Origin of the sequence: Rhodococcoides kyotonense (assembly GCF_001645385.1) — a bacterium.
GTDB classification, from domain to species: Bacteria; Actinomycetota; Actinomycetes; order Mycobacteriales; family Mycobacteriaceae; genus Rhodococcoides; species Rhodococcoides kyotonensis_B.
Map to the genome: position 1 here is coordinate 531,345 of NZ_LVHI01000023.1, position 56,540 is coordinate 587,884.

Sequence of the window (56,540 nt, forward strand, 5' to 3'; positions counted from 1 at the left end):
GGTGACACCCGAAATGGAAGCCGAAGTCGAGAAGATGAGGTCGCAGCGTTGATCGAGTCCATCCTGCCGAGTGGCGTCGTCGCCGCGGAACTCTACGAGGACCCGCCCGGTCTCGCGCCGCATCCACTCGAGGCGCCGCTCGTGGCGAAGGCCGTCGACAAGCGCAAGCGGGAGTTCACGTCGGCGCGACACTGCGCGCGGGTCGCGATGGAGAAGTTGGGCGTCGAGCCCGCGCCGGTCATGCGGGGAGCGTCGGGTGCGCCGCAGTGGCCGAAGGGCGTGGTCGGCAGTCTCACGCACTGCGACGGATACCGCGCAGCAGCTCTCGCGTATTCGATGCAGGTGCGTTCGGTCGGTATCGACGCCGAACCACATGGGCCGCTGCCCGACGGAGTTTTAGACGCGGTCAGCATCGCCGCGGAACGGGACTGGCTCGCATCGCAGAACGACGACGGTACCCACTGGGATCGACTCTTGTTCTGCGCGAAGGAAGCCACGTACAAGGCGTGGGAGCCGCTGACCGGCCGCTGGCTCGGTTTCGAGGATGCGCACATCACGTTCGAACGCACCGGGGTCGGCGAGGACGTCTCCGGGACGTTCCATTCACGACTGCTGGTGCCCGGCGACACGCATGCCGGACCGGCGCTGACGTCGTTCGACGGGCGTTGGCTCGTCCAGGGCGGTCTGATCGTGACGGCGATCGCGGTCGTCTAGCGCGCGTCGGCCGGTCGACGGCGTTCGGATGGTTCGCCGCCTGGCAGAATGGTCACTCGTGTCTGCACGTGGAAAGTTGTCGTCCGGTCTCGTCGGAGCCGGTCTGTTGGTCGTCGACAAAGGTCAGGGAGTGACGAGTCACGACGTGGTGGCGTCGTGCCGCAAGCTGTTGAACACGCGCAAGGTCGGGCACGCGGGCACGCTCGATCCGATGGCGACCGGTGTCCTGGTTCTCGGTGTCGAGCGGGCGACGAAGATGCTGGGCCTGCTCGCGCTCACGACGAAGGCGTACACGGCGACCATTCGCCTCGGTCGGACAACGACCACCGACGACGCCGAGGGAGACACACTCGCCGACGTCGACGCGTCCGCGGTCACGGACGACGCCATCGCCGCCGAGATCGCGCGGTTGACCGGTGACATCGAGCAGGTGCCGTCGAGTGTGAGCGCGATCAAGGTCGACGGTCAGCGTGCTCACAAGCTCGTTCGAGCGGGCGAGGAATTCACGATCCCTGCTCGACGCGTCAGCGTGACTCGCTTCGACGTGGTCGCCCGACGGGACGTCGAGGACGGCGGTTTCGTGGATCTCGACGTCGAGGTGGTTTGCTCGTCGGGAACCTACGTGCGCGCCTTGGCGCGGGATCTCGGTGCGGCACTCGGAGTCGGTGGCCATCTGACGGCGTTGCGCCGGACGAGGGTCGGCCCGTTCACGCTGGACCACGCTCGCACGCTCGAACAGTTGGCGGACGAGCCCGGAGTGAGTCTGGACATCGACGAGGCAGCGCGAACGGCGTTCCCGCACAGGCAGATCGATGCTGCGGAGGCCGAGTCGATCAGTCAGGGACGGTGGCTCGACCCGATCGGTATGCCCGGCGTCTACGCCGCGATCGACCCGAGCGGACACACGATCGCGCTGCTGCAGGAGAAGGGCAAGCGGGCCAGCTCGGTCATGGTCGTCCGCCCGGCAACCCTGCGCGGGCTGTAGCTAGGACGGAACCATCCAGATCGCCTCGGCCGCACGCTGTCCGAGATCGATCGCGTTGTTGCTCGGTTGGCCGAGTTCGATGGCGACGGTACCTGCATAGTCCCGTCGCTCGACCACTGTGATCGACAGATCGAGCTTGATCCCGACGGAGTCGAAGTAGCGCAGCATCGCCGGATCCGAATCCGAGATGCGAGCGACTCGCCCACGCTGACCGTCCGTGTACTCGCTCAGACGCGTCGCCTCGGGGGAGGAGATCGCACCGTCGACCGACGGAATCGGGTCCCCGTGTGGATCTCGTTGCGGGAAGCCCAGTTTCGCATCGATACGCGCCATCATCAGATCGGACACGGCATGTTCGAGGATCTCGGCTTCGTCGTGCACCTCGTCCCATCCATAGCCGAGTTCTCGGACGAGGAAGGTCTCGATGAGGCGATGCCGACGAACCATCGCGACCGCTGCGGTGCGTCCGCGATCGGTCAACGAAATCGCGCCGTAGCGCGCGTGATCGACCATTCCTTGGTCGGCGAGCTTGCGGATCGCTTCCGAGACGGTCGACGCCGACACCCCGATACGTTCGGACAACATCTTCGTGCTGACCGCTTCCTCGCTCCACTCGCTGGCGGTCCAGATGACCTTCAGATAGTCCTGCGCGACGGCGGACAACTGCACGTCGTCGGCCGTGCCGGGCTCATCGGTTCGTTCCACCACGGCACCGAGCTTAGGCAATCGCATCCGAAATGACACGTCGCCGCCTGAGCCGACGCGTCACCATTCCCTGCGTCGGGCTGAACAGATACGCCAGCGTGAACGCGATTCCCTGCGCGAGCACGACGGTGCCGCCGGACGAGACGTCGAGATAGAAACTGACGTAGATGCCGACGACGGCGCAGGCGACGCCGATGCTCGGGGCGAGAACCAGCATGCGGCCGAACCGATGCGTGAGCAGATAGGCCGTCGCGCCCGGAGTGATGAGCATGGCAACGACGAGGATGACGCCGACGGCCTGAAGCGCGACGACGGTCGTGAGCGCAAGCAGCGTCAGCATCAGACCCGACACGACGGTCGGCGAGATGCCCACCGCGCGGGCCTGCGTCCGGTCGAACGCGAACAACGTGAAGTCCCGACGCTTGGCGACCATCACGGCGAGCGCGATTCCGCCCAGCACGAGGACCTGCCACATGTCTCCTTGCGACACGCCGAGCAGGTTGCCGAACAAGATGTGGTTCAGGTCGATCTGGCTCGGAAACTTCGACACCAGAACGACGCCGAGCGCGAACAGCGTCGTGAACACGACGCCGATGGCCGCGTCCTCCTTGACCAGTGTCGTATTGCGGACGAGCCCGATCGTGCCGACCGCGACGAGGGCGAACAGCAGCGCGCCGATCGCGAACGGAGCACCGAGCAGATACGACAGCGCGACGCCCGGCAGTACCGCATGCGAGACGGCGTCGCCCATCAGTGACCAGCCGATCAGTACGAGCCAGCAGCTGAGCACGGCGCACACGACGGACGCCACGACGGTCACGAGGAGTGCGCGTCGAATGAACGTGTACTGCAACGGTTCTACCAGGAAATCGATCAGGTACATGTCAACTCTTCTCGGTGACGGACGTGCGCAGCGGGTCCATTCCGAACGCCAACGCCAGGTTCTCCGGACGCAGCACGTCCCGCGGCGTTCCGTGCATCAGCACTCGTTGCTGCAGCAGCACTGCTTCGTCGCACAGATCGGGGAGGCCGTGCAGGTCGTGCGTCGACACGAGCACCGACGCGCCCGCCGACGTCAATTCGCGAAGCAGCCGCGTGATGGTCGACTCCGTCCGCTTGTCGACACCCGCGAACGGTTCGTCGAGCAACAACAGCGCGGCTTCCTGCGCGATGGCCCGTGCGACGAACGCGCGTTTGCGCTGTCCGCCCGACAGCTGGCCGATCTGGCGGTCGGCCAGCTCGGTCAGTTCGACGCGATCGAGAGCCTCGGCCACCGCGCGACGGTCCTGTGCGCGCGGCGATCGCATCCAGTTCTGCTTTCCGTAACGGCCCATCATGACGACTTCCTGCACGCTGATCGGGAACGTCCAGTCGACGGATTCGCTCTGCGGGACGTAGCTGACGGTTCCGGACTTGCGTGCGTCGACAGGCGGGCCGCCGAAGATGCGGATGGATCCGGAGTCCGGGCGTACGACGCCCATGATCGCCTTGAAGAGCGTCGACTTGCCGGATCCGTTCATCCCGACCAGGCCGCATATGCGGCCCGGCTGGAGTGTCAGGGACGCGTCGACCAGGGCGGTGACGTCGCGGTAGCGGACGCCGACTCCGGCGACGTCCAACGCGGGTGATGACGTGTTCATCGGTCCTTCCCCAGTAGTGCGTCGGTGATGATTCGTGCGTCGTAGGTGAGCAGATCGAGGTAGGTCGGTACCGGTCCGCCGTCCTCGCTCAGCGAGTCGACGAAGAGTTTGCCGCCGAACTCTGCGCCCGTGTCCTCGGCCACCTGGAGCTGCGCCTTGTCGGACACCGTCGACTCGCAGAAGACGGCAGGAACGTCGTTCTGTTTCACGAAGTCGATCGCGGCGACCACCTGTTTGGGCGTACCTTCCTGTTCCGCGTTGACAGGCCACAGGTAGGCCTCGCGTAGGTCGAAGTCGCGGGCCAGGTAGCCGAACGCGCCCTCGCACGACACGAGCGCGCGTTGGTGCGGCGGCAGTTCGTCGAGGTCGGTCCGCAGTTCCTCGCCCACCGCCCGTAGTCGTGCCGTGTAGTCCTCGGCGTTGCGGCGATAGTCGTCGCCGTGCACCGGATCCAGCCGGACGAAGGCGTCGGCGATGTTCTTCACGTACGTCTCGGCGGCCACCGGTGACATCCACGCGTGCGGATTCACCTTGCCGGCATAGGCGTCGGAACGGATGTAGACCGGCTCGACGCCGTCGCTGACGACGGCGTGTGGAGCGGGAACACGCTCGACGAACTTCTCGAACCACGCTTCGAGGCCGAGACCGTTGTCCAGAATCAGCGCCGCCCGCTCGGCAGTGCGCAGGTCGCCCGGCGTGGGTTCGTAACCGTGGATCTCCGCGCCCGCCTTGGTGATCGACTGCACGTCGAGATGCTCGCCTGCGACGTTGCGTGCCATGTCCGCCAGAACCGTGAACGTCGTCAGGACGAGCGGCCTGGCGTCGCCCGTGAACTCCGCATCGGTCTCGCCGACCGACCGCGCACAGCCGCCGAGCACGCCGACGCACAGCACCGTCGCTGCGAGCATGCGAAGAAATAAGTTCGGCACACCGAAATCTTTGCACCGGCTGTGAACGTTTGTCCACCTGTGTCGCATGAGACGTCCGATCCGGAAGTGACCCGACGGCACTCGGCCCGTAGGCTCTGACTCGTGCAGAGATGGCGAGGTCTCGACGATGTACCTGCCGACTGGGGTCGTTGTGTTCTCACGATCGGCGTATTCGATGGCGTGCACCGCGGTCACGCCCAACTGATCACCCGGGCGGTGAAGTCGGCGAAGGAACGTGGAATACCCAGCGTTCTCATGACTTTCGACCCACACCCGATGGAAGTGGTTCGGCCCGGATCGCATCCGGCGCAACTGACCACACTCACCAGGCGAGCCGAGCTCGCGGAAGAACTCGGCATCGACGTCTTCTGTGTCATGCCGTTCACCCCCGAGCTCATGAAGCTGACGCCCGAGCGCTACGTCCACGAAATCCTCGTGGAGAGACTGCATGTCGCCGAGGTCGTCGTGGGCGAGAACTTCACGTACGGCAAGAAAGCGCTCGGCAACGTCGCCTTGCTCCGGAAGATCGGTGAACGGGCCGGCTTCGCGGTCGACGGCGTCAACCTGTTGGCCGAACATGCGGTGACGTTCTCGTCCACCTACATCCGATCGTGCGTCGACGCAGGCGATGTCGCTGCGGCCGCCGCGGCGCTCGGTCGGCCGCACCGGGTGGAAGGCGTCGTCGTCCACGGCGACGGGCGCGGCAGGCAGCTGGGATACCCGACGGCCAACGTCGCCCCGCCCATGTATTCGGCCATCCCGGCCGACGGCGTCTACGCGGCCTGGTTCACGGTGCTCGGCCCCGGCCCGATCATGGGAACCGTCACACCGGGGGAGCGTCATCGCGCCGCGGTGTCCGTCGGTACCAATCCCACGTTCTCGGGTCGCACGAGGACCGTCGAGGCGTTCGTTCTCGACAGCGACGGAGACCTGTACGGGCAGCACGTCGCCGTCGACTTCGTCGAACGACTGCGCGGGATGGAGAAATTCGACTCGATCGACGACCTGATCGAGGAGATGGGTCGTGACTCGGACCGCGCACGCGCGGCGCTGACCGAACAGACGTCCTGGTAGGATACTTCCTCGGCGCATGCTGCGGTCCGCGGTGGCTGCGTCCGGTTCGATCCAGGTGATCGAACTTCCTTGCACGCGGACGTCAGTGAGATGGAGTAGTACCAGTGGCATTGACCACCGAAGAGAAGAAGGCAGTACTCAGCGAGTACGGCCTGCACCCGACCGACACCGGTTCGCCCGAGGCTCAGGTCGCGATGCTCACCAAGCGCATCACCGACCTCACCGAGCACCTGAAGAAGCACAAGCACGACCACCACTCCCGCCGCGGCTTGCTGCTGCTGGTCGGTCGTCGTCGCCGTCTTCTGAAGTACGTCGCGAAGGTGGACGTCACCCGTTACCGTTCGCTCATCGAGCGTCTGGGACTGCGTCGCTAGTTTCGGCGCCGACGCGCCCGTACGATGGGCGGTCATCGAAATATCGCAGTAGCCAACGAGGCAGTGCATAGACTGTTCCTCGTTGGCTATCTGTGTTGGCAGGGCCGGCAAGACCCGCGGGCACATGGGTGCTCGCACATCGCCGTGCACGCTCCTCGACGACGTGGTGTCGGTCTTCGGTAGTGGCCTGTCGGAGGGTTCGCCCATCCGACGGGCTTCGATCGACGGCCGCCTCCGCTCGCAGACGATTCGGCCACGCGAAGAGGACATGGGTTCCTTCACGGACCGGACGAGGCTGGGCACGGCAAAGACGAGAGGACGAGAAGAAAAGACATGACAGAAACCACCACCGTAGACGTCGAAGAGGGCGTCTACGAAGCAACCGCCGTCATCGACAACGGCACCTACGGCAAGCGCAGCATCCGTTTCGAGACCGGCCGCCTCGCGCAGCAGGCTTCCGGAGCAGTCGCCGCCTACCTCGACGAAGACACCATGCTTCTGTCCGCCACGTCGGCGGGCAAGAGCCCTCGCGAAGGATTCGACTTCTTCCCGCTGACGGTCGACGTCGAAGAGCGCATGTACGCGGCAGGACGTATTCCCGGATCGTTCTTCCGCCGCGAAGGTCGTCCGTCGACCGACGCGATCCTGACCTGCCGCCTCATCGACCGGCCGCTGCGTCCGACGTTCGTCGACGGACTGCGCAACGAGATCCAGGTCGTCATCACGGTCCTGAGCCTCAACCCCGCCGACTTGTACGACGTCGTCGCGATCAACGCGGCCTCGGCGTCGACGCAGATCGCCGGCCTGCCGTTCTCCGGCCCCATCGGTGGCGTGCGGGTTGCGCTCATCGACGGCCAGTGGGTTGCGTTCCCGACCGTCGAGCAGCTCGAGAAGGCCGTGTTCAACATGGTCGTCGCGGGCCGCATCGTGTCCGGTTCGGGTGCCGACGCCGACGTCGCCATCATGATGGTCGAGGCCGAGGCCACCGAGAACGTCATCGACCTGATCGAGGCCGGTGCGGTCGCGCCGAACGAGACCATCGTCGCCGAGGGACTCGAGGCGTCGAAGCCGTTCATCGCTGCGCTGTGCACCGCGCAGCAGGAACTCGCTGCCAAGGCGTCGAAGCCCACCGGTGACTTCCCGCTGTTCCCGGCGTACCAGTCGGACGTGTTCGACGCGGTCGCCGCAGCGGCGCAGATCCCGCTGTCGCAGGCTCTGACCATCGCGGGCAAGGCCGAGCGCGAGAGCAAGCTCGACGAGGTCAAGGCTCAGGTTCTCGAGCAGGTCTCCGACCAGTTCGAAGGTCGCGAAAAGGAGATCGGCGCGGCGTTCCGTGCACTCACCAAGAAGTCGGTCCGCCAGCGCATCCTGACCGACCACTTCCGCATCGACGGCCGCGGTGTCACCGACATCCGTTCCCTGTCGGCCGAGGTCGCGATCATTCCGCGCACCCACGGAAGCGCACTGTTCGAGCGCGGCGAGACGCAGATCCTCGGCGTCACCACGCTCGACATGGTCAAGATGGCACAGCAGGTCGACTCGCTCGGACCGGAGACGTCCAAGCGGTACATGCACCACTACAACTTCCCGCCGTACTCCACCGGTGAGACGGGACGCGTCGGATCGCCGAAGCGTCGTGAGATCGGTCACGGTGCGCTCGCCGAGCGTGCGCTCCTGCCGGTGCTCCCGAGCCAGGCCGACTTCCCGTACGCGATCCGCCAGGTGTCCGAGGCGCTGAGCTCCAACGGCTCCACGTCGATGGGTTCGGTGTGTGCATCGACGCTGTCGCTGCTCAACGCCGGTGTGCCGCTGCGTGCTCCGGTCGCCGGTATCGCCATGGGTCTGGTGTCCGACGAGGTCGACGGCGAAACCCGTTACGTCGCACTGACCGACATCCTCGGCGCCGAGGATGCCTTCGGCGACATGGACTTCAAGGTCGCGGGCACCAAGGACTTCGTCACGGCTCTCCAGCTCGACACGAAGCTCGACGGAATTCCGTCGCAGGTTCTCGCCGGCGCACTGTCGCAGGCCAAGGACGCGCGCACGACCATTCTCGAGGTCATGGCCGAGGCCATCGACACGCCCGACGAGATGAGCCCGTACGCACCTCGCGTCACCGCGATCAAGGTCCCGGTCGACAAGATCGGTGAGGTCATCGGACCCAAGGGCAAGATGATCAACTCCATCACCGAGGAGACCGGCGCCAACATCTCGATCGAAGATGACGGCACCGTCTACGTCGGTGCAGCGGACGGCCCGTCCGCACAGGCCGCGATCGACAAGATCAACGCCATCGCCAACCCGCAGCTGCCGAAGGTCGGCGAGCGTTTCCTCGGAACCGTCGTCAAGACAACGGCTTTCGGTGCATTCGTCTCGCTCCTGCCCGGACGCGACGGCTTGGTGCACATTTCCAAGCTCGGCGGCGGCAAGCGCATCAACAAGGTCGAGGACGTCGTCAGCGTCGGCTCGAAGCTGCGCGTGGAGATCGCCGACATCGACAACCGCGGCAAGATCAGCCTCGTCCCCGTCGAGGACGAGAACGCTGCTCCTGCAGCGGACGCGCCCGCCGAAGCATCTGCCGAGGCCAGCGCTGAGTAAGAAGCACCAGAGCCGAACGGTACGTTCCCTCGGGACGTACCGTTCGGCCGTTTCGGATCACATCGAGCAGGGCGTGCAGCGCACCACCCTGCCCGGTGGCCTACGCGTCGTCACCGAATTCGTGCCCGGCGTGCGCTCCGCATCCGTCGGAGTGTGGGTCGGCGTCGGCTCGCGTGACGAACAACCGAGCGTCGCCGGGGCCGCGCACTTCCTGGAGCATCTGCTCTTCAAGTCGACCCCGACACGTACCGCCCTCGACATCGCACAGGTCATGGACGGCGTCGGCGGTGAACTGAATGCGTTCACCTCCAAGGAGAGCACGTGCTTCTACGCGCACGTGCTCGACGACGACCTTCCTCTCGCGATCGATCTGGTCAGCGACGTGGTCCTGCGAGGGCGTTGTCGCACAGCGGATGTCGACATCGAGCGCCAAGTCGTACTCGAGGAGATCTCGATGCGCGACGACGATCCCGAAGATCTGCTGGGTGATCTGTTCCTCGAGGCCATGTTCGGCGACCACCCGATCGGACGGCCGGTCATCGGCACCGTCGAGTCGATCGAGGACATGACGCGGGCGCAGATTCGTTCCTTCCACGTACGGCGCTACACGCCCGACCGGATGGTCGTGGCGGTCGCGGGCAACGTCGACCACAAGCACGTGGTGTCGTTGGTCAGGCGGGCATTCGCCGGCATGCTGGCCAGGGGAGTCAAGCCGGCGCCGCGCCGCGAGGGTTCGATTCGATTGCGCAGCAGGCCGGAACTGCGGTTCGAGAAGCGCGACAGCGAGCAGGCGCACCTGTCGCTCGGTGTCCGTGCCTTCGGCCGTCACGAAGGTCACCGCTGGGCGTTGTCGGTGTTGAACGCCGCTGTGGGAGGCGGGCTTTCGTCTCGGCTCTTCCAGGAGATCCGTGAAGAACGCGGACTGGCCTACTCGGTCTACTCGTCGGTGGACACCTTCTCCGACTCGGGCGCGTTCTCGGTGTACGCCGGGTGCCAGCCCGAGAATCTCGCGGAAGTCACCACGGTGATCCGCGAGGTGCTCGCCGACGTGGCGGCCGAGGGAATCACCGAGGACGAATGCGCCCGAGCGAAGGGCTCACTACGCGGCGGACTCGTTCTGGGACTGGAGGATTCGGGCTCCCGGATGAACCGCATCGGCCGCAGCGAACTCAACTACGGCAACCATCGCGACGTGTCGCACACGTTGGCTCGTATCGACGCGGTCACCGTGGACGAGGTTCGTGACGTCGCCCAGGTGCTGCTGACGCGGCCCTTCGGTGCCGCCGTCGTCGGGCCGTTCAAGAGTGCTCGTCAGCTACCTGCGTCGGTCAAATCGCTCGTGGGTTGAGCCGAGCCGACCATCGACGCGACCGTCGCCTCCACGAGGGCGGTCGCGTCGATCGAGGCCGCTTGAACCGTGGTCAGCTCTTCCGGCCGAACAGTAGCTTCCACGGCACCAGCGCCGATTCGAGCTGGACGTACAGGCTCATCTTCGACTCACCGTCGTTGCGCTCCTCGAACCGGATCGGCGTTTCGGCGATCTTCAGTCCGTGACGGACGGTGCGGTAGTTCATCTCCACCTGGAAGGCGTATCCGTTGCTCTCGACGGATGCGACGTCGATGGTGCGGAGCGTCTTCGCGTGCCAGGCCTTGAAGCCTGCGGTCGCGTCCTTGACCTTCAACCGCAGAATGGCGTTGACGTAGAAGTTCGCCCACGCGGACAGAGCCTTGCGATGCCACGGCCAATCGCTCGCCAGCGCGCCACCGGGGACGTAGCGGGACCCGAGGACGACGGCAGCGTCGGTTGTCGTCAGCGTGTCGACCATCGTCGGAATGACCTCGGTCGGGTGGGACAGGTCGGCATCCATCTGGACGACGATGTCCGCGCCGTCGTCGAGCGCCCGCGTCATGCCTGCGACGTAGGCACGGCCCAGGCCGTTCTTCTCGGTGCGATGCAGAACCGTCACCGGAATGGGCCCGGTCTCGGCGAGCTCGTCGGCGATCTTTCCGGTGCCGTCGGGCGAGTTGTCGTCCACGACCAGAACGTGCAGGTTCTCGAGATCGAGATCCGCGAGCAACCCGACGAGCTTGGGCAGGTTCTCGCGTTCGTTGTACGTGGGTACGACGACGGTCGTCTTCGGGGCGCCGTTCGGAAAAGTCACGCTCGTATGATCCGTGATCGGGTAGCGAGAACCAAATAACGCACGGCGCTACGTCGTCGCGACCGACGTTCTACCAGCTCGTGAGGGCCGACCGGGCGCACGCAGTGTTGCACGTGTCACATCGTCGGCCGGCCGCCGATGTGGGGTCACGGCGCGTGCTGCGACGTCGTGGTCTCGTACGGGGATGGTCCCTCCGGCGGTCCGAGGACCTGACGCACGACGAGCGTCGCCACGGCGGCGAGTATCGCGACCGCGACGACCACAGCGACCACGATGAGAAGCCCTCTCGGCCCTCCGAAGAGGTTGTTCGAACTCATGGCACCATCATGAGCCATCGCCGGGTCGTCCGAGGCATCGGGCCGACTGGCCGTCCACCCCGTCGACGACGACGGAATCGCCCCCGAGACGCTTGGCTTCGTACATCGCGGAATCGGCCTGATGGAGCAGCTCGGTCAGGTGTGTCGCGGTATCGCGCGCCTGAATCGGACGGTAGTGGACGCCGATGCTCGTCGTGGTCACGCCGGCAGGGTTGCAGTCCGGCACCGCGCGACGCAATCGGTCGGCGGCATCGAGCGCTTTCGCCAGAGGGTCGACGACGATCGCGACGAACTCCTCTCCGCCGGTCCGTGCGGTGACCGAGGGCGGCGGGAAGGCGGTGACGATGGTCTGTGCGGTCCGTCGCAGAACGTCGTCGTCGCCGTAGCGGTGGCCGTGGCGATCGTTGACGGCCTTGAAGTCGTCGAGGTCGACGACGATTGCTGCGACGCCGACGGTGGCGTCCGTGAAATGGGCGACCGCCGTCTCCAGCCCTCGACGGTTGCGAAGGCCCGTCAGCGGATCGAAGTGCGCGGCGGCGGCGTCCCGGCGCAGAAACACCAGCAGCGACTGCGTCAGGATGGGCGACGAGACCAGAACGAGAACCAACACGACCAAGTAACCCGTGTATTGGGCGAAGTACGCATCCGGTTCCGATACAGCACGGACGTACAGGACTGCACAGACGAGCATCGTCCACACTTGATGTCCGACGAACACCTTGGCGCTGTGAAACGCAGCAATGTAGTTACCGGCGACCCCGAGCAGAGCCGCGCACGGCAGGATGGCCGTCGGACCGTCGAGGAGGATCAGAACACTGGCCACACCGACATCCGCGTACACCACGAACGCGAGCGACCAGTTGTACGACGGGAACGCACCTCTGATCCACGCGTAGCCGACGAACAGTGTCGTGGCTGCGATGGCGATCAAGACCCATCGAGCGTGACCGATGTGCGCCGCGTAGGGGGTCAGCAGGGCGAGTGTGCACGCGAGACCGTACATCCAGCAGTACACGCCGATGAGGTAGCCCGTGACTCGAATGATCGGGTGGGACAGCGTGTAGTCGACGGTCCACGCGTAATCCGATGGTTCCGACCACCATTGACGCATCGAACCCATCGACAAAGAACCTCTGTACTCCCCGACCGCGTGTGTTGAGGGGTATTCAATCAGAACTGCGGACCGCGCGGTTCGAAACCGGGGTTCGACGGCCGTCGGACTTTAGCAACCCGGCGCGTCGACGGTTCTGAATCATGTGCGGCGAATTGGACGCGATCACGTGAGAACAGGCCGTGTGCGGTCAGGGTTTTTCCAAGAATGTAGAAGCGGTTCGCCCTGCTCGGATCGATTCAGAGGCCGGGCTGCCTGTGCGAGGGGCTTGTGATCCAGTTCTCAACGGACTATGAATATGTCAAGACATACGTACAAGGGAACCCCCCGCACGCGAACGATTGGATCGAACAGCACCTCCGGCACACACTCGGAAGCGGCCTCGGTCGGGCGAACGCATGCGAATCAGATTGGATCATCGATGACCCAGAGTGACGGATCGGCCGGTGCAGTTCTGCCACCGGATACAGCAGGCAAGCACAGTCATCGGCTAGGCATCATCGCCGTCATCGCGACCTTCGGCGGATTGCTCTTCGGTTACGACACCGGCGTGATCAACGGAGCCCTCGAGCCGCTGAAGGACGACCTCGACCTCACCTCGTTCACCGAGGGCTTCGTCGTCAGTATCTTGATCTTCGGTGCGGCGATCGGCGCACTCGTCGGCGGCCGCCTGTCCGACAAACACGGACGTCGTCACAACATTCTGCTGCTTGCGATCGTGTTCATGGTCGGAACGCTCGGCTGCGTACTGGCGCCGAACTGGGAGACCCTCGCCGTCTTCCGCTTCATCCTCGGCCTTGCAGTCGGTGGCGCATCGGCGACAGTGCCCGTCTATCTGTCCGAGATCTCGCCCGTCGAACGCCGCGGTAGCGTGGTCACGCGCAACGAGGTCATGATCGTCAGCGGCCAGTTCGCTGCCTTCGTCATCAACGCGATCATCTTCAACATCTGGGGCGAACACGAATCGGTCTGGCGCTTCATGCTGCTGGTCGCCGTCGCGCCTGCGATCGTGCTGTTCATCGGAATGCTCCGCATGCCGGAGAGCCCGCGTTGGCTGGTCCTGCAGGGTCGTGATGCCGAAGCCCTCGAGGTCCTGAAGCAGGTGCGGTCCGAGGAGCGGGCCGAGGCCGAGATGGCCGAAGTGCATCGCCTCGCCGAGGAGGAGAAGCTGTCCAAGACCGGCGGTGCCACCGATCTGTCGGTCCGCTGGATCCGTCGTCTGATCTTCATCGGCGTCGGACTCGGTGTCTTTCAACAGTTCACCGGCATCAACTCGGTGATGTACTACGGCACGCAGCTGCTCGGTGATGCAGGGTTCTCGTCCAGTGCAGCGATCATCGCCAATACCCTCAACGGTCTCTTCAGCGTTCTCGGAATCACTGTCGGTCTCTACCTCATGAACAAGGTCGACCGTCGCAAGATGCTCATCGGTGGTTTCGCACTGACGACGACGTTCCACCTCCTCGTCGGTCTGTCTGCGCTGTTCCTGCCGGACGGCACCGTCAAGGCGTACTTCATTCTCGTGTTCGTCGTTCTGTTCGTCTTCTGCATGCAGGGCACGATCGGGCCGCTGGTGTGGCTCATGCTGGCCGAGATCTTCCCGCTCAAGATTCGCAGCTTCGCCATCGGCGTCTGTGTCTTCGCTCTGTGGATCGCCAATGCTGCTGTCGCACTGCTGTTCCCGCCAGTGGTGGGTGCACTCGGTATTGCTCCCACGTTCTTCATCTTCGTCGTACTCGGCATTCTGGCGTTGATCTTCATCGTGACGCAGGTGCCCGAGACACGCGGCCATTCGCTGGAGGAGCTCGAAGAGCGGTTCCGCAGGGAATACTCGTAAAAGTTCGACGACCGAGAAAGGTAGTGACATGTCAGTTCTGGTTGCAGTGACCGACAGCCCCGAGGGCATTTACTCTTTGTCCGCCGCTGCCGACGAGGCGGCTCTGCTGAGCACCGATCTGATCGCGGTGAACCTGACGCTCGGAAAGCTCGACCTGACGGTGTTGCCCGCAGACTGCAAGGTCACCGTCGTCGAGCGTGTGGGACGTGAAGATCGCGATCCCGTCACAGCCGTCCTGGACGAACTCGACGAGTTTCCCGACGTCAGTCGCATCGTCATCGGGATCCGCAAGAGGAGTCGCGTCGGAAAAGCGTTGCTGGGCAGCGTGAGTCAGCGACTGCTGCTGACCTCGCCCGTACCGGTGCTCGCCGTCAAGGCGCCCTAGCTCATCGCACGAAGACCGCCGCGTTGTCGACGAGGGTCAACAACGGCTGCGGGAAGATGCCGATCGCGACGGTCGTCGCGACGCCGAGACCGATCGCGGTAGTCGTCGCGAAACCGGGGGTGACGACGGTGGGAATGCCACCGTCGTCACCCTCTTTCGGTTCCGCGAAGAACATCAGCACGATCACTCGAACGTAGAAGACCGCAGCCACGGCACTGCTCAGCACGCCGACGACGACCAGCAGTGCGGCGCCCGATCCCGCTGCCGCCTGAAAGACCGCGAATTTCGCGACGAAACCGCTCGTGAGTGGAATTCCGGCGAACGACAACAAAATCAGAGCGAACGCTGCGGCAAGCAGAGGGGACCGTCGACCGATGCCTGCCCATCGCGAGATGTCGCCGACTTCGCCCGATTCGTCGCGCACCGTCGTGACCACCGCGAACGCAGCGACCGTACCGAAGCCGTACACGAACAGGTAGAACAGCGTCGCCGACGAACCCTGTTCGTCCAGCGCCACGATTCCGGTCAGGATGAAACCGGTGTGTGTGATCGACGAGTAGGCAATCATCCGTTTGATGTCCTTCTGCGTCACCGCGAACAGCGCGCCCACGACCATCGTCGCGATCGCGACCGCCCACAGTGCCGGGCGCCAGTCGTCCTCCAGACTCGGCACCGCGACGTAGAAGACGCGCAGCAAGGCCCCGAACGCCGCGATCTTGGTTGCCGCAGCCATGAAAGCCGTGATCGGTGTCGGGGCGCCCTGATAGACGTCGGGAATCCACGAATGAAACGGCACGGCACCGACTTTGAACAACAGGCCGACGCCGACGAGTGCGGTGCCCAGAACTGCGAAGACGTTGCTTCCCGCGTTCAGTGCGAGCGCGTCACCGATGCCGCCGAGGTCGACCGTGCCCGCGTACCCGTACAGGAAGGCGGCACCGAACAGGAAGAACGCCGACGAGAACGCACCCAGTAGGAAGTACTTCATGGCCGCCTCCTGGGAGAGCAGGCGGCGCCGACGCGCCAGGCTGCACAACAGGTACAGCGGTAGCGAGAAAACCTCCAGTGCAACGAACATCGTCAACAGATCGTTCGACGCCGGGAACAGCAACATGCCGCCCAACGCGAACATGGTCAAGGGGAACACCTCGGTCTGCGCGGCGCCTGCCTGTGCGGCCTGTCGTTCGGCGAGACTGCCGGGGACCGCGGACGCCTGAGGAGCGAACGCGTCGGCCGGTTTTCGTTCGACCGAGCGTTCGGCGACGAGCAGTACCGACGGCACGGCCACGAGGAGCAACGTCCCCTGCAGGAACAGCGCGGGCTTGTCGACGGCAACGGAGCCCATCACCGCGATCGTTCCGGCCGCGCCGAAGTCGTGCGTGACGGCGATCGTCACGACAGCGACCAGAGCGGCGACCGTGCCGCCGAGAGCCAGCGATGCCTGGGTGCGGTAGCGGACCGCGCGAGGTAGGAACGCCTCGACGAGCACTCCGAGAACCGCCACCCCGAACACGATCAGCATCGGAGCCAGCAGGCTGTATTCGACGCTCGGGGCAGTCAGCAGCTCGTCGTTCATCACCGGCCTCCAGCCTGGCTCGTGTCGCCGTCGACCTCGACGACGGTGGCCTGAACCGCCGGAGAGACGATGTCCAACAACGGTTTCGGATACACGCCGAGCACGATCAAGAGCGCGATCAGCGGGGTCACGACGAGCAGTTCACGCGGAACGAGGTCTTTCATCCCGTCGTTCGCCGACGACCGCGGGCCGGTCATGATGCGCTGATACAGCCACAGAATGTAGATCGCCGACAGGACGAGCGCAGCCGTCGCGACGACGCCTGCCACGTGGTAGCGCGCGAACGTCCCGATGAGAACGAGGAATTCGCTGACGAACGGCGCCAGACCGGGAAGCGACAGTGTCGCCAGCCCCGCGATCAGGAACGTGCCCGCGAGGACCGGTGCAACCTTCTGGACTCCGCCGTAGTGCGCGATGACACGAGTGCCGCGCCGAGACACGAGAAAGCCCGCAACGAGAAAGAGTGCAGCCGTGGAGATTCCGTGGTTGACCATGTACAGGGTCGACCCGGCCTGACCTTGTGCGGTCATTGCGAAGATCCCGAGGATGATGAACCCGAAATGGGAGATCGACGTGTACGCGATGAGTCGCATGACGTCGGTCTGCGCGATGGCGAGCACGGCGCCGTACACGATTCCGATGACGGCGAGCGTCACGATCAGGGGTGCGAAGTACCGCGACGCGTCCGGGAACAGTTGTAAGCAGTATCGGAGCATGCCGAACGTGCCCACCTTGTCGACCACGGCCATCATCAGGACGGCACTCGCCGGAGTCGACTCGACGGCCGCGTCGGGCAACCACGTGTGGAACGGCCACAGCGGAGCTTTGACGGCGAACGCGAACATGAACCCGAGGAAGAGTGCGTTGAGCACGGTCGAGCTGACACCCAGTTCGCCTGCCGACGCGGCGGCTGCGATCTCGCGGAAGCCGAACGTGCCCGCCTCGAACGCGTCGGACCGTGCTGTGACGACGTACAGCCCGACGACCGCGGCCAGCATGACGAGTCCGCCTGCGAGGTTGTAGAGCAAGAACTTCACCGCCGCCGCTGCGCGTCCCGGCCCACCGAAGCCGCCGATGAGGAAGTACATCGGAATCAGCATCGCTTCGAAAAAGACGTAGAAGAGCAGTACGTCGAGCGCGCAGAACGACATCAACACCATGGACTCGACGAGCAACATCGACGCGACGTACGTGTGCGCCGACCGACCGCCCCGGGGATCGTGCCAGCCGGCAAGCAGCAGCAGCGGCAACAGGACCGTCGTGAGCAGCACGAGAACGAGCGCGATCCCGTCGACACCCAGTTCGTATCGCGCACCGAAAGACTCGATCCACCATTGTGATTCGACGAACTGGAAGTCGTCACCGCCGGGTTGGAACTGCACCACCAGCGCGACGGCGACGGCAAGCGTCAGCACGGACGCCACGAGCGCGACGATCTTGGCCGCGTCGGGGCGAGTGCGCGGCACGACGACCACCGCGATCGCGCCGAGAAGCGGCAGAGCCCACAGCGTCGTCAGCCACGGAAACGAGGTCACCACACCATCACCGCCACCATCATCGCGAGAACGACCGCCGTGCCCGCCAACATCGTCAGCGCATACGACCGGACGTAGCCGGACTGAACCTGCCTGATCCGCGTCGACAGACTCGACACGCCCCCGGACACCCCGCGTGTGACTCCCGCTATCGCAGCCTCGTCGAATCGTGCTGCGGCGCGGGTCAATTCCTGGCCGGGACGCATCAGGAGCGCTTCGTTGACGGCGTCACCGTAGAGGTCGCGTCGCGCCGCCGTCGTCAACGCCGAGACGGGCTCGGGAGCGACCGACGGAACCGCCGACCGCGCATAACGCATGTACGCCACGGCGATTCCCACCGCCACGACGCCCAGCGCGAGGACCGTCACGACCCACGCGGGCAGCATGTGTGCTTCCTCGGCCTCGCCGACGACGGGAACGAGCCAGTTCGACAGCGAACCTCCGACGGTCAGTAGCGCTCCCGCAGCGACGGATCCGACAGCGAGGACGATCATCGGTGCCGTCATCACCGACGGCGACTCGTGTGGGTGTGAGCCTTCCCCAACTTGGTCGTTCCTGCCGGCTCCACTCCCGTCCTCAACTGGGTCGTTCCTGCCGGCTCCACTCCCGCCGTCCCACCGAGCGTCGCCGAAGAACGTCATGAGCATCACCCGCGTCATGTAGAACGCGGTGAGGCCCGCGCCGACCAAGGTGGCGACACCGAGGACGACGCCCTGCACGCCGCCGGCGCCGAAGGCGGTCTCGATGATCTTGTCCTTGGCGAAGAAGCCGGAGAACGGCGGGACGCCGATGATGGCGAGATATCCGAGGCCGAACGTGACGAACGTGATGGGCATCGCCGTGCGCAGAGCACCGTATTTGCGCATGTCCACCTCGTCGTTCATGCCGTGCATGACCGAACCCGCGCCGAGGAAAAGACCTGCCTTGAAGAAGCCGTGCGTCAGCAACAGCATGATCGCGAACGTGTAGCCGGCGGGACCGAGCCCCGCCGCGAGCACCATGTACCCGATCTGGCTCATCGTCGACGCCGCGAGAGCCTTCTTGATGTCGTCCTTCGCGCAACCGATGACGGCGCCGAACAGCAGCGTCACGGCTCCGACCGCCACGACGGCGGCCTGAGCGGCCGGCGCGGACTCGAAGACGGGTCCGGCTCGGACGATCAGGTAGACCCCGGCCGTCACCATCGTGGCGGCATGGATCAAGGCCGACACCGGCGTCGGTCCTTCCATGGCGTCGCCGAGCCACGACTGCAACGGCACCTGCGCGGACTTGCCGCATGCGGCCAGAAGCAGGACGAGTCCGAGCGCGGTCAGCGTCCCGGAACTCGTGTCGTCGACACCAGCGAAGACGTCGTCGAACGAGACGCTGCCGTACGTCGCGAACATGATCATCAGCGCGACCATCAGTCCGATGTCGCCGACCCGGTTGACGACGAACGCCTTCTTGGCCGCCGTCGCCGCCGACGGCTTGTACTGCCAGAAGCCGATCAACAGGTACGACGCAAGTCCGACGCCTTCCCAGCCCACGTACAGGCCGAGGAAGTTGTCAGCGGTGACGAGCAGCAGCATCGCCGCCAGAAACAGGTTGAGATAGGCGAAGAACCGTCGGCGATCGGGATCGTCGGCCATGTAGCCGATCGCGTAGACGTGGATGAGCGAACCCACTCCGGTGATGAGCAGCACGAAGCACATCGACAGCTGATCGAGTCGGAATCCGAAGTCCACCTGCAGGTCCGCGACAGGAATCCAGCTGAACAACGTCTCGGACACTGCCCGCTCGTCGGCGGGCTTGCCGAGCATGTCGGCGAACAGTACGAGCGCATACACGAATGCCGCCGACGACATCACCGTGCCGACCAGATGACCGAAACGATCCGTCCGCCGGCCGAGCAGCAACAGAACGACCGCTCCCAGCAACGGCAACGCGGGGAGAATCCAGATGGCGGTCATGTCAGTTCTTCAGCAGTCGGGCGTCGTCGACCGAGGCCGTCCGTCGGGTGCGGAAGATCGTCATGATGATGGCGAGGCCGACGACCACCTCGGCTGCGGCGACGACCATCGTGAAGAACGCGAACACCTGGCCCTCCAAGTTCCCGTGCATGCGAGCGAACGTGACGAACGCGAGATTCGCTGCGTTGAGCATCAACTCGACGCACATGAACACGACGATCGCGTTGCGGCGCAGCAGCACTCCTGCAGCGCCGATCGTGAACAGCAACACCGACAGATACAGGTAGTTCTCGGGATTCACGATGCGCCCCCGTCCGGATTGCCTCGGTGCCCTCGATGCATCGGATTGACCGACAGTTCCGACGGGGACCCGTCGGGCAGCCGCGCGGGCCAGTCGACGGCGTTGTGCCGGGCGTAGACGCCGGGGCTCGGCATCGGAGTCACATGCGAGCCGTCCTTGAAGCGTTGCTCGGACAGTGCGCGCTGACCCTTGCGTTCCTCGAAGTGCTCGCGATGCGCCAACACCATCGCACCGATCGTCGCGATGATCAGCAACGCGCCCGTCAGTTCGAACGCCCACAGGTAGCGGATGAAGATCAATTCCGCGAGGCCCTCGACGTTACCGCCTGCGTTGGCGGCTTCCATGCCGACGAAGTCCGGACGTCCGGACTCCACCGACGCATTGCCGATGGCCCCGATCACGACGAGTCCGAAGCCGATTCCCGCGGCGACGGCGGCAGGACGCTGCCCCTTCATCGTCTCGGTCAGCGAATCGGCCGAATCGACGCCGACGAGCATCAGCACGAACAGGAACAGCATCATCACCGCGCCGGTGTAGACGACGACCTGCACGACACCGAGGAAGATCGCGCCCTGTGCGATGTAGAACACCGCCAGGATGATCATCGTGACGGCGAGGAAAAGCGCGGAGTAGACCGCTTTCGTCGCGCAGACCATCGCCACCGCGCCCAGAACCGCGAGACCGCCGAGGAGCCAGAATTGCACGGCCTCGGCGGTGGACGTGGTCACCGGACTTCTCCCCGGTAGTAGTCGGCCTCGGTGGCGCCGTCGGCCATCGGGTGTGGTGCCGGTTCCACGCCTGGCTCGACGGGCGCCAGCAGACGATCCTTCTCGTAGATCAGGTCGGCGCGATTGTCGTCGACGAGTTCGTAGTCGTTCGTCATCGTCAGCGCCCGGGTGGGACAGGCCTCGATGCACAGCCCGCATCCGATGCAGCGTAGATAGTTGATCTGGTAGACCACGCCGTACCGTTCACCGGGCGAATAGCGCTCCTCGTCGGTGTTGTCCGCACCCTCGACGTAGATCGCGTCGGCCGGGCACGCCCATGCGCACAGTTCGCAGCCGATGCATTTCTCCAGGCCGTCGGCGTACCGGTTCAGCCGGTGGCGTCCGTGGTAGCGCGCCGCGGTCGGCGCCTTCTGTTCGGGATAGAACTCGGTGACGGGTTTGGTGAACATCGTCCGGAACGTCACGCCGAATCCTGCGACGGGGCCAAGGAAATCAGGCATCGCTGCGCTCCTTCTCTGGGGTCGGCACCGTCTGCCCCGGCAGGGGTGGGACGGGGAAGCCGCCGGCCATCGGGTCGAACGGGGGGAGTTCACCGGTCGGAGGCGCCGGTTCCGGCTCACGACCGCGCCTGCGCCAGAAGGCGTAGGCCACGGCTACCGCGACGATCGCACTGGCGACGACGAGGGCGACAGCGGACGAACCGTAGCCCTCGACGCGGAAGGCGCGGACGGTCGCAACGAGAACGATCCACACGAGGGACACCGGAATCAGCACTTTCCAGCCCAGATTCATGAACTGGTCGTAGCGCAGGCGAGGGAGCGTCGCCCGCAGCCAGACGAACACGAACAGGAACGCCCAGACCTTCAGCGTGAACCACAGCACCGGCCACCACCCGGAATCGGCGCCGTCCCACAGGTCGATCGGGAACGGTGCGTGCCACCCACCGAGGAACAGCGTCGTGGCGAGCGCCGAGACGGTCACCATGTTGACGTACTCGGCGAGCATGAACAGCGCGAAATTGAGCGACGAGTATTCGGTGTGGAAGCCGCCGACGAGTTCGCCTTCGGCCTCGGGGAGGTCGAACGGCGCGCGATTGGTCTCACCGACCATCGAGGTCAGATAGATGACGAACGACGGGAAGAGCAAGAAGATGTACCAGGTGTTCGTTTGCGCCGCAACGATTCCCGACGTCGACATCGTCCCGGCGTGGAGGAACACCGCGACGAAGGACAATCCCATCGCGATTTCGTACGAGATCACCTGCGCCGTCGATCGCAGTCCGCCGAGCAGGGGATAGGTCGAACCGGATGCCCATCCCGCCAACACGATTCCGTACACGCCGACGGACGTGACGGCCAGGATGTACAGAACACCGACCGAGAAGTCGGTCAGTTGCAACGGAGTTCGGTGACCGAAGACGGACACCACGGGTCCGAACGGAATGACCGCGAACGCCATGAACGCCGGAACGATCGCGATGACGGGGGCCAGCAGGTAGACCGGTCTGTCGATTCCTTTCGGAACGATGCCTTCCTTCAGTGCCAATTTCACGCCGTCGGCGAGGCTCTGCAACATGCCGCCAGGTCCGACGCGGTTCGGTCCGACCCGACTCTGCATGCGAGCCATCACTTTTCGCTCGGCGAGGATTGCGATCAGCGGGGTCAGGATCAAGAACACGAAGATTGCGACAGCCTTGGCGACGACGAGCCACCAGGGGTCGACGCCGAATCCTTCGATCACTTAGGTCACCTCACTTGCGGCGTGGATCCGCACCACTGCACCGTTACCGACGGCCAACGCCGCATTGACTTCGCTGCCCGGCGATCGACGCGGCAGCCACACCACGCGATGGGGGAGGTCGCTGATCGCGAGCGGCAGTGTGATCGCTCCGCGCTCGGACGTCACCGTCACCCACTCGCCGTTCGATGCTCCGATCTCGCGAGCGGTGCCTGCGGACAGGCGAACGACCGGTGTCCTGGCCGTGCCGGCGAGATGCGGCTCGCCGTCCTGCATCCGGCCCGAGTCGAGCAGCATGCGCCACGTCGACAGCACTGCCTCGCCGGGACCGGGTGTCGGCGCTCGGTGCGGTGGGTAGGTCGGCGACGCGTGGCGCGTGCCCGACCATGCAGGAAGGGCCGCGATCTCGGCGCGAGAGGATGCGCCGTCGGGCAGGCCGATCGGAGTACCCATCTCGGAGGCCAACGCGTGCAGCACGCGGCCGTCCGGGACGGCACGCGTGCCGGCGACCGCGACGTCGAACGGACGGGGACGCCCTTCCCAATCGAGGAAGATACCCGCCTTCTCGCTCACGGGCGCCACCGGGAAGACGACGTCGGCGCGTTCGGTGACGCGGCTGCGCCGAATCTCGAGACTCACGACGAACGGCGACGCATCGATAGCCGCTGCCGCCGACGACGGATCCGGAAGGTCGGCCAGTTCGACGCCACCCACCACGAGCGCTCCCAGCGATCCCGACGCGGCCGCGTCGAGCATCCCGGTCGTGTCGAGACCGGCCGAGGTGGGTAGGTGCGGGACCGACCAGGCCGCGGCGAGACCAGCGGACCCTCGTTCGTCGGTGACGGGTATGCCGCCGGGAAGTACGAGGGGAAGCGCCCCGGCGTCGAGTGCGCCCCGATCACCCGCACGCCGCGGCACCCAGGCGATCGTGGCACCTGTCGCGCGAGCGAATCGGACCACGGCCGAGAGCGCACCGGGGGATTCGGCGAGTCGTTCGCCGACCATGACGACGGTTCCCGGGGCCGCGGTCATCTCCGATTCCTGCGATGTCGCCAGACCGTCGAGCACCTCCGCCTCACCGGACGGCACGCATCGGATCAGCCGCGCTCCCAGTTTGACGACGCCTGCAGAGGCGAACGGCGCGATGGCACACACGTTCAGGCCCGACGCGCGGACGGCCTTGCGCAGTCGGAGGAACACCATCGGCGACTCCTCCTCCGGTTCGAATCCGACGAGGAGGACTTCCGGTGCTTGCTCGAGGCGCCTGTACGTGACGTCCGTCGACCGGGCCGCGACGTGGGACGCGAGGAACTCCGTCTCCTCACGGCTGTGCGGGCGCGCACGGAAGTCGATGTTGTTGGTACCGAGAGCGACACGAGCGAATTTCGAATACGCGTAGGCGTCCTCGACGGTGGATCTGCCTCCGACGAGCACTCCGACGTCGCTGCCTGCGGACGCGAGACCACCGGCGGCGGCTGCGAGGGCCTCGGACCACGACGCCGGGACGAGTTCTCCGCCGCGACGGATCAACGGGGTGGTCAGTCGATCGGGCTCGGTGGCATAGGTGAACGCCCACCGACCCTTGTCGCAGTTCCACTCCTCGTTGACCTCGGGATCGTCACCGGCCAAGCGTCGCAACACTTTTCCGCGGCGATGGTCGGTGCGCTGCGCGCATCCGCCGGCGCAGTGCTCGCATGTGCTGGGGGAGGACACGAGGTCGTACGGGCGGGCGCGGAAGCGGTAGGCAGCACCGGTCAACGCGCCCACCGGGCAGATCTGCACCGTGTTGCCGGAGAAGTACGACTCGAACTCCTCGCCCTCGTTGATGCCGACCTGTTGCAGCGCACCACGTTCGAGAAGATCGATGAACGGGTCTCCGGCGATCTGCTCCGAGAAGCGGGTGCATCGTGCACACAGCACGCACCGTTCGCGATCGAGCAGAACCTCGGACGACAGCGGAATCGGTTTGGGGTACGTGCGTTTGACGTCGACGAATCGCGACTCGGAGCGCCCCGACGACATCGCCTGATTCTGCAGCGGGCATTCGCCACCCTTGTCGCAGATGGGGCAATCGAGCGGATGATTGATCAGCAGCAGCTCCATGACGCCCTTCTGCGCCTTCTCGGCGACGGGCGAGCTCAACTGGGTGTGGACCACCATTCCGTCCGTCACGGTCGTGGTACACGACGCAAGTGGCTTGCGTTGTCCCTCCACCTCGACGAGACACTGGCGGCACGCGCCGACCGGGTCGAGAAGTGGATGATCGCAGAACCTCGGGATCTGAATGCCGGTCATCTCGGCGGCACGGATGACGAGAGTGCCTGCGGGCACGTGCAGTTCGATGCCGTCGATGGTGACGGTCACGGTTTCGGTCACGGCGGTCACGATGTCAACGCTCCTGCCATGACGGTGCTACGGTGCGGGTCGAACGGACACGGTGCGCCGATGTGTTCGACGTACTCGTCTCGAAAGTGCTTCAGTGAGGACGTGATCGGACTGACCGCGCCGTCGCCGAGCGCGCAGAACGATCGGCCGAGGATGTTGTCGGAGATGTCGAGCAACGTGTCCAGATCCTCGGCCGTTCCGAGGCCCGTCTCGAGCCGTGCATAGATCTGTACGAGCCAATACGTGCCCTCGCGACACGGTGTGCATTTTCCGCACGATTCGTGGGCGTAGAACTCGGTCCAGCGACGTACTGCCCGCACCACGCACGTGGTGTCGTCGAAAATCTGTAATGCCTTGGTGCCCAGCATCGATCCCGCCGCGCCGACGCCCTCGTAGTCCAACGGGACGTCGAGGTGTTCCTCGGTGAGGATGGGCGTCGACGACCCTCCTGGCGTCCAGAACTTCAGACTGTGACCTGCCCGCACGCCTCCGGCGTATCCGAGCAGTTCTCGTAGTGTCACCCCGAGCGGTGCTTCGTACTGTCCTGGCCTGGTCACATGACCCGACAACGAATACAACGTGAACCCGGGCGACTTCTCCGAGCCCATCGATCGGAACCAGTCGGCGCCGCTGCGCAGAATGGACGGGACGCTCGCGATCGACTCGACGTTGTTGACGACCGTCGGGCACGCGTACAGCCCGGCGACCGCGGGAAACGGCGGACGCAGGCGAGGCTGGCCGCGTCGACCTTCCAACGACTCGATCTGCGCGGTCTCCTCGCCGCAGATGTAGGCGCCGGCACCTGCGTGAACGATCACGTCGAGGTCGAAGCCGCTTCCGAGAATGTTCCTGCCGAGATAGCCCGCGTCGTACGCCTCGGCGACGGCGGCGTGCAGGCGCCGGATCACCGGGACCACTTCGCCGCGAACGTAGATGTACGCCCGATGAGCACGAATCGCGTACGCGGCGATGGCAATCCCCTCGAGCAACACCTGCGGTGTCGCGAGCAGCAGGGGCATGTCCTTGCACGTACCGGGTTCGGATTCGTCGGCGTTGACCACCAGGTAGTGCGGCTTGTCGTCGCCCTGAGGGATGAAGCTCCACTTCATCCCCGTCGGGAAACCTGCGCCACCTCGACCGCGCAGACCGGCGTCCTTCACCAGAGCGATGACGTCGTCCTCGGGCATCGCGAGTGCATTACGCAGGCCTCGGTAACCGTCGTGACGCTCGTACGTGTCGAGCGTCCACGATTCGGGGCTGTCCCAGTAGCGGCTGAGCACCGGAGTCAATGGCACGTCAACGTCCTTTCTCCGGCGGTACCGATGCCGACGGCGCAGGTGCGGGCTTGTCCTTCGTCGTCTCGGCGGCGGCGGCCTCGGAGCCGAGCGGTGCGGATCCGCTGTCGGTCGCCTCGGGCGCATCGGGTGCGGTCATGCCCTCGTCGCGCGCGACGCGTAGGCCGGCCAGTGTGGGCGCCCCCGGTTGTCCGCCTGCCTGCACCGCGCCGAGCCGGTCGTCGGGGAAACCCGCGAGAATTCGTTCGGTCTCACGGAACGGAATCAGCGACGCGCCCCGCGTCGGTACCACCTCGCGGCCGGATCGAAGGTCGTCGACGACGGCACGCGCGGATTCGGGCGTCTGGTTGTCGAAGAATTCCCAGTTCACCATGACCACCGGCGCGTAGTCGCACGCGGCGTTGCACTCGATGTGCGTCACCGTGACCAGGGGATCGTCGTCGGGTACATGCTCGCGCAACGCGTCGTGGATGGCGTCACCGCCCATGACGGCGCACAGCGTGTTGGTGCAGACCCCGACGAGATAGTCACCCGTGGGCTCGCGCCGGTACATCGAGTAGAAGGTCGACACCGCAGCGACCTCGGCGCCGGTGAGGCCGAGTCGGTGCGCGCAGAAGTCGATCCCGGTCGGACTGACGTAGCCCTCCTCCGCCTGCACGAGGTGCAGAAGCGGCAGCAGTGCAGACCGCGCCATTCTCGAATCAGGTTGTTCGGGAGGCGAATACCGAGCGATGATGCGGTCGGCGTCCTTGTCGAGGCGTGCGCGGACGTCGTCGGGATACGGCGCAGGTGGGGTCGCGAGACGGACGAAGACAGGATCGCTCATCGGTCCACCCCGCCCATGACCGGGTCGATGCTGGCGACCGCGGCGATGACGTCGGCGACCATGCCGCCCTCGCACGTCGCCGCGACGGCCTGCAGGTTGGTGAACGACGGGTCCCGGTAGTGCACTCGGAACGGGCGTGTACCGCCGTCGCTGACCATGTGAACGCCGAGCTCGCCGCGCGGAGATTCGACGGCGACGTACACCTGACCTTCGGGCACCCGAAAGCCCTCGGTCACCAGCTTGAAATGGTGGATCAGCGATTCCATCGACGTGTCCATGATGTCGCGTACGTGCCCCGGCGAGCTGCCCATCCCGTCCTTGCCGACGGACAGGTCGGCGGGCCACGCGATCTTCTTGTCCTCCACCATGATCGGGCCGGGACGCAGGCGATCCAGGCACTGCTCGACAATCCGCAGCGACTGCTTCATCTCGTCGATCCGAACGAGGTATCGGCCGTACGCGTCGCAGCCGGTGTCGGTGGGGACGTCGAACTCGTATGTGTCGTAGCCGCAATACGGCTCGGACTTACGCAGATCGTGGGGGAGACCGGTCGAGCGCAGCATCGGACCTGTGATGCCCAACGCCATGCAGCCCGTCAGGTCGAGGTAGCCGATTCCTTTCGTACGGGCCTTCCAGATCTTGTTCTCGTTCAGCAGATCCGACATGTCGCGCAGCCGGATCGGTAGAGCCTTCGTCAGTTCACGTACCTTCTCGACGGCTCCTTCCGGAAGGTCCTGCGCCAGCCCTCCCGGCCGGATGTACGCATGATTCATGCGAAGACCGGTGATCATCTCGAAGACGTCGAGAATCAGCTCTCGTTCCCTGAACCCGAACAGCATCGCCGTGACGGCTCCGAGTTCCATGCCGCCGGTGGCCAGCGCCACGAGGTGCGAGGAGATGCGATTGAGCTCCATCAGCATCACTCGAACGACGGTGGCCCGCTCGGGAATGTCGTCGGTGATGTCGAGGAGTTGCTCGACGCCCAGGCAGTATGCCGTCTCGTTGAAGAACGGCGAGAGATAGTCCATGCGGGTGACGAACGTGACGCCCTGTGTCCAGGTACGGAATTCGAGGTTCTTCTCGATACCGGTGTGCAGGTAGCCGATTCCGCATCGCGCTTCGGTGACGGTTTCCGCCTCGATCTCGAGGATCAACCGGAGAACACCGTGCGTCGACGGATGCTGCGGTCCCATGTTGACGACGATGCGTTCCTCCGAGGCGGAGCCTGCGGATTCGGCCGCTGCCGCGACGATGTCGTCCCAGTCCTGCCCGGACACGGTGAAGGACTTGTCGTGTCGTGCGATGTCGGTCATCAGTTGTACCCCCGTCGCGTGTCGGGTGGCGGGATGCTGGCACCCTTGTACTCCACCGGAATTCCCCCGAGCGGATAGTCCTTGCGCTGCGGGTGGCCGACCCAGTCGTCGGGCATCTCGATGCGCGTCAACGACGGATGACCGTCGAACTGGATGCCGAAGAAGTCGTACGTTTCGCGCTCGTGCCAATCGTTGGTCGGGTAGACGCCCACGAGCGTCGGGATGTGCGGATCCGACTCCGGCACCGACACTTCGAGCCTGATGCGGCGGTTGTGCGTGATCGACAGCAACGGGTAGATCGCGTGCAACTCGCGGCCCGAGTTCTGCGGATAGTGGACACCACTCACTCCGAGGCACATCTCGAAGCGAAGTGCCGGCTCGTTGCGCACCATCGTCGCCACCGGCACGAGGTGCTCGCGTCGGACGTGCAGCGTCAACTGTCCGCGGAAGACCACGACTTTCTCGATGGCGTCGTCGAACGACAGCCCACGCTCGGACAGGCGCTGCTCCAATTCGTCTGCAACGGAATCGAAGTAGCTGCCGTACGGTCGGGCGGAGCTGCCCACCACGTGTGTCGGCCGTACCAGTCTTCCGTATCCAGATGTGTCACCGGTACCGCGAACACCGAACATTCCTCGTCGATCGGCCGTCACCGCAGCAGCCCCTTCGACTCGATCGTGGGCTTCGACGCCAGCGCGGCGGCCTCGGCTGCGCGCGCGACGGTGTCGCGGTCGGCGCCCAACGGCATGTCCTGGATCTTCTCGTGCAGCATCAGGATCGCGTTCAACAGCATCTCGGGCCGCGGCGGGCATCCCGGCAGGTAGATGTCGACGGGAACCACGTGATCGACGCCCTGGACGATGGCGTAGTTGTTGAACATTCCGCCCGACGACGCGCAGACACCCATGGCGAGAACCCATTTGGGCTCGGCCATCTGGTCGTAGATCTGGCGCAGCACCGGGGCCATTTTCTGACTGACGCGGCCCGCGACGATCATCAGATCCGCCTGCCGCGGTGAGGCGCGGAACGCCTCCATGCCGAATCTCGCGATGTCGAAGCGACCGGAACTGGTCGCCATCATCTCGATTGCGCAACAGGCGAGACCGAACGTCGCGGGCCACAGCGATCCCTTTCGCACGTAGCCGGCGAGAGACTCGACAGTGCTCAGCAGGAAGCCGCTCGGCAGCTTCTCCTCGAGACCCATATCAGATCCTCCTGCTCGGTGCGTGGTGATCGGAAGGCGTTCAGTCCCAGCTCAGGCCGCCCCGTCGCCACTCGTAGGCGTACGCCACCGCGGCGCTGACGATGAACATCCCCATGGCCAGGAGCCCGAACAGGCCCAGCGCGTCGAAATGAACCGCCCATGGGTACAGAAAGACGATCTCGATGTCGAAGATGATGAACAGCATGGCCGTCAGGTAGAACTTGACGGGGTAGCGACCGGCGCCCATCGGCTGCGCAGTCGGTTCGATGCCGCATTCGTAGGCGTCGAGCTTGGCCCGGTTGTATCGCTTCGGTCCGACGACTGCAGCGACGACCACGGACACGGCCGCGAACACGACAGCGACTGCACCCAGGGCGAGAACGGGGATGTACTCGTTCATCTGCGTGTCACCTCTGTCGTCGTGCCTTGTGGGCAGTGCTGACGCTGTCGGCGAGAGTTACTCGACCGTTAGAAAATGTGAACTGAAACACAGCCTACCGGTGTTGCACCCCGAGTTGTCTCGATTTTCGGTGTGCGAGACAGGTGTGTCGGGCGTGAAAGTCGATCTTGTATCCAGTGAGGTGCGCTCGAACCGGGAAACGTTTGCCGATAAAGGCTTTCGGTCAGTGGCTCAGTAGGCCGACGACCGTCTCGGTGAGCACGAAGGGATCGATCGGATGCGGAACCGCCGCTTCGGCTCCGGACCACTCCGCGAGCCATGCGTCGTCGGGACGACCCGTCAGAACGACGAGTGGGGGACAGTCGGTGAGCTCGTCCCTCAACTCCTTCGCGACGCCCATCCCGCCTGCGGGTGCCGCTTCGCCGTCGAGAATCGCGAGGTCTATGCCCCCGCGGTCGAGGTAGTGCACCACCATCGGCCGACTGGCGACCTCGATGTACTCCAACGCGGGCAGCGACGGGTTCGGGTGGGTTCCGATTGCCGTCGTCACGTCCGCGCGCGTGTTCGTGTTGCTGCTGTAGACGAGGATGCGCAACGGGGCGGTCACGAGTGGGATGCTACGTCCTCTTTTCCCGGTCGCGTCGCCGAATGACCACAGCGGTCGGTCGGTGAAACTCGGTGTGACGCGAGGGTGGACACGACGAGAACTGCACGCCGAAACCGGGATGCATCCGTTTCGTGTCATTTTCGTGATCGTTCCACTTGGCGGGCATCTGTAACGTCGGGTGCGGAGGGGTCGATGAACTTCTCGACTCCGGAGTGCGGCATCGGCAACCCCCGACTCGATACCGCCCCGGGGTCACCTGACCGACGAGGCGTCGAAGGAATGCGAATGCTCGATCTCGAGACCGGACAGTTCCCGCACGTCGACGGACCGGACGACGACGTGCTCACCGAATTCGGCATCAGCCGGGAGGGCTTCGTCACTCGGCTCCGCGAGATCCTGCTGCAGGATTCGCCGCCCGAGGGACTGCACGACGCCGACGTCGCGACGCTGCTCGCAGCCTGTTCCTGACTCCGTCGTCCACTACCGGACCGCCGGTGGCCTACCGTGAGTGCGATCGACTCCCGGCGAAAGGCGCAACGTGGCACACGAGTTCGAGCATCTTCGACCCTCGCTGTTCATCGACGGAACGTGGTCGGGTGCGTCGGACGGCCGGATACGTGATGTCGTCGATCCCGCAACCGGTCGCGTTGTGGTCGCGGTCGACGAAGCCTCGCCGGACGACGCGCGTCGCGCCGTAGCGGCGGCACGCCGAACGTTCGACGACGGCGCCTGGGCCGCCGGATCCGCGTCGAAGAGAGCGCTGCTGTTGTCGAGGGTGGCCGATCTGCTGCAGCGGGACAGGGAACAGCTCGCCCGGATCGAGACGATCGACACCGGCAAGACCTTGGCCGAGAGTCGTATCGACATCGACGACGTCACGTCGGTCTTCCGTTACTACGCGGGCCTCGCGCGCGTCGACCCCGATCGGTCGGTCGACGTCGGGCGCACCGACGTCGTCTCGCGAGTGGTCCACGAGCCGATCGGCGTATGCGTGATGATCGCGCCGTGGAACTACCCGCTCCTGCAGATCTCCTGGAAGGTCGCGCCCGCGCTCGCGGCGGGATGCACGATGGTGCTCAAACCCAGCGAGGTGACACCGCTCAGCACCATCGCGTTCGTCCGTCTCCTGCAGGAAGCGGGCGTGCCGGACGGTGTGGTCGCTCTGGTGCAGGGGAGCGGCGCCGACATCGGCGACGCACTCACGTCGAATTCCGACGTCGACTTCATCTCGTTCACCGGCGGACTCGCCACCGGTCGCGCGATCGCCGTCGCGGCTGCCGAGAACGTCACGAAAGTCGCTCTCGAGTTGGGCGGGAAGAACCCCCACATCGTGTTCGCCGATGCGGCGTCGGATCCCGAATCCTTCTCGACTTCGGTCGATCACGTGCTCACCGGTGCGTTCCTGCATTCCGGGCAAGTATGTTCCGCGGGGACACGGCTGATAGTCGAGGACAGCATCGCCGACCGCGTCGTCGCATCGCTCGTCGAACGGGCACGCCGGATCAAGGTCGGTCCTGGTCTGGATCCGACCAGTGAAACCGGCCCGCTCGTGTCCGAAGCGCATCGCACGAAGGTCGAGAACTACGTCGCCCTCGGAGTGCAGGAGGGGGCCGAACTCGTCGTCGGTGGATCGCGGCCGGACGAGAAGGCGCTTGCCGACGGCAGTTACTTCCTGCCGACGATCTTCGACAGGTGCGACCGTACGATGCGCATCGTGCAGGAAGAGACGTTCGGACCGATTCTGACCGTCGAACGTTTCTCCACCGAGGACGAGGCGCTCCGACTCGGGAACGACACGAAGTACGGTCTCGCAGCGGGTGTTCGTACGGCGGATCCTGCCCGCGGCGAACGCCTCGTGCGAGGGCTGAGGCATGGAACGGTGTGGCTCAACGACTTCGGGGTCTACACTCCCGCGGCCGAGTGGGGTGGGTTCAAACGCTCGGGCACCGGTCGCGAACTGGGTCCGGCCGGTCTGGCGGAGTACCGGGAAGCGAAACACGTGTGGCACAACGTCTCACCAGCGGCGGCAAGGTGGTTCGGGGCCTGAGCGATCGGGTCGGCGTGCGATCGAGACGTCGAGATAGCACACTGGACGCGTGACAGACGCCGCTGACTCTCCTGCCGCACCGCCCTCCGCCGAGCATGCACGTCTCGCAGAATCGCCCGGGGTGAGCGGGCCGTGGCGCCAGTGGGGTCCGTACCTCGCCGGACGTCAATGGGGCACTGTCCGAGAGGACTATTCGGCCGATGGCGACGCGTGGCAGTCGTTTCCGTTCGACCAATCGCACCTTCGGGCGTATCGATGGGGCGAGGACGGGCTCGGCGGGATCAGCGATCGCTTCGGATTCCTCAACTTCGCGTTCGCGCTGTGGAATCGCAAGGACCCCATTCTGAAGGAGCGCCTGTTCGGTCTGACCAACGGCGAGGGCAACCACGGGGAGGACGCCAAGGAGTACTGGTGGGTCGTCGACGGCACCCCGACGCACAGTTGGATGCAGTGGCTCTACCGCTACCCGCAGGCCGAGTACCCCTACCGGCAGTTGCGTGAGGAGAACGCGAGCCGCGGACGGGACGATCGCGAATACGAGCTGTCCGACACCGGAATTCTCGACGAGAACCGATTCTTCGACGTGCAGGTGACGTACGCGAAGGCGTCGCCCGACGACATCTGCATCGTCATCTCGGTGACCAACCACGGACCGGATGCGGCGTCGGTCGACCTGCTGCCGCACCTCTGGTTCCGAAACACGTGGGCGTGGGGACGCGACGAGCGCCGCGGCACGCTCGACGAGGTCGATCCGTCGCATCTGCAGTCCGGGGCCGTACGAGCAGTGGAGGCGCAGCACGGATTTCTCGGCCGCTACTACCTCGCCGCCGAGGGTCGACCTCGGGTTCTGTTCTGCGACAACGACACCAATGCGGCCGCCTTGTGGGGGCAGGAGAACCGAAGCGCTTACAGCAAGGACGGAATCGGCCGACGCGTCGTCGACGGGGACGAGAGCGCGGTCGATCCCGCGCAGACCGGGACGAAATCGGCGTTCTGGTACAGCCTCGACGACGTCGCACCCGGAGAGACGCGTGAGGTCAAGTTGCGCTTGTCGACCGCCGCCCCGGACGAGCAGACGTTCGGCCGCGGGTTCGACGCCGTCGTCGCCGACCGGCGCGCCGATGCGGACGAGTTCTATCGCGCCGTCATCGGGCCCGACCTCTCCGACGACGACCGCCACGTGGCGCGTCGCGCGTACGCCGGTCTGCTCTGGACGAAGCAGTTGTATCGGTACGACGTCGAGCAATGGATCGAGGGAGACAAGGTCGGCGAGCCCTCTCCCGAGGCACGCCGCGGCACCGGCGCGCGTAACTCGCGCTGGCAGCATCTTGCCCTGGCGGACGTGATCTCGATGCCAGACGAGTGGGAGTACCCGTGGTTCGCCGCGTGGGACTTGGCTTTTCACACCATTCCGCTCGCGCACGTCGATCCGGATTTCGCGAAGGAACAGCTCGTACTCATGTGCCGCGAATGGTCGATGCATCCCAACGGCCAACTGCCGGCGTACGAGTGGGAATTCGGCGACGTCAACCCGCCCGTACACGCATGGGCGGCATGGCATGTCTACCGTATCGACGGCTACCGCGATCGCGAGTTTCTCGTACGGGTCTTCACGAAGTTGCTGCTCAACTTCGCGTGGTGGGTCAATCGCAAGGACTCGGAGGGGTCGAACATCTTCGAGGGCGGGTTCCTCGGAATGGACAACATCGGTCTGTTCAACAGGTCCGCGCCGTTGCCTCCCGGGTTCCGGCTCGAGCAGTCCGACGCGACGAGTTGGATGGCGTTCTACTGCCAGCAGATGTTCAAGATCGCGCTCGAACTGGCACGACACGACCGCGCGTGGGACGACGCCGCCACCAAGTTCTTCGCGCACTTCCTGTCGATTGCCCGTGCGGTCAAATCGTTCGGCTCACAACATATTTCGCTGTGGCACGACGAGGACGGTTTCTTCTACGACGTTCTCGTACCGCCCGAGGGCGATGCGACGCCGATGCGTGTGCGATCGATGGTCGGTCTGCTGCCGATCCTCGGCGCCACGGAGATTCCGTCGTGGGTCGAGAAGGAATGTCCTGATCTGACCGCTCGATTGCGGTGGGTTCAGCAGCGCAGGCCGGAGATGGTGAGCCCCTTGCTCGCTCGCAAGGACGGGGACGAGGTACGTGTGCTGTTGTCCCTCGTCGAACCCGAACGTCTGAAGCGTGTGCTGTCCCGCATGTTCGATTCCGAAGAATTCTTGTCGCAGTACGGGATTCGATCGTTGTCGGCGTCCTATCGTGACGCCGTCACCTACGAGATCGACGGACGGCACGTGTCGATCGAATACGAGCCCGGCGAGTCCAGAACCGGAATGTTCGGCGGCAACTCGAACTGGCGTGGGCCCATCTGGTTCCCGGTCAACGTGCTGCTCGCGGACAAGCTGCGCGCCTACGGCCGGCACTACGGCGACTCGTTCACGATCGAAATTCCCACCGGCTCCGGCAATCACCGCACCCTGACCGAGGCTGCCGACCTGATCGACGACGGCCTCGCGTCGTTGTTCCGCCCCGTCGACGGCAAACGACCGGCCGACGGTGACCGAATCGAATCGACCGACGATCCGCTGTGGAGCGTGCACCCGACGTTCAACGAGTACTTCGACGGCGACACCGGTGAGGGGCTCGGGGCGTCGCACCAGACCGGGTGGACGGGACTCGTCGCGCATCTGTTGAGGCCGCGTCTGCCGCTGTAGGCGACGTCGTCGCACGTGAGCGCGAATGTATAGAGGGCTATACATTCGCACTCACCTGGAGACATTCTGCTCACCTAGAGTGGGGGTCATGAAGATCCGCGGCGCTGTACTCGAAGAAATCGGACGCTCACGGCCGTTCGCCGACTCGCATCCCATCTCCATCTCGGAGCTGGAACTCGCACCTCCCGGTGAGGGCGAACTGCTCGTGCGGATCGAGGCCGCGGGCCTGTGTCACTCGGACCTGTCGGTGGTCGACGGTAACCGCGTGCGACCGGTGCCGATGCTCCTTGGACACGAAGCCGCGGGCCGCGTCGAAGCCGTCGGCGCGGGAGTGGACGACGTTCCGGTCGGCACCCGCGTCGTCATGACGTTCCTGCCGCGGTGCGGGGAGTGCGACGGCTGTCGTACCGACGGCCAGATGCCGTGCATCCCGGGCAGCGCCGCCAACAACGCCGGAACGCTTCTCGACGGCGGCCGGCGCTTGAATCGCGACGGCGTCGAGGTCAAGCACCACCTCGGGGTGTCCGGATTCGCGACGCATGCCGTCGTCAGCCGCAAGTCCGTCGTTCCCGTCGACGACGACATTCCGGCCGACGTCGCTGCGGTACTGGGCTGTGCCGTGCTGACGGGCGGCGGTGCGGTACTCAACGCGGGCCGTCCCACGCCGGGGCAGTCGGTCATGGTGATCGGTCTCGGTGGCGTCGGGATGGCGTCGATTCTGACGGCCGTGTCCGTCGGAGCCGGACAGGTCATCGGAGTCGACGCGGTGCCGGACAAGCTCGCCACCGCGCGTGAACTCGGTGCGACACAGACCTATTCGCCGGCCGAGCGTGAAGAGCAGAACATCAAGGCCGATGTCGTCATCGAGGCGGCGGGCAATGCGCGCGCGTTCGAGGCAGCGGTGGCCGCGACGGCACCGGGCGGCACGACGGTCACCGTCGGACTTCCGGCACCGGATGCGCGGTCGTCGATCTCGCCGCTCGGACTCGTCGCCGAAGCCCGTACGATCGTCGGAAGCTACCTCGGTTCGGCGGTGCCGGCGCGAGACATTCCGAAGTATGCGCAGATGTGGCGCGAAGGCCGGCTTCCCGTCGAGAAGCTGATCAGCTCGCGAATTGCGCTCGACGAGATCAACCGCGGCATGGACGAACTGGCCGACGGCAACGCCATCCGTCAGGTCATCACGTTCTAGCGACTTGGGGCGGTGGCCACCCACCGCCCGTTACGTCGTGCGATCTCGATGGGGTGATCGAAGCATTCGCTGATGTTCTCGGTGGTGAGGACGTCGTCGACGTGGCCGATGGCCATGATGTGGCCGTCGCGCAGCAGCACCGCATGCGACGTCGACGACGGGATCTCCTCGAGATGATGTGTGACGAGAATGCTCGAGAGCGTGGGATGCTCGGCCCGGATGCCGTCCAACGCCGTTAGAAGTTGTTCTCGCGCAGCAAGATCGAGACCGGTCGCGGGCTCGTCCAACAGCAGCAGCGCGGGGTCCGGCAGAAGTGCGCGAGCGATGAGTGCCCGTCCGCGTTCGCCCTGCGACAGTGTGTACCACGGCGAATCGATGCGATGCGTGACGCCGAGTGCGCTGATCAACGACGTCGCCCGTGCCACCTCGTCGTCGGTGGGGGACCAGCGCGGAACCAGATCGGGAGTGTTCGTCATCCCCGTCAACACCGTCTGGAGCAGCGTCAACGACGGCTCGACACGCAGTCGTGGGTCGACGTGGCCGATGTGAGTGCGCAGCTCGCGCATGTCGACGCGTCCGAGCCGGTGACCGAGGACGTGCACACTCCCGTGCGTGGGGTGAACGAATGCGCCCAGCAGGCTCAGCAGCGTACTCTTGCCGGCTCCGTTCGCGCCGAGAAGTACCCAGTGTTCGCCCTGTTCGAGGCGCACCGAAGCGTCGCGCAGAAGGTATCGCCCGTTTCGCACGAGGTCGACGTTCTCTGCTTGCAGGACCGGTATCGAGTCGTTGGTCACCGAACGACGGTAGCGCCGACGGGGTGACCCCACTGCACCGGATCGGGTGGTGTGATGTTTGACTCACTAAAGAACCGGACACAGTATCGAGAAACCACGAACTAGGGGTACGCATGACTCTGCCCATCCTCGAACGCGCGCGAGTCGTCGCGACTCCGGAATGGAATCGTTGGCTGATTCCGCCCGCGGCGCTGTCGATTCACCTGGCGATCGGATCGGCCTACGCCTGGAGCGTGTTCAAGAGCGCGATCTCCGCGCCGACCGCCTCGGACCTCAGCGGGACCGTGACCGCGATTCCGTTTCAACTCGCAATCGTCATGCTCGGACTGTCGGCGGCCATCTTCGGCACCCGCGTCGAGAAGAACGGGCCCCGCTGGGCCATGGCCGTCTCGCTGATCTTCTTCGTCAGCGGATTGTTGTTGTCCGCGTTGGGAATGAGCCTCGGTCAGTTCTGGCTCGTGATCTTCGGTTACGGGTTCGTCGGTGGAATCGGGCTCGGTATCGGCTACATCTCACCGGTCTCCACACTCATGAAGTGGTTCCCCGACCGACCCGGCATGGCCACCGGTATCGCAATCATGGGTTTCGGTGGCGGCGCATTGATCGCCTCGCCGCTCACGACCCAATTGCTCTCGGGCTTCGGCGGATTCACCGACGCGTCCATCGCCAAGACGTTCCTTGTGTTGGCCGTCGGCTACGCGATCTTCATGGCGCTCGGCGTCGTCCTCATCCGCGTTCCGGCCGACGACTGGAAGCCGAAGGGATGGAATCCCGACACGTCGTCGCCGCTGGTGTCCACGCACAACGTCTCGGCTGCGAATGCCGTCAAGACCCCGCAGTTCTGGTTGCTGTGGATCGTGCTGTGCTTCAACGTGACTGCCGGCATCGGGATTCTGGAGCGCGCGTCAGGTATCTACCAGGACTTCTTCCCCGACGCCCTCTCCGCCGAGTCTTTGGCTGCTGCCGCAGCCGGTTTCGTCGCCTTCCTGTCCTTGACGAACATGATCGGCAGGTTCGTGTGGTCGTCGGTCTCGGACCTGGTGGGACGGAAGAACATCTACCGTCTGTACCTCGGTGTCGGTGCATTGCTGTATCTGTACATCGCGGTGTTCACCAATTCGAACAAGGTGCTGTTCTTGATCTCGGCGCTGTTGATCCTGTCGTTCTACGGCGCAGGTTTCGCGACCATGCCCGCGTACCTCAAGGACATGTTCGGGACGTATCAGGTCGGTGCCATCCACGGTCGACTGCTGACCGCGTGGTCGGTCGCAGGCGTGCTGGGCCCGCTGATCGTCAACGCCATTGCCGACGCGGGTGACGCCGGTTCGACGAGTCGCTATCTTCCGGCGTTCTACGTGATGATCGCTCTGCTCGTCATCGGGTTCGTGGCCAACGAATTGATCAAGCCGGTGAACGAGAAGTTCTACGAGAAGGAGGCGTCGGCATGAACGAGGCACGTCAACGAACAGTGATGGTCGTGGCCTGGATCTGGGTCGCCGTTCCCTTCGCCTACGGGCTGTACGAACTGTCCCTGAAGGCGAAGAACCTCTTCGGAGGGTGACGCGCGACCAGCGTACGAACGGCGGCTCCACAGTCAGTAGGCTTCCACCTGCATGGATTTTCCGGTCGGAGCACAGAGTGGAGCAGTCGTGAGTTCAGAAGCACCTATCCGGGTCGGCGTTCTCGGAGCCCGCGGCAAGGTGGGGCAGGCCATCTGTGCTGCCGTCGACGCCGCATCCGACCTCGAACTCGTGGCGACCGTCGATCAGGGCGACCCGATGTCGACGTTCGTCGACGCCTCGACGCAGGTCGTCGTCGACTTCACGCATCCCGACGTCGTCATGGACAATCTGCGGTTCCTCGTCGAGAACGGAATCCACGCCGTCGTCGGCACCACCGGATTCGACGAGGAGCGACTCGCGACCGTGCGGTCCTGGCTGGAAGGCTCCCCCGAGACGGGAGTTCTGATCGCGCCGAACTTCGCCATCGGAGCCGTACTCACCATGCGTTTCGCCGAGCAGGCCGCGCGGTTCTTCGATTCGGTCGAGGTCATCGAATTGCACCACCCGAACAAGGCCGATGCCCCGTCGGGTACCGCGTACCGCACTGCCGAGGTCATCGCCGACGCACGTGCGAAGGCAGGTGTCGCGAAGAGTCCCGACGCCACGACGGCCGAATTCGATCACGCCCGTGGCGCGGAGGTCGACGGAGTGCGCGTCCACTCGGTCAGGCTCGCAGGTCTCGTGGCGCATCAGGAAGTGTTGTTCGGAACCCTCGGTGAGACGCTGACCATTCGTCACGATTCGCTCGACCGCACGTCCTTTGCGCCGGGCGTGCTGCTCGGTGTGCGGGAGATCGCCGGTCGTCCCGGCTTGACCGTCGGACTCGATCCGTTCCTGGACCTGTAGAACCATGAACAAGGCGACGAAGATCCTGCTCACCATCGCCGTGATGGTGGCGATTCTGGCGTTCTACTTCTACTTGTTGGGTCGACGCGGTGTCTCGTTGATCCAGACCGGTGGTGCCGTGAACGTCGGGCTGGGTGTCGGAGTGATTCTGCTTCCCGTCATCGGACTGTGGATCGTGTGGGCGACGCTGAAGGCAGGTTTCGAACACCAGCACCTGGCGTCGCGAGTTCGGGACGAGGATCTCGAGCTCGACGTGTCCGATCTTCCGCGGATGCCGTCGGGGCGCATTTCCCGTGACGCCGCCGACGAGCTGTTCCAGCAGGTCAAGGGGGAGTGGGAGAAGGACCCCGACAACTGGCGCAATTCCTACCGGCTGGCCAGGGCCTACGACTATGCGGGCGACCGGGGCCGGGCTCGCGAGACGATGAAGCGCGCGGTTGCACTCGAGCGTGCGGAGTCGGCGTCGAAGTGACCACACTCCTCGTCGTCCATCACACGCCGTCTCCGTCGACGCGCGAACTACTGGAAGCGGTTCTGGCGGGAGCGGGTGATTCGGAGATCGAGGGTGTGACGGTTCGGAGTGTCCCTGCGCTGGGCGCGACGGTGCCGGACGTGCTGGGTGCCGACGGCTACTTGTTCGGCACGTCCGCGAACTTCGGTTACATGAGCGGTGCGCTCAAGCACTTCTTCGACACCACGTATTACCCGTGCCTCGACGCGGTCGCCGGGCGTCCGTACGGAATGTGGGTGCATGGCAACAACGACACGGCGGGCGCGGTCACGGCCATGTCGAAGATCGTGACCGGGTGGGCGCTCGAACAAGTCTCTGCTGCAGTGGAAGTCACGGCCGTGGACAAGGCTGCGCGTGACTCCTGCTACGAACTCGGAGGAATTCTCGCGGCGACGCTGATGGGTTGACGCGGTGGGATGCCGCCGATACGTGTCGGTGCCCCGTGGCAAGGTGGCGGTATGCGCGAGATGAGTGCAGCGATGGCGCGGCGTACAGCTCTTGCTGCCCAGGGGCTGGCGTCGCCGCATCCGGTGACCGATCGTGGGGCGTCGACGCGTGCTGTGCAGAAAGTGATCGACAGGAACCGTCTGCTTCAGATCGACTCGGTGTCCGTGCTGGTGCGTGCACACTACGCACCCTTGTTCAGCCGCGTCGGGAAGTACGACCGCACTCTCGTGGACAGGGCTGCGTGGACGGACACCAAGCGCAGTCCACGCAAGCTCGTCGAATACTGGGCGCACGAGGCCGCGTTGATCCCCGTCGAGGACTGGCCGCTGATGCGTTGGCGTACCGAACTCTACGAACACGGACGATGGGGTGGCGCCAAGACCGTGCTCGAGCGAAACCCCACGCTGGCCGACGACATTCTGGCCGTCATCACCGACTCGGGTCCGTCCAGCGCAGGCGAGATCGAGCGCGCGTTGGACGTGGAGCGGCCGGGCCGCAAGGGGCCGTGGTGGGATCGCAGTGACGTCAAAGTCGTGTGCGAGCAGCTGTTCGCAGCCGGTGTCGTGTCCGTCGATACTCGCGCCGGTTTCGTCCGGCATTACGACCTCACGGAAAGGGTCATCCCGGCGGACATCCTCGCTCGGAACGTCGACGAAGCCGATGCCGTGCGCCAGCTCGTCACGAATTCCGCTGTGGCACTGGGAATCGCGACCGAACCGGACCTGCGTGACTACTACCGACTCTCGCAGAAGCAGACCAAGGCGGCGATCGTCGACCTCGTCGAGGCGGGGACGCTCGAACCCGTCGAGGTCGACGGGTGGGGCGCGCCTGCCTACCTGCACGTCGACGCACGAATTCCCCGCTCCGCCAAGGGTTCTACTCTGCTGTGCCCCTTCGACCCGATGATCTTCTTTCGGCCACGGGTGGAGCGAATCTTCGACTTCCACTACCGCATCGAGATCTACACCCCACAGCACAAGCGCATTCACGGCTATTACGTCTTCCCGTTTCTCATGGACGGGGAACTCGTTGCGCGCGTCGACCTCAAGGGCGACCGAGCCCGATCGGAACTGCAGGTTCTCGGGGCCTTCGTCGACGGCGACCGCGACGCGGCCGTCATCGCGGACCGGCTCCTGCCTGTACTACGCGAGATGGCCGACTGGCTCGAACTGGGGACCATCGTCATCGGGGAGCGTGGGGATCTGGTTGCAGCACTCGCGGCGTCGGCGTGATGATGACACCATTCATTTCATGACCGCGCCCACCGAAGAACTGCCACCCCAGGTCGTCGTGCTGTTCGGAGCGACCGGCGACTTGGCACGCCGAAAGCTGTTGTCCAGCTTCATGCATCTCGTTCTGTCCGATCTGGCGCCGCGCATCCGCGTCGTCGGAACGTCGCTGGAGGAGATGACGAGCGACGAGTTCAGGCAGATGGCTCTCGAAGCGATCGACGAGTTCTCGTCTCGTAAGGTGTCCGAGGAGCAGTGGCGGGAATTCGCAGGGAAACTCAGTTACGTCTCGCAGAAGGACGGGCCTGCCGCGCTCGCGGAAGCGGTCGCACACGCCGAAACGGAACTCGGGCCTGACGTTCGACGCCTGCACTACCTGAGCGTCCCGCCGAAGGCCGCTCTGGCAGTCGTGGACATGCTCGGCGAGGCCGATCTGGTGAAGCGGTCACGCATCATCATGGAGAAGCCGTTCGGCACCGACCTGGACAGCGCGATCGCGCTCAACGCCAGACTGCACGAGACGTTCGACGAGGAGCAGATCTTCCGCATCGACCACTTCCTGGGCAAGGAACCCGCACAGAACATTCTGGCGTTCCGGTTCGCGAACGGTCTGTTCGAACCGATCTGGAACCGGAATTTCATCGACCACGTTCAGATCGACGTTCCCGAGTCGCTGTCGTTGGACGGCCGCGCCAACTTCTACGAGTCGACCGGAGCATTCAAGGACATGGTGGTCACCCACCTGTTCCAGATCCTCGCGTTCATGGCGATGGAGCCGCCGACTGCCCTGGAACCGGGCGCGATCGGCGAAGAGAAGAACAAGGTCTTCCGATCCATGGTTCCCCTCGATCCGCGCAAGGTCGTACGCGGGCAGTACAACGGCTACCGCTCGGAACCGGGCGTGGCACCCGATTCCGAGACCGACACGTTCGTCGCGTTGCGGTGCGAAATCGACAATTGGCGCTGGGCAGGCGTGCCGTTCTACCTACGCACCGGAAAGAAGATGGCCGAGGGACAACGCATCATCTCCATCGCGTTCCGCGAGCCACCGAAGAGTATGTTCCCGGCGGGCTCCGGTGTCGGCGCACAAGGTCCCGACCACCTGACGTTCGACCTCGCCGACGCGTCGAAGGTGTCGCTGTCGTTCTACGGCAAACGCCCCGGCCCCGGCATGAAGTTGGACAAACTGAGCATGCAGTTCGCGATCGGCGACACCGAAAGGGCCGCAGACGTTCTCGAAGCCTACGAACGACTGATTCTCGACGCAATGCACGACGACCACACCCTGTTCACGACGGCCGAGGGCATCGAACGGCTGTGGGAGGTGTCGGCACCGCTACTCGCGGACCCGCCGCCCGTGCGTCAGTACGCGCCGGGATCGTGGGGTCCCAATGCCATTCATCAGCTGATCGCTCCGAACGCCTGGCGGCTGCCGTTCGAGCGTGCCTGGCGTGAGAACACCGAATCGACGAGGAGCAACTGAATCAGTACGGACGTTCCTTGCGCATCTGGTCGCGCAACGCGCCCTGAACCGCTTGCGACAGCCACGAATTGAGGGACACCCCGTTCATCGACGCGGCCTCCTCGGCCCGTTCCTTCACGTGCTCGACCATGCGCAGCGTGACGCGTCGCATTTCGCCGGTGACGTCCTCCATCGTCGGATAGTCCTCGGGCTCGGGTGTCGTCGCCTCGGTCTCGGCCGGGTCGACGTCACGGGTGACATCGGCTACGGCCTCGTTCCCGGTCAGACGCAGGTGCACCGAGTGGCCGTCGATCTGCGCCGAGATCTCCTCGGCGAAATCGGACAGGGCCTGCAGCAACATCAACCTGGCCGACGCCTGGGCTGCAGACCCGAGGGCGTCGGCGGTCTGTCGTGTCCGTTCGTCGCCGAGGGCAGCCGCGGCAAGGAGGTCGGCACGCAACGACGCGGTGTACGAATCGAGTTCCATGACGCCAGTGTGACGTCATAAGTGACGTCATGCAAGGCGTCACAGTGACGTACGACTACAGTCGCACTGATATTTCAGCAGCAGGGGCGGAAGGGACGCGGTGTCGAAGACGGTTTCGCTGAAGGTGCAATTGGTGGCGAAGACCGATTTCGTCCAGCCCGAGGACATCCCGTGGGAGACCGACGCCGACGGCGGACAGGCGCTGATCGAGTTCGCCGGGCGCGCCTGCTATCAGAGCTGGTCCAAGCCGAACCCGCGGACGGCGACGAACGCGTCGTATCTCCAGCACCTTCTGGACGTCGGGCATCTTTCGGTGCTCGAGCATGCGTCCGTGAGCTTCTACATCACCGGCATCTCGCGCTCGTGCACCCACGAGCTCATCCGTCACCGCCACTTCTCGTACTCGCAGCTGTCGCAGCGGTTCGTCAACGAGCGCGACGCGAACGTCATCGTGCCCCCTGCGATCGAAGGCGATCCCGAGCTCGAAGCGCTGTTCACGTCCGCGACCGACGCGTCCCGCGAGGCCTACGCCGAACTGCTCGCGGCGCTGGAACACAAGCTCGAGGGCGTCACCGGTGCGGCGATGCGCAACAAGCAGGCGCGTCAGGCGGCTCGGTCCGTGTTGCCCAACGCCACCGAGACCCGGGTGGTCGTCACCGGTAACTACCGGGCGTGGCGTCATTTCGTGTCGATGCGCGCGTCCGAGCATGCCGACGTCGAGATTCGACGCGTCGCCGTCGCGTGTCTGCGCCAGCTGGCGACGGTAGCGCCGGACGTCTTCGGCGACTTCGAGATCTCGGTCCTCGCCGACGGCTCGGAGGTGGCGCACAGTCCGTTCGTCACCGAGGTCTGATCGAAGCGGTCGAGACCACCGGGTAACCTTTCCGACCATGACATACGGTGATGCCGCTCCGCCCATCCAGTCTCCGTTCGGCACGGTGCTCACCGCTATGGTGACCCCGTTCTCGGCCGACGGAAAGCTGGACATCGACGCGGGCGTGCGTCTTGCGCATCACCTCGTCGAGCAGGGCCACGACGGTCTCGTGCTGGCAGGTACGACCGGCGAGTCTCCCACCACCACCGAGAACGAGAAGCTCGATCTCATGCGTGCTGTCATCGCCGCCGTCGGCCACCGCGCTCGGATCATCGCAGGTGCCGGCAGCAACGACACCGCGCACAGCGTCGAACTGGCTCGTGACGCAGCCCGCGCAGGCGCGCACGGCCTCCTCGTGGTCACCCCGTACTACTCGCGTCCGCCTCAGTCGGGCATCTACGCGCACTTCACCGCCGTCGCCGACGCGACCGACCTACCGGTGATGCTGTACGACATCCCTCCGCGCTCGGTCGTCCCGATCGAAACGGAGACTCTGCGTCGTCTCGCCGACCATCCCCGCATTCTCGCGGTGAAGGACGCCAAGGGCGACCTCAACGCGGGCGCCGAGCTGATCGCGTCGACCGGCCTGCAGTTCTTCTCCGGAGACGACCCGTTGAACCTTCCGTGGCTGTCGGTCGGTGCCACCGGCTTCGTCAGCGTAATCGGACACCTCGTTCCCGCTCGCCTACGCGAATTGCACACCGCGTTCATGATGGGCGACATCGCCCGCGCACAGGCGATCAACGTCAGCCTCATCCCGGTCATCAAGTCCGTCGCACGCCTCGGTGGCGTCAGCGCGGCCAAGGCCGGACTGCGTCTCATCGGCCTCGACGTCGGTGAACCACGACTTCCCCAGGTGCCGCCGAGCATCGAACACATCGAATTGCTCGCAGCAGATCTGCGGGCAGCAGGAGTACTTGTATGAGCAGACCAGCACGATCACGCGGCCGCGCAACTCGAAGCGCAGGACCGCCCACTTCACGTCCCGCCCAGCAGTCACGACCCGTCGTGCAGAACTCGGCACGGACTCAGCGACCGGACAACCGTCGCGAGATAGACCCCACCGAGCGTCTCGGGACGCCGCCGAAGGCACCGTTCAAGGGCCTGCGTGTCGTCGCGCTCGGCGGCATCGGCGAGATCGGCCGCAACATGACGGTGTTCGAGCACCAGGGCAAGTTGCTGATCGTCGACTGCGGCGTCCTGTTCCCGGAGGACCAGCAGCCCGGCGTCGACCTGATTCTCCCGGACTTCCGGCACATCGAGAACCGCATGGCCGACGTCGAAGCCGTCGTGCTCACCCACGGCCACGAGGACCACATCGGCGCGGTGCCGTTCCTGCTGCGTCTGCGTCCCGATGTTCCCGTCGTCGGCTCGAAGTTCACGCTCGCGCTCGTCGCCGCGAAATGCCGTGAGCATCGGCTGCGCCCCAACCTCGTCGAGGTCACCGAGGGGGAGAAGACTACCCACGGGCCGTTCGAGTGCGAATATTTCGCCGTCAACCACTCGATTCCCGACGCGTTGGCAATCGCGATCCGTACCGACGCGGGCCTCGCATTGCACACCGGTGACATCAAGCTCGACCAGCTGCCCCTCGACGGCCGACTGACCGACCTGGCAGGCTTCTCGCGGCTCGGTGACGAGGGCGTCGACCTGTTCCTCGTGGACTCGACCAACGCGGAGGTTCCCGGATTCGTCACTCCCGAGCGTGAGATCGGCGGTGTCCTCGACACCGTCATCGGCAAGGCCAAGCAACGCGTCATCGTCGCGTCGTTCGCCAGCCACGTGCACCGCATTCAGCAGGTCATCGACGTCGCCGAGCGCTACAACCGCCGCGTCGCGTTCGTCGGCCGGTCGATGGTTCGCAACATGCAGATCGCTCAGGACCTCGGCTACCTCCGGGTTCCGGACGGTCTCGAGGTGAACGTCGACGTCGCCGCGACGCTGCCGGACGACCGACTCGTGTTGATCTCCACCGGATCTCAGGGCGAGCCGCTGTCGGCGCTGTCGCGCATGGCTCGCGGTGAGCACCGCCAGATCAACGTCAAGGCCAACGATCTCGTCGTGCTGGCGTCGTCGCTGATTCCGGGCAACGAGAATTCCGTCTTCGCCGTCGTCAACGGTCTCGCGAAGCGGGGCGCCACCGTCGTGACGCAGCAGAACGCCAAGGTGCACGTCTCCGGACACGCATCCGCCGGTGAGCTGCTGTACCTGTACAACGCGGTGCGTCCGACCAACGCCATGCCGGTGCACGGCGAGTGGCGCCACCTGCGCGCCAACGCCGCGCTCGCGAAGGCCACCGGTGTGGCCGAGGACCGCGTCGTGCTCGCCGAGGACGGCGTCGTCGTCGACATGGTCGACGGTCTCGCGCGCATCGTCGGCCAGGTACCGGTCGGCCACGTCTACGTCGACGGTCTGTCGGTCGGCGACGTCGGCGACTCCACGCTGTCGGACCGCCTGATTCTCGGCGAGGGCGGCTTCATCGCGATCACCGTCGCCGTCGATTCGACGACCGGACGTGCAGTCGCAGCTCCCGAGGTGTCGGGCCGCGGATTCTCCGACGACCCGGCTGCGCTCAAGGAAGCCGGCCAGCTCGTCGAAGCCGAGCTGCAGCGCCTCGCATCCGACGGCGTCACCGACACGCACCGCATCGCGCAAGCCGTGCGACGCGTCGTCGGTCGGTGGGTGGCGGAGAAGTATCGCCGCAAGCCGATGATCGTCCCGACGGTCATGGAAGTGGGATAACGCTCCTGCGGCAATCAATGCGTGCGTAGTCGGTCTCCGGACCGACTACGCACGCATCGGTCGTTCAGGCCAACAACCGCCACAGGCCGACGATGCCGAGCGCGACGATGGTCGCGCGGAGTGCGGTGGGAGACAAGCGCCGCCCGTAGCGAGCGCCGATCGACCCACCGACCAGAGAGCCGACGGCGATCAATCCCGCTGCGGCCCAACTGATCCGGTCGAACGCGACGATCGTGTACGCGACCGCCGCGACGATGTTGACGATCAGCGACAGCAGATTCTTCGCCGCGTTCATGCGCTGGATCGACTCCGGCAGCAGCGCTCCCATCACGCCGATCAACAGAATCCCCTGCGCCGCAGTGAAATAACCGCCGTAGATGCCGACGAGGAAAGTTCCGATCGTCAGCATCACGAGATGCCCTCGGCCGACGTGGTCGGCTGCCTTGCCGGCGGCCTCCGACCGTGATCGCGCCCAGGCTTGAATCCGAGGCTGCGCCACGACCAGGATCAGTGCCCCGATGAGCAGCACGGGAACGACTGCGGCGAACACGGTTTCCGGAAGGTGCAGCAGCAACCACGAACCGAGCAGAGCACCGAGGAACGACGCAGGAATCTGCCACCGCAGTCGGTTCCACTGGCCGCGCAGTTCGCGGCGATATCCCCACGTGCCGGACACGCCTCCCGCCACGAGTCCGACGGCGTTGGACATCGTCGCCACGACGGGCGGATAGCCGAACGCGACGAGCGTGGGGAACGTGATCAGCGTTCCCGAGCCGACGACGGCGTTGATGGCTCCGGCACCGAGTCCTGCAACGAGGATGATCACAATTTCGGAGATCGGCACCGGCCCGAGATTACGGCTCGCCCTGCGGCGCATCGCCGACGGGGCACGTACGGTGTATCGGTGTGAGCCTCGCACAACACGAACGCGCTGAACTCGTCTCGACTCTGACCGCGGTGGGGGAGTCCGCGCCGACGCTGTGCGGAGAGTGGACCGCACGCGATCTCGCCGCGCACCTCGTCGTTCGAGAACGGCGTCTCGACGCGGCGCCGGGAATTCTGGTGCCCTTCCTCGCCGGCTACACCGAACGGGTCCAGAAGGGCGTGGCGCGACAGCCGTTTCCGGAACTGGTGGCCGCGGTCGCGTCGGGACCCCCGGTCTGGTCGCCCTTCAAGGTGCTCGATCCGGTGATCAACGTCGGCGAGATGTTCGTGCACCACGAGGACCTGCGGCGCGCTCGGCCGGGATGGGAGCCGCGCGTGCTCTCGGAGGCGATGGAGAACAAGCTGTGGTCGATCGCGTCGAAGATCGGACGTCTCGCGTACCGCGGGGCAGGCGTCGGCGTGATCCTTCGCACTCCTGACGGCCGGACTGCGACGGTGAGCAAGGGCGATCGATCCGTCGTCCTGATCGGGTTGCCGTCGGAGCTGCTGTTGGATGCGTTCGGCCGCTCCGAAGTCGTGATCGAGGCCGACGGCGACGCCGCCGACGTCGACGCTGTCCGGAAGCTCGACCGCAGCTTCTAGCCTGTTGCTCGTGTTGCGGATGGTTTCGAAGGTGCTCTTGCGACTAGCCTGAGGGCATGGCAGGAAAGACCAGCACTCGAAGTTCGCGAGCCGGCGGTGCCGGGGATTCGACGACGTCGCGTGCTTCGGGGGGATCGCGGAAGTCCTCCGGAGGACGAACGACGCGGACGGTGTCGACACCACGCAAAGCGACGGCACCGCGTAAGTCCAGCCCGGCGAAAGCCACTACGCGCACGCCGGCCGCGCGCAGGCCCGCCAAGAAGAAGTCCGGCGGGGGTGCGCTGAACGCGGTAGGCCGCGGCATCTCGTCGACCTGGTCGATGGCAGCCAAGGGCGTCGGCGCGACGACACGGACGGTCAGCAAGGCCAAGGACATCGAGCACGGTCACCGCCGCGACGGCATCGCCCTCGGGTTGATCGCCGTCAGCGTCGTCGTCGCAGCAGCCGTCTGGGTCAGCGCAGGCGGCCCCGTCGGTGAGTGGATCGAAATCGCGGTACGCGCCCTCGTCGGCGACGCCGGGTACATCGTGCCGGTACTCGGCGTGGCGCTCGCCGTCGTACTGATGCGGTCCGAGCCGAACCCCGAGATTCGCCCCCGGCTGGTTCTCGGTTCGATTCTGGTAGCTCTGCCGGTTCTCGGAATGTGGCACCTGGCCGCAGGATCGCCCGCGGATTCTGCGGGCCGCGCGACGGGCGGCGGCTTCTTCGGCTACGTCGCAGGCGGCCCGCTGGCCGACGGTGTCACGGTCTGGCTCGCCGTTCCGCTGCTGCTCCTCGCCGGGCTGTTCGGCGTACTCCTGCTGACCGGAACGACGGTCCGTGACGTCCCGGGTCGGCTGCGGTCGCTCTTCGGCACCGACAGCCGGGGCGACGAGTACGGCGACTACGACCCCGCCGATTTCGGTTCCGAGTTCGACGACGGCTACGGCGGTTACGACGACAGCGCTCTCGACGGCTACCCCGTCGACGGTGCCGATCCGTACAGTTCCACAGGCTCCACTCCTGCCGAAAACTATCCGACCGAGGAATACGTCCCGGTCAAGCGCCCGCGGTCGCGTCGAACGCCGCCGCCCGAGGCGCCGACCGAGGTCATCCCGCCGGGACCCGAACCCACGCCGGAACCCGTCGCGGCACCTGCTGCTGAGGCGCCTTCCCGTCCGAAGCCGAAGCCCGTCGTCAAGGCGACCGAACCGAAGCCGACGTCCGACGAGGACAAGATCGTCGTCGATCGCGTCGTGGACGGCGACTACACACTGCCGTCGCTGTCGCTGCTGATCGACGGGGATCCGCCCAAGACGCGCAGCCAGGCCAACGACGCGATGATCGAGGCCATCTCCGAGGTGCTCGAGCAGTTCAAGATCGACGCCGCGGTCACCGGCTTCACCCGAGGCCCGACGGTCACCCGGTACGAGGTCGAGCTCGGTCCCGGTGTCAAGGTCGAGAAGATCACCGCGCTGCATCGCAACATCGCGTACGCAGTGGCCACCGACAACGTGCGTCTCCTCGCGCCGATCCCGGGCAAGTCCGCCGTCGGCATCGAGGTGCCCAACTCCGACCGTGAGATGGTGCGTCTCGCCGACGTGCTGACCGCGCCGTCGACGCGCAAGGATCACCATCCGCTGGTGATCGGGCTCGGCAAGGACATCGAGGGTGACTTCGTCAGCGCGAACCTCGCGAAGATGCCGCACCTCCTCGTCGCCGGTTCCACGGGTTCGGGTAAGTCGAGCTTCGTGAACTCGATGCTCGTCTCGCTGCTCGCACGTGCGACGCCCGAGGAAGTGCGGATGATCCTGATCGACCCGAAGATGGTCGAGCTGACGCCGTACGAAGGAATCCCGCACCTCATCACCCCGATCATCACGCAGCCGAAGAAGGCAGCGGCGGCGCTCGCCTGGTTGGTCGAGGAGATGGAGCAGCGCTATCAGGACATGCAGGTCAACAAGGTCCGGCACATCGACGACTTCAACAAGAAGGTCAAGTCGGGCGAGATCACGGCGCCGCTCGGTAGCGAGCGCGTGTACCGGCCGTACCCGTACATCCTGGCGATCGTCGACGAGCTCGCCGACCTGATGATGACCGCGCCCCGCGACGTCGAGGACGCGATCGTCCGCATCACGCAGAAGGCGCGTGCGGCCGGTATCCACCTCGTGCTGGCCACGCAGCGACCGTCCGTCGACGTCGTCACCGGTCTGATCAAGACGAATGTGCCGTCACGACTCGCGTTCGCGACGTCGTCGCTCACCGACTCGCGCGTCATTCTCGATCAGCCGGGCGCCGAGAAGCTCATCGGAATGGGCGACGCCCTGTTCCTGCCGATGGGTGCGGGAAAGCCGACGCGTCTGCAGGGTGCATTCATCACCGACGAGGAAATCGGCGCTGTCGTCGACTTCGCGAAGAACCAGGCGGAGCCGGAATACAACGAGACCGTCACCGCGGCCAAGGCGTCGGACAAGAAGGACGTCGATCCGGACATCGGCGACGACCTCGACGTGCTGCTGCAGGCGGTGGAGCTCGTCGTGACGAGTCAGTTCGGTTCGACGTCGATGCTGCAGCGCAAGCTCCGCGTCGGATTCGCGAAAGCGGGCAGGCTGATGGATCTCATGGAGAACCGGGGAGTGGTCGGGCCGAGCGAAGGCTCCAAGGCCCGCGAAGTGCTCGTCAAGCCGGAGGAGCTCGACGGTCTGCTCTGGTCGATCAAGGGCGGCGACCCGGACGAGGCGCCTGCCGAGGAGTGATGCGCCTGCGGTGCCCGTGCGCGGTTGGTACGACCCTGGGCCAACCAATTACGCACGGGCCGCGCAGCGGCACTAAGCGAACGCGCCCATGACGGGGGTCCATTCGGTGACGACGGACGCCTCGACGAGGTTCTCGACCTGGAACGGGTCCTGAGCGAACAGCTCGACCACGGACTCGCGGTCGGTGCCTTCGACGATGATGAGTGCGCCGCTGCCGTCGGCGAACGGGCCGCTGGACACGAGGGTCTTCTTCTCCAGCAGGTCCCTCAGCCATTCGCGGTGCGTCGCACGGTGCGTGTCACGCCCGTCGGTGGTGCTGGGCGAGTACGTGTAGACAACGGAGAACAACGCCATGGAACTGATTCCTTCGTTCGAGCAGTGAGAAAGGGACAGCACGAATCCTGTCAGAGCGACAGCAGCATGCGGGTATTGCCGAGTGTGTTGGGCTTCACGTAGCTCAGATCCAGGAATTCGGCGACGCCGGTGTCGTAGGACCGGCACATCTCGGCGTACACCTCGGCGGTGACCGGGGTGCCGTCGATCTCGGCGAATCCGTGGCGTGCGAAGAAGTCGACCTCGAAGGTCAGTACGAACAGACGGCCGAGCGACAACTCACGCGCGACGCTGATCAGCTTCTCGACGATGAGGTGGCCCGCGCCGTGACCCTTGGCCGACGGATCGACCGCGACGGTGCGCACCTCGCCCAGATCCGCCCACAGGACGTGCAGCGCGCCGCAGCCGATGACCGTGCCTGCGCGCTCGGCGACCCAGAACTCCTGCACCGCCTCGTACAGCGTGACGAGGTTCTTCTCCAGCAGGATCTTGCCCGCGTAGATGTCGATCAGCCGCTTGATCTCGGGGATGTCGGACGTGCGCGCGCGTCGAACCTGCAGTTCGTCGCCGCCGTGTGGCCGGGCGACGTCGGTAGGTGCTGGTTCTTCGGTCGCGTCGACGCCCAGTCGACTCGCCCGGTTCGGCGCAGAAGTCATGTGGTGAACAGTAGTCAACGCCCCAACCGATATTCTTTCCGTGTGTCCGTCACCGAAGAGCTTCCCCTGCGGCAAGGACATCGTTGTCGACCGAGCTCGCGCGGGGGCGGGGCAGTATGACCGAACCCGTCGTTCCCAGCTCTCGATTGCCACACGGCAATTCCACGACAGGAAGTTCCGACCCCGTACCCGTCGTCAACATAGCCAACGTGCTCACGGTCCTCCGTATAGCGCTCGTACCCGTGTTTCTCGTCGTCCTGTTCGCCGACGGCGGCCACGACACGACGTGGCGCATCGGCGCGACAGTCGTGTTCGCGGCGGCGGCCATCACCGACAGAATCGACGGCCAGCTCGCCCGGAAGTACGGTCTCGTCACCGACTTCGGCAAGATGGCCGACCCGATAGCCGACAAAGCGCTCATCGGTGCGGCACTGATCGGATTGTCGATACTGGGTGACCTGCCGTGGTGGGTCACCGTCGTCATCGCGGTGCGCGAGGTGGGCATCACCCTGGTGCGCTTCGCCGTCATCCGGCACGGCGTCATTCCCGCGGGTCGCGGCGGCAAGGTCAAGACTCTCGTGCAGAGCTTCGCGATCGGCATGTATCTCGCCCCGCTGCCGGACGAAGTTCGCTTCGCATCGGTGACGCTGATGGGACTCGCGGTCTTCCTGACGGTCTACACCGGTCTCGACTACGTCGTACAGGCCGTCCGTCTGCGGCGTGGAGTGTCGTCGTCGTGACGGATCCGCTCGTGGACGGAATCGGGGTGGACCGGCTCGTCGCCGAGCTGACGCGTCGCGGCCAGACCGTCGCGACCGCCGAGTCGCTGACGGCGGGCCTGCTGGCCGCAACCGTGGCAGGCGTCCCCGGCGCGAGCGCGGTGTTGCGCGGCGGACTGGTCGTCTACGCCACCGATCTGAAGTCGACGCTGGCCGGCGTCGATCGCGACGTGCTGGATACCGATGGGCCGGTCGCGGCCACCACGGCCGCCTCCCTCGCGGACGGTGCCCGCCGAACCTGCTCGGCCGACTGGGGCGTCGGACTCACCGGAGTCGCGGGACCCGATTCGCAGGACGGGCATCCCGTGGGCACGGTCTTCGTCGGTATCGCGGGCCCCGACGGCACCGACGTGAACGAACTCCGACTGTCGGGCGACCGCTGGACGATCCGACGGGATACAGTCCGTGAAGCCGTGTCGGAACTGCTCCGACGCGTGCTGAGCGGTACGGACGTATAGGGTCGGGAACCAATCGGACCGTGTCGAGCGTTGTAGCTTACGACGGTTCACAGACTCTGAGGAGGAGCGAGATGGCGCTGCTATTGCGTGAAGCACTCGGCGACAGTCTGCGGCGCACTCGCGTTGCGCAGAGTCGCACGTTGCGCGAGGTCTCGAACACCGCCCGCGTCAGCCTCGGATACCTGTCCGAGGTCGAACGTGGACGCAAGGAGGCATCGAGTGAGCTCCTGAACGCGATCTGCGAAGCCCTGGCGGTTCCGCTGTCCGACGTCCTGAACGACGTCAGCGAGAGCCTGTCCGAGTCGACTGCAGCCGAGAAGCCCACTGTCGACGCCGCCGAGCAGTCGCCGCGTATCGCCGGAGACACCCGAGTGGTCATTCCAGCCCCTGCACGCGCACTTGCTGCCGCCTGATTCGTCATCGGCGCTAGTGTGAAACTTGCAGTTCGCACGACACCAGCATCGACCCACACGCGTCTGACGCGGCGCCCTGAGATGGAGGCAGGATCAACCCATGGCTAATCCTTTCGTCAAGGCCTGGAAGTACATGATGGCGCTCTTCAATTCCAAGATCGACGAGAAGGCCGACCCCAAGGTTCAGATTCAGCAGGCAATCGAGGACGCGCAGCGGCAGCATCAGGCGCTGTCCCAGCAGGCCGCCTCGGTGATCGGCAACCAGCGTCAGCTGGAGATGAAGCTGAGCCGTCAACTCGACGAGGTCGAGAAGCTGAATGCGAACGCGCGTCAGGCCGTCACGTTGGCGGACCAGGCAGCTGCCGCGGGTGACACCGAGAAGGCGACGCAGTACACCAACGCGGCCGAGGCGTTCGCCGCTCAGCTGGTCACGGCAGAGCAGGGTGTCGAGGACCTGAAGGTGCTCCACGACCAGTCGTTGCAGGCGGCGTCGCAGGCCAAGAAGGCAGTCGAGCAGAACGCCATGGCGTTGCAGGCGAAGGTCGCCGAGCGCACCAAGCTGCTCAGCCAGCTCGAGCAGGCGAAGATGCAGGAGAAGGTCAGCGAGTCGCTGCGGTCGATGGACAGCACGCTGGCTGCCCCCGGAAACACGCCGAGCCTCGACGCAGTGCGCGACAAGATCGAACGTCGTTACGCGGACGCGCTCGGTTCGGCCGAGCTGGCTCAGAACTCGGTGTCCGGCCGCATGATGGAAGTTCAGCAGGCGTCGGTGCAGATGGCAGGACACAGCAGGCTCGAGCAGATCCGTGCCTCGATGGCGGGCGACTCGCTGCCGTCGGGCAACACGGCCGCGCAGAAGCCGTCGATTGCCAAGCCGAACACCACGCCGGAACCTCCCGTTCAGAACTGACACGGACAGATTTCTCGGACGATGAACAGCCAGGATCATGGCCGACCACGACAGTGGTCGGCCATGCCCGTTTCGCAGACGGTGCCCCGCGTGCGCGGCGCCGCGAGTTCGGCGCGCAGGATGGGCGAATCGCTCGTCGACGCCGCCAGCCGATGGAACGATCCGCGCCAGAAGCAGATTCGTCGAATTCGGCGTGCCCGTCGTCGTGGGTCGTGGTTCGGCGGCGCGTCGGGAGTGTCGGCCGTGTCGACGGCGGGGCTCGCGGTGACGTCGATGCCCGAGTGGACGATGGTCGCCACCGGTGGCAGTGCCCTGGTGCTCGCGGTCCCGGCGGTGTTGGCGATAGGTCGCTATCGCACGCTGAAAGCGCAGCCGCTGCCTCCTGCGCGGCCCGGTCGTGCCACGTTGCCGGACCGCTCGTCGGCGGCTCACGCGCCCATGACGCGTCTCACCGGTGCCCAGCGGAGTCTGTACGAGCTCACCGGCATACTCGCGCGTTCCGAGTCCGTCGACCCGGTCGAACTGGCGGAGACGACGGATGTCGCCACATCAGCGGCGAACGCACTCACGGCGATGTCGGCCGACGTCGTGTCGATGGAACGCGCGGCCGCGTCGAACAGTGCAGCGGCCGAGCATCTCGCGCCGACGATTCGGGGCGCCGCAGACCAGCTGCATCGCGGCGTCGATCAGTTCGAGGAACTCGTCGCCGCTGCTGCACGGTTGACGGCGCCCGCGCAGTTACCGTCGAGCACAATCGACATGCGGCGCGCCGAGCTGACGTCGGCGACCGATCGGCTCGACGGGTGGGCGACTGCTCTGGCCGAACTCGCCGAGATCCGGCGTCGTCACCCCTAGGCGAACGGCCTCAGGGTGTTCCCCCATCTTTCCCTGAACTCGCTGCTGACCTGGTGATTTCCCGCTTTCACCGTGTGAGGATCGATCTCGACACACGAAGAAGGGAAAGCCATGCTCTGGAAAATCCTCGGAATCATCGTCCTGGTCTGGATCGCGTTCGCCGTCCTGGGAGCAGTCGTCAAGGGTCTGTTCTGGGTGGCCGTCGCGGCCGCGATCGCGTTCGGAATCTACTGGCTCGTCAAGGCCATCGGCTCGGCCGAGAACCG

At 65.4% G+C, this 56,540-nt stretch carries 58 protein-coding genes (2 of these 58 cut by a window edge); 31 read left to right on the forward strand and 27 right to left on the reverse strand.

The genetic code is table 11. The features are described from left to right. The 3 genes in view from A3K89_RS26460 to truB are tightly spaced (at most 58 nt apart) and all read left to right on the forward strand, a layout consistent with a single transcriptional unit that may run on beyond the window. Positions 1-52, forward strand: partial view of a metallophosphoesterase family protein gene (locus A3K89_RS26460; protein WP_068428751.1) — the final stretch only. Its footprint begins 872 nt before the window's first position; the window shows 52 of its 924 coding nt (coding positions 873-924); the start codon falls outside the window, past its left edge; the stop codon is at positions 50-52. Next, positions 49-714, forward strand: a complete 666-nt coding sequence (npt, locus tag A3K89_RS18390; RefSeq protein ID WP_068428758.1) for a 4'-phosphopantetheinyl transferase Npt — start codon at positions 49-51, stop codon at positions 712-714. Before A3K89_RS26460 ends, npt begins: the two co-directional genes overlap by 4 nt. A gap of 58 nt (positions 715-772) precedes the next feature. Next, on the forward strand, positions 773-1,699 hold the full coding sequence (gene truB / locus A3K89_RS18395) for a tRNA pseudouridine(55) synthase TruB (protein ID WP_068429181.1): 927 nt from the start codon (positions 773-775) through the stop codon (positions 1,697-1,699). Here the strand turns inward: truB and A3K89_RS18400 are convergent, their stop codons facing one another. From A3K89_RS18400 to A3K89_RS18415, 4 genes are read right to left on the reverse strand one after another with little or no spacing between them, the layout of a single operon-like run. After that, positions 1,700-2,431, reverse strand: coding sequence for a metal-dependent transcriptional regulator (locus A3K89_RS18400; RefSeq protein ID WP_167674320.1), 732 nt, complete (start codon positions 2,429-2,431; stop codon positions 1,700-1,702). Continuing rightward, positions 2,418-3,287, reverse strand: coding sequence for a metal ABC transporter permease (locus A3K89_RS18405; RefSeq protein WP_068428763.1), 870 nt, complete (start codon positions 3,285-3,287; stop codon positions 2,418-2,420). The genes A3K89_RS18400 and A3K89_RS18405 overlap by 14 nt, the downstream gene beginning before the upstream one ends. 1 nt (position 3,288) lies before the next feature. Further along, on the reverse strand, positions 3,289-4,044 hold the full coding sequence (locus A3K89_RS18410; protein WP_068428766.1) for a metal ABC transporter ATP-binding protein: 756 nt from the start codon (positions 4,042-4,044) through the stop codon (positions 3,289-3,291). Further along, positions 4,041-4,952, reverse strand: coding sequence for a metal ABC transporter substrate-binding protein (locus tag A3K89_RS18415; RefSeq protein ID WP_174551456.1), 912 nt, complete (start codon positions 4,950-4,952; stop codon positions 4,041-4,043). The genes A3K89_RS18410 and A3K89_RS18415 overlap by 4 nt, the downstream gene beginning before the upstream one ends. Positions 4,953-5,075: 123 nt before the next feature. On the opposite strand from A3K89_RS18415, the gene A3K89_RS18420 reads away from it, so the two are divergent. From A3K89_RS18420 to A3K89_RS18435, 4 genes are all read left to right on the forward strand, one after another. Next, entirely contained in the window at positions 5,076-6,047 is a 972-nt protein-coding gene (locus tag A3K89_RS18420) for a bifunctional riboflavin kinase/FAD synthetase (protein WP_068428773.1), read from the forward strand. A 104-nt stretch (positions 6,048-6,151) separates the two neighbouring features. Then, positions 6,152-6,421 carry a 30S ribosomal protein S15 gene (gene rpsO / locus A3K89_RS18425; RefSeq protein WP_068428774.1) on the forward strand — a complete coding sequence of 90 codons (270 nt, stop codon included), beginning with the start codon at positions 6,152-6,154 and terminating at the stop codon, positions 6,419-6,421. Between the two features lie 333 nt (positions 6,422-6,754). Beyond that, positions 6,755-9,019, forward strand: coding sequence for a polyribonucleotide nucleotidyltransferase (locus tag A3K89_RS18430; protein ID WP_068428775.1), 2,265 nt, complete (start codon positions 6,755-6,757; stop codon positions 9,017-9,019). A 61-nt stretch (positions 9,020-9,080) separates the two neighbouring features. Continuing rightward, positions 9,081-10,367, forward strand: coding sequence for a M16 family metallopeptidase (locus A3K89_RS18435; RefSeq protein ID WP_068429185.1), 1,287 nt, complete (start codon positions 9,081-9,083; stop codon positions 10,365-10,367). A 73-nt stretch (positions 10,368-10,440) separates the two neighbouring features. On the opposite strand, the gene A3K89_RS18440 is transcribed toward A3K89_RS18435, so the two are convergent. The 3 genes from A3K89_RS18440 to A3K89_RS18445 form a co-directional block, all read right to left on the reverse strand. Continuing rightward, positions 10,441-11,181 carry a polyprenol monophosphomannose synthase gene (locus tag A3K89_RS18440; RefSeq protein ID WP_068428776.1) on the reverse strand — a complete coding sequence of 247 codons (741 nt, stop codon included), beginning with the start codon at positions 11,179-11,181 and terminating at the stop codon, positions 10,441-10,443. Between the two features lie 146 nt (positions 11,182-11,327). Continuing rightward, complete coding sequence (locus A3K89_RS26040) at positions 11,328-11,498, reverse strand: hypothetical protein (protein WP_167674322.1); 171 nt, start codon at positions 11,496-11,498, stop codon at positions 11,328-11,330. A gap of 7 nt (positions 11,499-11,505) precedes the next feature. Further along, positions 11,506-12,618, reverse strand: a complete 1,113-nt coding sequence (locus tag A3K89_RS18445; protein WP_068428779.1) for a GGDEF domain-containing protein — start codon at positions 12,616-12,618, stop codon at positions 11,506-11,508. Between the two features lie 412 nt (positions 12,619-13,030). On the opposite strand from A3K89_RS18445, the gene A3K89_RS18450 reads away from it, so the two are divergent. After that, entirely contained in the window at positions 13,031-14,446 is a 1,416-nt protein-coding gene (locus A3K89_RS18450; RefSeq protein ID WP_068428780.1) for a sugar porter family MFS transporter, read from the forward strand. 28 nt (positions 14,447-14,474) lie between these two features. Beyond that, the gene (locus A3K89_RS18455; RefSeq protein ID WP_068428781.1) at positions 14,475-14,831 is read left to right on the forward strand and encodes a universal stress protein; all 357 of its coding nucleotides are present in this window, start codon (positions 14,475-14,477) and stop codon (positions 14,829-14,831) included. A 1-nt stretch (position 14,832) separates the two neighbouring features. On the opposite strand, the gene nuoN is transcribed toward A3K89_RS18455, so the two are convergent. From nuoN to A3K89_RS18530, 15 genes are all read right to left on the reverse strand, one after another. Then, positions 14,833-16,407, reverse strand: coding sequence for an NADH-quinone oxidoreductase subunit NuoN (gene nuoN / locus A3K89_RS18460; RefSeq protein ID WP_068428784.1), 1,575 nt, complete (start codon positions 16,405-16,407; stop codon positions 14,833-14,835). Next, positions 16,407-17,942 (reverse strand): NADH-quinone oxidoreductase subunit M, encoded by a 1,536-nt coding sequence (locus tag A3K89_RS18465; protein ID WP_367946713.1) that lies wholly within the window; start codon positions 17,940-17,942, stop codon positions 16,407-16,409. Before A3K89_RS18465 ends, nuoN begins: the two co-directional genes overlap by 1 nt. After that, on the reverse strand, positions 17,939-19,891 hold the full coding sequence (nuoL, locus tag A3K89_RS18470) for an NADH-quinone oxidoreductase subunit L (protein WP_068428791.1): 1,953 nt from the start codon (positions 19,889-19,891) through the stop codon (positions 17,939-17,941). Before nuoL ends, A3K89_RS18465 begins: the two co-directional genes overlap by 4 nt. A gap of 1 nt (position 19,892) precedes the next feature. Then, on the reverse strand, positions 19,893-20,192 hold the full coding sequence (gene nuoK, locus A3K89_RS18475; protein ID WP_068428793.1) for an NADH-quinone oxidoreductase subunit NuoK: 300 nt from the start codon (positions 20,190-20,192) through the stop codon (positions 19,893-19,895). Beyond that, the gene (locus A3K89_RS18480; RefSeq protein WP_068428796.1) at positions 20,189-20,920 is read right to left on the reverse strand and encodes an NADH-quinone oxidoreductase subunit J; all 732 of its coding nucleotides are present in this window, start codon (positions 20,918-20,920) and stop codon (positions 20,189-20,191) included. The genes nuoK and A3K89_RS18480 overlap by 4 nt, the downstream gene beginning before the upstream one ends. Next, positions 20,917-21,420 carry an NADH-quinone oxidoreductase subunit NuoI gene (gene nuoI / locus A3K89_RS18485; RefSeq protein WP_068428799.1) on the reverse strand — a complete coding sequence of 168 codons (504 nt, stop codon included), beginning with the start codon at positions 21,418-21,420 and terminating at the stop codon, positions 20,917-20,919. The genes A3K89_RS18480 and nuoI overlap by 4 nt, the downstream gene beginning before the upstream one ends. Next, entirely contained in the window at positions 21,413-22,660 is a 1,248-nt protein-coding gene (nuoH, locus tag A3K89_RS18490) for an NADH-quinone oxidoreductase subunit NuoH (protein WP_308115150.1), read from the reverse strand. Before nuoH ends, nuoI begins: the two co-directional genes overlap by 8 nt. Further along, positions 22,661-25,042: an NADH-quinone oxidoreductase subunit G gene (locus tag A3K89_RS18495; protein ID WP_068428802.1), complete on the reverse strand. Its 2,382-nt coding sequence runs from the start codon at positions 25,040-25,042 to the stop codon at positions 22,661-22,663. Beyond that, positions 25,039-26,337, reverse strand: coding sequence for an NADH-quinone oxidoreductase subunit NuoF (gene nuoF, locus A3K89_RS18500; protein ID WP_068428805.1), 1,299 nt, complete (start codon positions 26,335-26,337; stop codon positions 25,039-25,041). The genes A3K89_RS18495 and nuoF overlap by 4 nt, the downstream gene beginning before the upstream one ends. A 1-nt stretch (position 26,338) precedes the next feature. Beyond that, entirely contained in the window at positions 26,339-27,163 is an 825-nt protein-coding gene (gene nuoE / locus A3K89_RS18505; protein ID WP_068428808.1) for an NADH-quinone oxidoreductase subunit NuoE, read from the reverse strand. Continuing rightward, positions 27,160-28,476 carry an NADH dehydrogenase (quinone) subunit D gene (nuoD, locus tag A3K89_RS18510; protein WP_068428811.1) on the reverse strand — a complete coding sequence of 439 codons (1,317 nt, stop codon included), beginning with the start codon at positions 28,474-28,476 and terminating at the stop codon, positions 27,160-27,162. Before nuoD ends, nuoE begins: the two co-directional genes overlap by 4 nt. Continuing rightward, positions 28,476-29,129 carry an NADH-quinone oxidoreductase subunit C gene (locus A3K89_RS18515; protein WP_068428814.1) on the reverse strand — a complete coding sequence of 218 codons (654 nt, stop codon included), beginning with the start codon at positions 29,127-29,129 and terminating at the stop codon, positions 28,476-28,478. Before A3K89_RS18515 ends, nuoD begins: the two co-directional genes overlap by 1 nt. Further along, on the reverse strand, positions 29,126-29,680 hold the full coding sequence (locus A3K89_RS18520) for a NuoB/complex I 20 kDa subunit family protein (protein WP_068428817.1): 555 nt from the start codon (positions 29,678-29,680) through the stop codon (positions 29,126-29,128). Before A3K89_RS18520 ends, A3K89_RS18515 begins: the two co-directional genes overlap by 4 nt. A gap of 40 nt (positions 29,681-29,720) precedes the next feature. Then, entirely contained in the window at positions 29,721-30,080 is a 360-nt protein-coding gene (locus A3K89_RS18525) for an NADH-quinone oxidoreductase subunit A (RefSeq protein WP_068428819.1), read from the reverse strand. Positions 30,081-30,303: 223 nt separating this feature from the next. Further along, entirely contained in the window at positions 30,304-30,687 is a 384-nt protein-coding gene (locus tag A3K89_RS18530) for a hypothetical protein (RefSeq protein ID WP_068429191.1), read from the reverse strand. Positions 30,688-30,972: 285 nt separating this feature from the next. On the opposite strand from A3K89_RS18530, the gene A3K89_RS18535 reads away from it, so the two are divergent. The 4 genes from A3K89_RS18535 (at position 30,973) to A3K89_RS18550 (ending at position 36,654) form a co-directional block, all read left to right on the forward strand. Next, on the forward strand, positions 30,973-31,155 hold the full coding sequence (locus A3K89_RS18535; RefSeq protein ID WP_068429194.1) for a hypothetical protein: 183 nt from the start codon (positions 30,973-30,975) through the stop codon (positions 31,153-31,155). Between the two features lie 70 nt (positions 31,156-31,225). Beyond that, a complete protein-coding gene (locus A3K89_RS18540) occupies positions 31,226-32,734 on the forward strand; it encodes an aldehyde dehydrogenase family protein (protein WP_068428822.1) in 1,509 nt (502 codons plus the stop codon). A gap of 49 nt (positions 32,735-32,783) precedes the next feature. Next, positions 32,784-35,462, forward strand: coding sequence for an MGH1-like glycoside hydrolase domain-containing protein (locus tag A3K89_RS18545; protein WP_068428825.1), 2,679 nt, complete (start codon positions 32,784-32,786; stop codon positions 35,460-35,462). Between the two features lie 88 nt (positions 35,463-35,550). After that, positions 35,551-36,654 (forward strand): alcohol dehydrogenase catalytic domain-containing protein, encoded by a 1,104-nt coding sequence (locus tag A3K89_RS18550; protein ID WP_068429197.1) that lies wholly within the window; start codon positions 35,551-35,553, stop codon positions 36,652-36,654. On the opposite strand, the gene A3K89_RS18555 is transcribed toward A3K89_RS18550, so the two are convergent. Next, on the reverse strand, positions 36,651-37,448 hold the full coding sequence (locus A3K89_RS18555; protein WP_068428828.1) for an ABC transporter ATP-binding protein: 798 nt from the start codon (positions 37,446-37,448) through the stop codon (positions 36,651-36,653). The two genes, A3K89_RS18550 and A3K89_RS18555, sit on opposite strands and share 4 nt — an antisense overlap. Positions 37,449-37,561: 113 nt before the next feature. Here A3K89_RS18555 and A3K89_RS18560 point away from each other — a divergent pair, with 113 nt between their 5' ends. From A3K89_RS18560 to zwf, 7 genes are read left to right on the forward strand one after another with little or no spacing between them, the layout of a single operon-like run. After that, a complete protein-coding gene (locus tag A3K89_RS18560) occupies positions 37,562-38,896 on the forward strand; it encodes an OFA family MFS transporter (RefSeq protein WP_068428831.1) in 1,335 nt (444 codons plus the stop codon). Further along, the gene (locus tag A3K89_RS26855; protein WP_442978241.1) at positions 38,893-39,009 is read left to right on the forward strand and encodes an MFS transporter small subunit; all 117 of its coding nucleotides are present in this window, start codon (positions 38,893-38,895) and stop codon (positions 39,007-39,009) included. The genes A3K89_RS18560 and A3K89_RS26855 overlap by 4 nt, the downstream gene beginning before the upstream one ends. Positions 39,010-39,061: 52 nt before the next feature. Next, positions 39,062-39,856 carry a 4-hydroxy-tetrahydrodipicolinate reductase gene (dapB, locus tag A3K89_RS18565; protein WP_068428834.1) on the forward strand — a complete coding sequence of 265 codons (795 nt, stop codon included), beginning with the start codon at positions 39,062-39,064 and terminating at the stop codon, positions 39,854-39,856. 4 nt (positions 39,857-39,860) lie between these two features. Further along, positions 39,861-40,328 (forward strand): hypothetical protein, encoded by a 468-nt coding sequence (locus tag A3K89_RS18570; protein ID WP_068428837.1) that lies wholly within the window; start codon positions 39,861-39,863, stop codon positions 40,326-40,328. After that, positions 40,325-40,774: a flavodoxin family protein gene (locus tag A3K89_RS18575; RefSeq protein ID WP_068428838.1), complete on the forward strand. Its 450-nt coding sequence runs from the start codon at positions 40,325-40,327 to the stop codon at positions 40,772-40,774. The genes A3K89_RS18570 and A3K89_RS18575 overlap by 4 nt, the downstream gene beginning before the upstream one ends. Before the next feature lie 51 nt (positions 40,775-40,825). Continuing rightward, on the forward strand, positions 40,826-42,046 hold the full coding sequence (locus A3K89_RS18580; RefSeq protein WP_068428841.1) for a winged helix-turn-helix domain-containing protein: 1,221 nt from the start codon (positions 40,826-40,828) through the stop codon (positions 42,044-42,046). Positions 42,047-42,065: 19 nt separating this feature from the next. After that, the gene (gene zwf, locus A3K89_RS18585; protein WP_068429200.1) at positions 42,066-43,526 is read left to right on the forward strand and encodes a glucose-6-phosphate dehydrogenase; all 1,461 of its coding nucleotides are present in this window, start codon (positions 42,066-42,068) and stop codon (positions 43,524-43,526) included. 1 nt (position 43,527) lies between these two features. Here the strand turns inward: zwf and A3K89_RS18590 are convergent, their stop codons facing one another. Then, positions 43,528-43,992, reverse strand: a complete 465-nt coding sequence (locus A3K89_RS18590; protein ID WP_068428844.1) for a toxin-antitoxin system HicB family antitoxin — start codon at positions 43,990-43,992, stop codon at positions 43,528-43,530. Positions 43,993-44,092: 100 nt separating this feature from the next. On the opposite strand from A3K89_RS18590, the gene thyX reads away from it, so the two are divergent. The 3 genes from thyX to A3K89_RS18605 are packed head-to-tail and all read left to right on the forward strand — an operon-like array spanning position 44,093 to position 47,608. After that, the gene (thyX, locus tag A3K89_RS18595) at positions 44,093-44,845 is read left to right on the forward strand and encodes an FAD-dependent thymidylate synthase (RefSeq protein ID WP_068428845.1); all 753 of its coding nucleotides are present in this window, start codon (positions 44,093-44,095) and stop codon (positions 44,843-44,845) included. A 37-nt stretch (positions 44,846-44,882) separates the two neighbouring features. After that, positions 44,883-45,791, forward strand: a complete 909-nt coding sequence (dapA, locus tag A3K89_RS18600; RefSeq protein WP_068428848.1) for a 4-hydroxy-tetrahydrodipicolinate synthase — start codon at positions 44,883-44,885, stop codon at positions 45,789-45,791. Next, the gene (locus tag A3K89_RS18605) at positions 45,788-47,608 is read left to right on the forward strand and encodes a ribonuclease J (RefSeq protein WP_240930984.1); all 1,821 of its coding nucleotides are present in this window, start codon (positions 45,788-45,790) and stop codon (positions 47,606-47,608) included. Before dapA ends, A3K89_RS18605 begins: the two co-directional genes overlap by 4 nt. A gap of 64 nt (positions 47,609-47,672) precedes the next feature. Here the strand turns inward: A3K89_RS18605 and A3K89_RS18610 are convergent, their stop codons facing one another. Then, positions 47,673-48,452: a sulfite exporter TauE/SafE family protein gene (locus A3K89_RS18610; protein WP_068428859.1), complete on the reverse strand. Its 780-nt coding sequence runs from the start codon at positions 48,450-48,452 to the stop codon at positions 47,673-47,675. A 62-nt stretch (positions 48,453-48,514) separates the two neighbouring features. Between A3K89_RS18610 and A3K89_RS18615 the strand changes: the two genes are divergently transcribed. Continuing rightward, the gene (locus A3K89_RS18615) at positions 48,515-49,135 is read left to right on the forward strand and encodes a TIGR03085 family metal-binding protein (RefSeq protein ID WP_068428862.1); all 621 of its coding nucleotides are present in this window, start codon (positions 48,515-48,517) and stop codon (positions 49,133-49,135) included. A gap of 56 nt (positions 49,136-49,191) precedes the next feature. Beyond that, the gene (locus tag A3K89_RS18625; RefSeq protein WP_254303570.1) at positions 49,192-51,870 is read left to right on the forward strand and encodes an FtsK/SpoIIIE family DNA translocase; all 2,679 of its coding nucleotides are present in this window, start codon (positions 49,192-49,194) and stop codon (positions 51,868-51,870) included. Positions 51,871-51,942: 72 nt separating this feature from the next. Here the strand turns inward: A3K89_RS18625 and A3K89_RS18630 are convergent, their stop codons facing one another. Both A3K89_RS18630 and A3K89_RS18635 read right to left on the reverse strand, forming a co-directional pair. After that, complete coding sequence (locus A3K89_RS18630) at positions 51,943-52,224, reverse strand: YciI family protein (protein ID WP_068428865.1); 282 nt, start codon at positions 52,222-52,224, stop codon at positions 51,943-51,945. Positions 52,225-52,274: 50 nt separating this feature from the next. Next, on the reverse strand, positions 52,275-52,859 hold the full coding sequence (locus A3K89_RS18635; RefSeq protein ID WP_371828812.1) for an amino-acid N-acetyltransferase: 585 nt from the start codon (positions 52,857-52,859) through the stop codon (positions 52,275-52,277). A 116-nt stretch (positions 52,860-52,975) separates the two neighbouring features. Between A3K89_RS18635 and pgsA the strand changes: the two genes are divergently transcribed. The 6 genes from pgsA to A3K89_RS26045 all read left to right on the forward strand — a co-directional run. Further along, positions 52,976-53,599: a CDP-diacylglycerol--glycerol-3-phosphate 3-phosphatidyltransferase gene (gene pgsA / locus A3K89_RS18640; RefSeq protein ID WP_068428868.1), complete on the forward strand. Its 624-nt coding sequence runs from the start codon at positions 52,976-52,978 to the stop codon at positions 53,597-53,599. Further along, on the forward strand, positions 53,596-54,096 hold the full coding sequence (locus A3K89_RS18645) for a CinA family protein (protein WP_068428871.1): 501 nt from the start codon (positions 53,596-53,598) through the stop codon (positions 54,094-54,096). Before pgsA ends, A3K89_RS18645 begins: the two co-directional genes overlap by 4 nt. Before the next feature lie 71 nt (positions 54,097-54,167). After that, a complete protein-coding gene (locus A3K89_RS18650) occupies positions 54,168-54,509 on the forward strand; it encodes a helix-turn-helix domain-containing protein (RefSeq protein WP_068428874.1) in 342 nt (113 codons plus the stop codon). A gap of 100 nt (positions 54,510-54,609) precedes the next feature. Next, a complete protein-coding gene (gene pspA, locus A3K89_RS18655; protein WP_068428877.1) occupies positions 54,610-55,419 on the forward strand; it encodes a phage shock protein PspA in 810 nt (269 codons plus the stop codon). A gap of 63 nt (positions 55,420-55,482) precedes the next feature. Beyond that, positions 55,483-56,274, forward strand: a complete 792-nt coding sequence (gene pspM, locus A3K89_RS18660) for a phage shock envelope stress response protein PspM (protein ID WP_068428879.1) — start codon at positions 55,483-55,485, stop codon at positions 56,272-56,274. A gap of 111 nt (positions 56,275-56,385) precedes the next feature. Further along, on the forward strand, positions 56,386-56,540 hold the 5' portion of the coding sequence (locus A3K89_RS26045) for a hypothetical protein (protein WP_165839664.1). It continues 19 nt past the right edge of the window; the window shows 155 of its 174 coding nt (coding positions 1-155); the start codon lies at positions 56,386-56,388; its stop codon lies off the right edge, out of view.

Excerpts from the sequence above, each read along its gene's own strand:
- A3K89_RS18400 (WP_167674320.1), bottom strand. The coding sequence starts at position 2,431 with ATGCGATTGCCTAAGCTCGGTGCCGTGGTGGAACGAACCGATGAGCCC.
- A3K89_RS18405 (WP_068428763.1), bottom strand. The coding sequence starts at position 3,287 with ATGTACCTGATCGATTTCCTGGTAGAACCGTTGCAGTACACGTTCATT.
- A3K89_RS18410 (WP_068428766.1), bottom strand. The coding sequence starts at position 4,044 with ATGAACACGTCATCACCCGCGTTGGACGTCGCCGGAGTCGGCGTCCGC.
- A3K89_RS18415 (WP_174551456.1), bottom strand. The coding sequence starts at position 4,952 with ATGCTCGCAGCGACGGTGCTGTGCGTCGGCGTGCTCGGCGGCTGTGCG.
- A3K89_RS18430 (WP_068428775.1), top strand. The coding sequence starts at position 6,755 with ATGACAGAAACCACCACCGTAGACGTCGAAGAGGGCGTCTACGAAGCA.
- A3K89_RS26040 (WP_167674322.1), bottom strand. The coding sequence starts at position 11,498 with ATGAGTTCGAACAACCTCTTCGGAGGGCCGAGAGGGCTTCTCATCGTG.
- A3K89_RS18445 (WP_068428779.1), bottom strand. The coding sequence starts at position 12,618 with ATGGGTTCGATGCGTCAATGGTGGTCGGAACCATCGGATTACGCGTGG.
- A3K89_RS18450 (WP_068428780.1), top strand. The coding sequence starts at position 13,031 with ATGACCCAGAGTGACGGATCGGCCGGTGCAGTTCTGCCACCGGATACA.
- A3K89_RS18455 (WP_068428781.1), top strand. The coding sequence starts at position 14,475 with ATGTCAGTTCTGGTTGCAGTGACCGACAGCCCCGAGGGCATTTACTCT.
- nuoN (WP_068428784.1), bottom strand. The coding sequence starts at position 16,407 with ATGAACGACGAGCTGCTGACTGCCCCGAGCGTCGAATACAGCCTGCTG.
- nuoL (WP_068428791.1), bottom strand. The coding sequence starts at position 19,891 with ATGACCGCCATCTGGATTCTCCCCGCGTTGCCGTTGCTGGGAGCGGTC.
- nuoI (WP_068428799.1), bottom strand. The coding sequence starts at position 21,420 with ATGCCTGATTTCCTTGGCCCCGTCGCAGGATTCGGCGTGACGTTCCGG.
- nuoE (WP_068428808.1), bottom strand. The coding sequence starts at position 27,163 with ATGAGCGATCCTGTCTTCGTCCGTCTCGCGACCCCACCTGCGCCGTAT.
- nuoD (WP_068428811.1), bottom strand. The coding sequence starts at position 28,476 with ATGACCGACATCGCACGACACGACAAGTCCTTCACCGTGTCCGGGCAG.
- A3K89_RS18520 (WP_068428817.1), bottom strand. The coding sequence starts at position 29,680 with ATGGGTCTCGAGGAGAAGCTGCCGAGCGGCTTCCTGCTGAGCACTGTC.
- A3K89_RS18525 (WP_068428819.1), bottom strand. The coding sequence starts at position 30,080 with ATGAACGAGTACATCCCCGTTCTCGCCCTGGGTGCAGTCGCTGTCGTG.
- A3K89_RS18535 (WP_068429194.1), top strand. The coding sequence starts at position 30,973 with ATGCTCGATCTCGAGACCGGACAGTTCCCGCACGTCGACGGACCGGAC.
- A3K89_RS18550 (WP_068429197.1), top strand. The coding sequence starts at position 35,551 with ATGAAGATCCGCGGCGCTGTACTCGAAGAAATCGGACGCTCACGGCCG.
- A3K89_RS18560 (WP_068428831.1), top strand. The coding sequence starts at position 37,562 with ATGACTCTGCCCATCCTCGAACGCGCGCGAGTCGTCGCGACTCCGGAA.
- A3K89_RS26855 (WP_442978241.1), top strand. The coding sequence starts at position 38,893 with ATGAACGAGGCACGTCAACGAACAGTGATGGTCGTGGCCTGGATCTGG.
- dapB (WP_068428834.1), top strand. The coding sequence starts at position 39,062 with ATGGATTTTCCGGTCGGAGCACAGAGTGGAGCAGTCGTGAGTTCAGAA.
- A3K89_RS18570 (WP_068428837.1), top strand. The coding sequence starts at position 39,861 with ATGAACAAGGCGACGAAGATCCTGCTCACCATCGCCGTGATGGTGGCG.
- A3K89_RS18580 (WP_068428841.1), top strand. The coding sequence starts at position 40,826 with ATGCGCGAGATGAGTGCAGCGATGGCGCGGCGTACAGCTCTTGCTGCC.
- zwf (WP_068429200.1), top strand. The coding sequence starts at position 42,066 with ATGACCGCGCCCACCGAAGAACTGCCACCCCAGGTCGTCGTGCTGTTC.
- A3K89_RS18590 (WP_068428844.1), bottom strand. The coding sequence starts at position 43,992 with ATGGAACTCGATTCGTACACCGCGTCGTTGCGTGCCGACCTCCTTGCC.
- dapA (WP_068428848.1), top strand. The coding sequence starts at position 44,883 with ATGACATACGGTGATGCCGCTCCGCCCATCCAGTCTCCGTTCGGCACG.
- A3K89_RS18605 (WP_240930984.1), top strand. The coding sequence starts at position 45,788 with ATGAGCAGACCAGCACGATCACGCGGCCGCGCAACTCGAAGCGCAGGA.
- A3K89_RS18625 (WP_254303570.1), top strand. The coding sequence starts at position 49,192 with ATGGCAGGAAAGACCAGCACTCGAAGTTCGCGAGCCGGCGGTGCCGGG.
- A3K89_RS18630 (WP_068428865.1), bottom strand. The coding sequence starts at position 52,224 with ATGGCGTTGTTCTCCGTTGTCTACACGTACTCGCCCAGCACCACCGAC.
- A3K89_RS18635 (WP_371828812.1), bottom strand. The coding sequence starts at position 52,859 with ATGACTTCTGCGCCGAACCGGGCGAGTCGACTGGGCGTCGACGCGACC.
- pgsA (WP_068428868.1), top strand. The coding sequence starts at position 52,976 with ATGACCGAACCCGTCGTTCCCAGCTCTCGATTGCCACACGGCAATTCC.
- A3K89_RS18650 (WP_068428874.1), top strand. The coding sequence starts at position 54,168 with ATGGCGCTGCTATTGCGTGAAGCACTCGGCGACAGTCTGCGGCGCACT.
- pspA (WP_068428877.1), top strand. The coding sequence starts at position 54,610 with ATGGCTAATCCTTTCGTCAAGGCCTGGAAGTACATGATGGCGCTCTTC.
- pspM (WP_068428879.1), top strand. The coding sequence starts at position 55,483 with ATGCCCGTTTCGCAGACGGTGCCCCGCGTGCGCGGCGCCGCGAGTTCG.